This is a genomic window from Streptomyces sp. NPDC040410 (assembly GCF_055595715.1).
Map to the genome: position 1 here is coordinate 1 of NZ_JBVIVK010000008.1, position 57,671 is coordinate 57,671.

The following is a 57,671-nucleotide window of genomic DNA, read 5'->3' on the forward strand; positions in this document are numbered from 1 at the left end:
CGGTTTCACAGCGCGGAAGAAGTTCTCCGCTATGTCGAAGCCAGGGAGGAATCGAATACCCATGCGAAATCGTAATGTTGTTTGCGCACGGCTTCCCCGTGCCGCGTACCGGCGCGGCCGTATCCTGATCGTCGACGAGCCGACGGCGGCCCTTGACGCCCGGGCCGAGCTGGAGGTCTTCGAGAAGATCCGCGCCCTGGCCGGAACCGGGCAGACGGTCATTCTCATCACGCACCGGCTGGCGTCGGTGCGCCACGCGGACCTGGTGCACGTTCTCGACCAGGGCCGGCTCGTGGAGTCCGGCACGCCCGACGAGCTGCTGGCCACCGGCGGCATCTACGCGGAGCTGTACTCACTCCAGGCGGAGCAGTTCACGACCAAGATGCCCGCTCCGAAGGCGGGCTGAGGTCCCCTGCTCCATGACCCTCACTCCGTGACGCTCACTCCGTGAAGTTCACTCCGTGACGTCGCCGCCCCGGACGATGACGAGGAACGTGTCCGTAGCGAGGTCCATGACAACCTCGGCGGCCAGTCCCTCCTGGCGCCGCGCGTGCGCGAACTCCTCCGCCGGCCACGATCCACGCGGCCCGCCTGCGGGAAAGCGTTCGAGCACTGTTCGCCCGTTCACCACCCTGCACCTCCGAAAGCGTCGTACTTGTAGGAGTTAACGCCTTCCAGGGGCCGAACGCCTCGCTCGGTGACGTGACTGAGACGTAGTTGACACTCGTTCACTGCCGAGGGTGATCATCTGGTCACCTTACGAACATCACGCGCACCATGTGTGTCGGTCTTCGCACTCATCGTGACAGCGTCCCGTGTCGCACTCCTGTCGTGTGTCGACTCCTGTCACGTGGTGCACTCCTGTCAGGTGGTGCACTCCTGTCAGGTGTCGTACTCCTGGATGCGCCGGCCATGGCTGCGGTCGAGGAGCGCGGGCATGCGGCCGCCGAGCTCCCGTACGACCGCGGGCACGTCGATCGTCAGCAGCTCGCGGTCGCGCATCAGGATCCGTCCGTCGACGATCGTCGTGCGGACGTCGGCGGCGCGGGCACTGTGGACCAGGGTCGCGGCGAGGTCGTGGACCGGCTGGGTGTGCGGACCGCTGAGGTCGACGAGGACGATGTCGGCCGCAGCCCGGGCGCGATACGCCCGACGACCCCGCCGAGCCCGACCGCGTCGGCGCTCTGCAGCGTGGCGTGGTGCAGCGCCTGGCGCGAGGTCAGCCAGCGGGGGTCGCCCTCGGTCGACTTCTGGATCAGGGAGGTGAGTGCCATCGACTCCCACACGTCGAGGGAGTTGTTGGAGGCGGCACCGTCCGTGGCGAGCCCGACCGGGACGCCGATGTCGCGCAGGGCGCGCACCGGTGTGGTGGTGGGCCAGGCGAACTTGAGGTAGCCGCGGGGTGCGGTGGCGACGGCCGTACGCCCGCCCGCGCGCTCCAGGACGGGCAGGTCGCGTTCGAGGATGCCGGTGCCGTGCGCGATGAGCACGTCGGTGTCGAGGAGTCCGGTGCGCTCCAGGACCTCGATGGGCGTGACGCCGTACCGGGCGAGACTGGTGTCGGCCTGGTCGCGGTTCTCGGAGGCGTGGAGGTGGACGGGAAGGCGGTGCTCGTGGGCGAGTTCGGCGGTCGCGGCGAGGTCGTCGTCGGTCACGGTGTACGGGGCGTGCGGGGCGAGGGCGGTGGTGATGCGGCCGTCGGCCCCGCCGTGGTGCCGTAACGCGAACTCCAGGGACCTCTCCCGGCCTTGGGCGCCCTGAGAGGAGAAGTAGGCCTCGCCGAGGTGCGCCCGCATCCCGCATTCGGTGACCACGGCGGCCACCGCGTCCATGGAGAAGTAGTGGTCCGCGAAGCAGGTGACGTCGCCGCGGATCATCTCGGCGCAGGCGAGCCGTGCCCCCAGCTCGACGTCCTTCTCCGTGAGGTTGGACTCGACGGGCCAGACGACGTCGTTGAACCACTTCTCGGTGGGCAGGTCCTCGGCGAGGCCGCGCAGGGCGACCATCGGAGCGTGTGTGTGACAGTTGATCAGGCCGGGGAGGGCGACCTGACCGCCGGCGTCGATACGTTGGGCGGCGGGCTGCCCCTCGGCCTCGGCGCTGCTGACCACCGCCTCGACGACGCCGTCCCGTACGACGATCGCGGCGTCCTCGGTGAACCCGATCCGCTCATGATCGTCGTGCGTGAGCACCGTGCACCGGGTGATGACGAGACCGGCGGGAGAAGGCGTCATACAGGCACCGTACGACGTGGTCGTGCCCTCGCAGGGGGTGAACCGCACATCCCGTCGCCGCCCTGTACCGGCGGCGCCGGCACGCGCACCCTGGCCTCACCACCGCCCGCTTTTCGGCTACTGGAAGGGGCCGACATGCTCCTCGGTACGTGGAATCTGGAGAATCTGATGCTGCCGCGCAGCGGCGACGGCGCCCCCAGGACCGAAGCCGAGTACCAGGCGAAACTGGAGGCCCTGGCCTCCGTGATCACCGCACTCGACCCGGTGCTGCTGGGCGTCCAGGAGGTCAGGCAGGAAGAGGCGCTCGACGATCTGGTCAAGGCGGTGGGCGGAAACTGGCACAAGGCGCTCTCCGAACACGCCGACCAGCGGGGCATCCGCGTCGGCTTCCTCAGCCGGCAGGAGCTGCGGGTGACGCACGACGTCACCGCCTTCGCACCCGAGTTGGACCCCGTGCAGACCCTCGACGGCCAGAAGCCCGAGGACAAGGAGAAGGAGACGAGCCGCGGCTTCCTGGCGGTGGAGATCGACGGCGACGGACCCCTCCAGGTGGCCGTCGCCCACCTCAAGTCGAAGCTGCTGTCCTACCCGAACAAACGCTTCCAGCCGCACGACGAGGCCGAACGGGCCCGCTTCGGCGCGTACGCCCTCTATCGTCGGGCCGCCGAAGCGGCGACTCTGCGCGTCCTCGCGAACAAGCTGCTCGCCGATGACGGGCGCGAACGGGACGTGGCCGTTCTCGGTGACATGAACGACGTCGTGCACGCCGCGACCACCCAGATCCTGGTCGGCCCGCTCGGCTCCACGCTCGAGAAGAAGGACGCGCGCGCCTTCGGGAAACCGGACAGGGGAGACGCCCACCGGCTGTGGAACGTGGCCCCGCTGATCCCCGAGACGCGCCGCTTCTCCCGCGTCAGCTTCGGGCGCGCCGAGCTGATCGACCACATACTGACGAGCCACCGTCTGGTCCACCGCATCACGGAGGCGGGCACCGGCCTGCCCGGCCAGCAGACCGAGACACTCGAACTGCCGCCGGTCGGTGAGGATCCGGCGGACCGGGTCGGAACGCCGGGCTCGGACCACGCGCCGGTGTGGATACGGATCGGCTGACGCGACGGGTCCCGGACGTGCCTTGGACGGCGATGGGCAGGGCGGGGATCTCACGGGCCGGGAGCCCCGCCCGCTCCCGCCGCGCGGCCAGTTCGCCCAGCAGCTCGGTGAGCAGCTCGGTGTGCCGGGGCGTCAGCCGGCCGGTGTCGTCGAGATGGACGGCGCACGCGGTCGCGGTGTCCACGAGCCGTTCGAGCAGGGCCGCCACCTCGCCCGTGCCCTCGATGTGCCGGGCCAGGGCGGGCAGTTCGGCGGCGGTGAGGGCGATGGCGGTGCGCGCCTCGGCGAGAGCGCGATAGGCCTCGCGGCGCAGGGTCCAGCGGGCGGCGCGGTCGTCGGACTCGCTGAGGACGTGCACGAGATAGGCGTGCGCGGCAGCGCCCGCGGCGGCCAGCCGGGCCCGCACGCCACCGCCGCGCTCCCCAGGCATCGGCAGGTGCCCGACGATCAGGACGATCGCGCAGGCCAGCAACGTCTCCGCGATCCGGCTGACGGAGGCCTGGGGCTCGCCGCCCACCATCACGAGGGCGAGGACGAGCACGGTGACGACGGCGGTCTGCGCGGCGAAGTGCCGGGTGGCCACGGGGATGAGGGCGCCGCTGACCGCGACGAGCGCGATGAGGCCTTCCGGCCGGGGCAGCACGGCGGCGAGCCCGGCGAAGAGGAGCGCTCCGAGGACGGTCCCCGCGGCCCGGCACAGGACCCGGGACGCCAGGGGCCCGAGGTCGGGCTTGACGAGGAAGACGGCGGTGGCGGGCAGCCAGTACCAGTGGGCGTGCTGTCCATACCAGTGGGAGTGGTACAGCGCCTGCGCGAAGGCGACGCTGGTCCCGAAGCAGAGGGCGACACGGATCCCGTACTCGCGCCCGCCGGACCCGAATGCGGTCCGCAACAGGCCCCCGGCGGTATGCCTGCGGGTGTGCAGATCACCGCCTTCGCCCTCGTCGAAGGCCTCGGCGGCGCGGAGCAGTGCGTCGTCCAGGGCACGCAGGGCGGGCGCCGAGCGATGGGGGGCGGGCAGCGGCCCGGTGTGCGTGCCGCCGCGTACGGCGGCCGCGAGCCGCCGTGGCCCTTCGGACGCCCGGCCGGTGACAGCCTCCCCCGCCCAGGCCAGCGCGGTCGCGGCCTCGGCGAGGGGCAGCGCTGCGGCGTACTGCGCGTGCAAGCGCCGCTCGGCCGAGGAACTGGCGTACCGCCGCAGCCGGGGCCCGGCGAGGGCGTCCTGCGCGTGGTCGAGGGCGGCGGTGAGCGCGGCCCGCCGGGCGGTGGCCTGCTCCGTGCCGGCGGCGTCGAGCAGGTCCGCCACCGCGTCGTACACGCCGGCCACCGCGTCCCGCTCCCCGTCGAACCGGAAGTCACCGGCGAGCGCACCGGGCGTGGGCAGCACGAGCCGCAGGGCGAGCAGCCAGCCCGCCCCCGCGAGGAAGGCGAGCGCCCGCTGCCACGCCGGCGCGGGCAGGGGCATCCCGGCCCCGATGGCGGAGGCGACGAGCAGCTGCGTACCGGCGCCGGAAGCAACGGGCCCGACGGCACTCATGCCTCCGGCGACGAGCCCGAGCCCGGTGAGAACGAAGGTCAACGCAACGGCTCCGACATGCTCCCCGGCGCACGTCCCGACGAGCAGCCCCAGGGATCCGGCCAGCGCGGGCACCCCGAGCCGCTTCACCGAGGCCCGCCGGCTGCCGGGCCGGTCGTTGATCCCGGCGAGCATGGCGGCGATGGCGGCGACGACACCGAGGGAGACACGGCCGAACACCAGGGCCACGACCAGCAGTGGCCCACTCGCCAACGCCCCTCTGACCACCGCGTTCCAGGGCACGGGTCCCCGCTGGGCACGCAGGGTGTGGGCGAGCCAGGGCGGCATTGCGAGGGTGACGCGGCGGGACACGGGGCTCCTGTCGGGGAGGGCGGGGTGTGCCTTCGGGCGACGGTGGCCGGGCGGTGGGCTGTGGTGTCCACGGTAGATCGGGGTCTTGGAGGGAGTGCGGCCGTTGGGTTTCGGGAGCGTGACACTTCGCGGGAAACCCGAGTTCTTTATGAACGCAATTCCGGTCCCGAGCGCGAGTGTTCCGCAACCCTGCCGGGCCTGCCGAAGCGCGTTCCGACAGGCAGAGGTGACGGCGCAACTGCCCAGGCTCGGCCCGCGGCGTACGCAGCCGCCCGCCACACCGCGAGGCGATTCCGGCGGAGCCGTCCGAGAGATGCTCCGCCGATGGCCCCCCTACGCCCCGCGGTGCCTTCGCCGCGGGTGATTGTCAGTGGTGCGCGCTTCAATGGGATCAGTCGTCACAGAGCGTCACGACGGGCCACGGCTGAGGTGCTGTGGAGTGTCACGGGGGAGGTAGCGATGGTGGGCCACGGGAAACACGAGGTGGACGGGCGACGGTACGTTTCGTTGGCGGGGCTGCGGATGCGCGGGTGGACCGGCGGGATGGTGCACCGGCTGCTCGGGGCGCCGGACCGGCTCAGCGTCGATCCAAGGGCCAGGGCCGCGCCACGGGTGCCGCTGTATCGACTTGAGCGGGTCGAATCAGCTGAGGGCAGCGAGGAGTTCCGGGCCGTGGCTGAGACGGCCGCCCGGAATCGGGCGAAGGTCTTCGAGCGCATCAGGGCCACACCGATCGACGTGCCCCGCCTGGATTCCGGCAAGTTGGCGCTCCGAGCCGTCGGCCATCGGGCGCGACAGGAGATCGAGCAGGGTCAGGTCGCCAGTGGCGAGCCGTCCGGCGCCGGGGGCGGACGCGACTCGCTCGATCCTTGGAAGGTCGGCTATCTGCGTCATCGCCTCGACGGCGAATACGACCGGCTGCTGGACGAACTGCCGGGAGGCGAGCGCGATCCGGGCCGGGCGGAGGCGGCCGCCCTGCTGCGGCGCCGGATCTGCGCGGCCATCGCCGAGGTCTATCCGGCCCTTGCCCGGGAGTGTGAGAGGCAAGCGACGGCTCATGGGGCGGATGAGGGGCGACGGCCCGGCGTGGACGAGACGAGGGGCGACGGGAAATTGGGATGCGCTCCCGGCGGGCGGCCCGGATGACAGGCGAGTTGTACGGCGCCCATCTCAGGATTCTCGCCGGTGGGTGTACAGGCCCATCGGGGCACATTCGAGTCCGTCGCGCCCTTTACGGCAGCCCCGCCGCCTCCGCTGCCGTCCGCAAAACGTCCCTCAGCATGTCGGGAGTGAGCCGGCCGGTGAAGGTGTTGCGCTGGCTGACGTGGAAGCAGCCGAAGAGGTCGAGTCCGTCGAGCGGGACCCGTACCCCGTGGGCGAAGGCGGGCCGCGGGCGGGGCACGCTCCACCCGGCCTCGGCGAACGCGGGCAGCGCGGCCTGCCAGCCGAAGGCGCCGAGCACCACCGCCGCCCGCAGCGCCGGCCGCAGCAGCCTCAGCTCCTGGACGAGCCACGGCCGGCAGGTGTCCCGTTCTCCCGGGGTGGGTTTGTTGGCCGGCGGGGCGCAGTACACGGGCGAGGTGACACGCACGCCGTGCAGCTCCAGGCCGTCGTCCGCGCTGACCGAGGTGGGCTGTGAGGCTAGCCCGGTGTCGTACAGCGCCTGGTACAGCACGTCTCCGGAGCGGTCGCCGGTGAACATGCGGCCGGTGCGGTTGCCGCCGTGGGCGGCGGGGGCGAGGCCGACGATCAGCAGCCGGGCGTCCGGCGGGCCGAAGCCCGGTACCGGCCGGCCCCAGTACGTCTCGTCGGCGAAGGCGGCGCGCTTGGTACGGGCCACCTCCTCACGCCAGTCGACCAGCCGCGGGCAGGCCCGGCAGCCCGCGATCCGCCGGTCGAGGTCAGCGAGGGCGTCCATGCCTCCACCGTAGAGCCGTACCGGTGGAGCGAGCCGGCCGAGCGGCCCTGCGTTCTGCCCCGCGTTCTGCCCTGCGTTCTGCTCGGCGGGCGGCCCGGCGGGCGGCGGGAAAGCCCGTCGGGTCTCGCCGCTCCGGGCACTAAAGTCGGCGTCATGGCTTCTGAGCATGCGGACTACGACGAGGCAACGGTCGGGGGCAGGCCCGGCACGGAGGCCGACGGCCCCGGACGGAACGCCGAGGGTCAGCAGGACGCCGGGCAGAAGGCCGACGGTCGGCAGGACGTCGACCCCAAGGTCGCCGCCGCAGTGGCCGCCGCCGCGGCCGAGGCGGCCGGGCCGCAGAGCGGCGAATCCGTGCGCATCGACAGCTGGATCTGGTCGGTCCGGCTGGTCAAGACCCGGTCCATGGGAGCCGCCGCCTGCCGGGGCGGGCACGTGCAGGTGAACGGCGAGCGGGTGAAGCCCGCTCACTCCGTGCGCGTCGGCGACGAGGTACGGGTGCGGCAGGAGGGCCGGGAGCGGATCGTCGTCGTCAAGCGACTGATCCGCAAGCGGGTCGGCGCCGCGGTGGCCGTCCAGTGCTACATCGACAACAGCCCGCCGCCCCCGCCCCGAGAGGCCGTCGCCCCGGCCGGCATCCGCGATCGCGGCACGGGCCGGCCCACCAAGCGGGACCGCCGCGAGATGGAACGCCTTCGTGGCCTGGGAGGACCGGGAGCGGGCACGGGAACACCGGGAGGCCGTCCCGGAGGTCGGTGACCACCGGCGGTGGCGCCCCACGGCCGCCGCGGGGCACCGCACGGCACAGGTCACGCTCCTCGCCGCACCAGCCGCAGCAGTTCCTCGTTGTGCCCCCGCCGTGCCCAGGCGACGAGGGCGGGCGGCATCAACAGAGCTACCGCTCCTGCCAGTTAGAGCGTGCCGATGGTGTACATGCCCGCGCTATCCCAGCGGATCCCGTCGAAGGCGGCGGCCGCCGTCGGCTGCGCGATCAGTTTGGGGGCGGCACCGGCCGACCTCCTCTTCGCTGGAGAACGTCCGCACCGAAGAGTACGTTGCAAAGAGGAGTAGTGATCCCGAATGCGTACGGGCAGTGAACCGACGACCGCGCGCAGTGCCCTGCGGGCGCGGTTCTGGCTGAGCGTGTGGGGGATGGTCTGGGCGATCGTCGGAACGGTCGGGTTCGCGCTCGCCGGGCGCCCCGGGTGGGCCGCCGCCTGCGGGGCGCTGTGGCTGGTCGTCACCGTCGACATGGCCGTGATCCTCAGGCACATCGGCCAGGGCCCGCACTACCAGCCCGGCCGCGACATCCCGCCGTACCGGCCCGCGGACCGGCGCCCGCCGGTGCGCCGCTCTCCGCTGCGCCGTCCGCCGGAGCACCGCCGCCCCTGAGACCGCGCCGCGCTCAAGAGTCGAAGCGCGCCGCCCTGAGGTATTGCGGGTTGGGGTCCAGCGCGGCCGCCAGCCGGAAGTGGCGTTTGGCCTGGTCCGACCGCCCCTGACGCTCATACGTCCGGGCGAGTGCGAAGTGCGCGAACGCGTTGTCCGGCTCGCGTTCCAGAACGATGGTGAACTCCAGTTCGGCCGGCCGCAGTTGGGCCCCGGCGAAGAAGGCACGCGCACGCAGCAGGCGCGCCGCGGTGTTCTCGGGGTGCGCGGCGATGACTGGGTCGAGCAGCTTCACCGCACCCCGCGGGTCACGCGCGGCCAGCAGTTGCTCGGCGGCGCGGAAGTCTATGACATGCGTCTCCGGAGTGCGTCCGGTCGAACCGCTGGTCTCGGGCACGGCCAATTCCTTCCCTCTCCGGGTGGGTTCAACGCCCGGACGGGAGGCGGCTATTCCTGAAGCCGCTGTTCCTCAGGCCCCGTTTCCACAAGCCGCCGTTCCTGAAGCCGCCGCCGAGGCGGCGGGCACTAGTTCCGGGTGGCGTGCGCTCTGCGGACGAGCTCGGCCCATACGTCCGTCACGCGCCGCTCCAGCTCCGCCAGGGGTACGTCGTTGTCGACGACGACGTCCGCGATCTCCAGGCGCTTCTCGCGTGTCGCCTGGGCGGCCATGCGCGCGCGTGCGTCCTCCTCGGTCATGCCGCGCAGTCGCACGAGCCGGTCGAGCTGGGTCTCGGGGCTCGCGTCGACGACGACCACGACGTCGTACAGCGGCGCGAGGGCGTTCTCCGCGAGGAGCGGCACGTCGTGGACGACGACGGCGTCGTCGGCGGCGGCCGCTTCGAGTTCGCGCGAGCGCGCGCCGACCAGGGGGTGCACGATCGAGTTCAGTACGGCGAGCTTCTCCGGGTCGGCGAAGACGATGGCCCCGAGCCGCGGACGGTCCAGGCTGCCGTCCGCCGCGAGCACGTCCGCACCGAAGGCCTCGACCACGGCGGCGAGGCCGGGAGTACCCGGTGCGACGACCTCGCGCGCGATGCGGTCCGCGTCGATCAGTACGGCTCCGCGCTCGACGAGCAGCCGCGACACCTCACTCTTGCCGGCACCGATCCCGCCGGTCAGGCCCACCTTCAGCATGAGCGGAAGCTTAGGGCCTGCCGGACCGGCCTCAGTTGTCGCCCTCGCGTTCCGCGAGGAACCGCTCGAACTCGAGCCCGATCTCGTCGGCGGATGGGATGTCGACGGGCTCGGCGAGCATGTTGCCCCGGGTCTCGGCACCCGCGGCGGCGTCGTACTGGTGTTCAAGTCCCTGGACCAGGGCCACGAGCTCCTCGTCGCCCTCCTGGATCTGCCGGTCGATCTCGGTCTGGGTGCGGTGGGCGTCCGTGCGGAGAGTGTGCGCGATGCCGGGCAGGACCAGGCCGGTCGCCGCCGTGATGGCCTCCAGGACGGTCAGTGCCGCGTCCGGGTACGGCGAACGGGCGATGTAGTGCGGCACGTGCGCGGCCACGCCGAGGACGTCGTGTCCGGCCTCCATGAGCCGGTACTCGACCAGCGACTCGGCGCTCCCGGGCACCTGGGCCTCGTCGAAGGGGCTGCGGTGGCCGGGGACCAGGTCGTTGCGGTTGCCGTGCGGGGTGAGGCCCACGGGGCGCGTGTGCGGGACGCCCATGGGGATGCCGTGGAAGTTCACGGACAGACGCACGCCGAGCCGCTCCACGACCTGCTGGACGGCCGCTGCGAAACGCTCCCATTCCACGTCCGGCTCGGGGCCGGACAGCAGCAGGAAGGGCGCCCCGGTGGCGTCCTGGACGAGCCGCACCTCGATGGTGGGCTCCTCGTACTCCGCCCAGCGGTCGCGCTTGAACGTGAGCAGCGGGCGGCGGGCGCGGTAGTCCACGAGCCGGTCGTGGTCGAAACGGGCCACGACCTGGTGGGGCAGCGAGTCCAGGAGCCGGTCGACGATCTGGTCGCCCGTCTCGCCCGCGTCGATGTATCCGTCGAAGTGGTAGAGCATGACAAGGCCGGCCGACTCCTGGGCGAGCGCCATGTCGACGACGGCCAGGCCCTTCGGCTCCCATGCGTACAAACCCTGCGGATCAAGCACTGTGACCGCTCCTCCTCGTGTTCGTACTGCACAACACGCTGCGGGGCGGGGGCATTCCCGGCCGCGCCCCTGATCAGGCACGTCCTACCGGCCTTGGCAGCGCCGACGTTTGATGTCGCGGCAGGGGCGAGGCAACTCCCAAAGGGCGCGGGGCTGCGCGATCGGCCGCAGACGGCCCGGGCCCGGACAATCACGAGCAGCCCGCGAATACCACTGAGGGCCCGCACCCCACAGGGGTACGGGCCCTCAGTCAAGAACTACTGCTCAGTGGGCGTCAGCTCTGCCCACCCGCCAGCTTCTCGCGCAGAGCGGCCAGCGCCTCGTCCGAGGCCAGGGCACCAGAGGTGTCCGCGCCCTCGGAGGAGTACGAACCGCCGTTCGCGGCCGGAGCGGCGGCCTCGCCACCCTCGGCGGCAGCGGCGGCGTCGGCCTCGCGGGACTTGATGACCTGCTGCTGGTGCTGCTCGAAGCGGGTCTGCGCCTCCGCGTACTGGCGCTCCCACTCCTCACGCTGCTTCTCGTAGCCCTCGAGCCAGTCGTTGGTCTCGGGGTCGAAGCCCTCGGGGTAGATGTAGTTGCCCTGGTCGTCGTAGGACGCGGCCATGCCGTACAGGGTCGGGTCGAACTCGACCGAGGCCGGGTCGGCACCGAAGGACTCGTTGGCCTGCTTCAGCGAGAGGCTGATGCGACGGCGCTCGAGGTCGATGTCGATGACCTTGACGAAGATCTCGTCGTTGACCTGGACGACCTGCTCCGGGATCTCCACGTGGCGCTCGGCCAGCTCGGAGATGTGGACCAGACCCTCGATGCCCTCGTCGACGCGGACGAACGCACCGAACGGAACCAGCTTCGTGACCTTGCCGGGCACGACCTGGCCGATCTGGTGGGTGCGGGCGAACTGCTGCCACGGGTCTTCCTGGGTCGCCTTCAGCGACAGGGAGACACGCTCGCGGTCCATGTCGACGTCGAGGACCTCGACGGTGACCTCCTGGCCGACCTCGACAACCTCGGACGGGTGGTCGATGTGCTTCCAGGACAGCTCGGAGACGTGGACCAGACCGTCGACGCCGCCCAGGTCCACGAAGGCACCGAAGTTGACGATCGAGGAGACCACACCGGAGCGGACCTGACCCTTCTGAAGGGTCGTGAGGAACGTCTGGCGGACCTCGGACTGGGTCTGCTCCAGCCAGGCGCGGCGGGACAGGACCACGTTGTTGCGGTTCTTGTCCAGCTCGATGATCTTCGCCTCGAGCTCCTTGCCCACGTAGGGCTGGAGGTCGCGGACGCGGCGCATCTCGACCAGGGAGGCCGGGAGGAAGCCGCGGAGGCCGATGTCGAGGATGAGACCACCCTTGACGACCTCGATGACGGTACCGGTGACGATGCCGTCTTCTTCCTTGATCTTCTCGATGGTGCCCCAGGCACGCTCGTACTGCGCGCGCTTCTTCGAGAGGATCAGGCGGCCTTCCTTGTCCTCCTTCTGGAGAACGAGGGCCTCGATCTCGTCACCGACGGCGACGACCTCGTTGGGGTCGACGTCGTGCTTGATCGAGAGCTCGCGGCTCGGGATGACACCTTCGGTCTTGTAACCGATGTCGAGCAGGACCTCGTCCCGGTCGACCTTCACGATGACGCCGTCGACGATGTCGCCGTCGTTGAAGTACTTGATCGTCTCGTCGATCGCGGCGAGGAAGGCTTCCTCGTTACCGATGTCGTTGACCGCAACCTGCGGGGTGGTGGCGGTGGTCTCGGTGCTGCTCGTCATGTGGGAAAGGGCTCCGGTACGGACATTGAAGTCGTAGGCACTGCTTACGCCGGGAGCCCGTTTCGCTCTGCAGAAGCCGGACAGCCAAGGAAGCGCCCCACCTGGAAACCGGTGACGGCGCCTCGACAACCGAGGGGACATACAACAGATGCGAGCGCAGCCTGCTACGTCTGAGGAGCGCAGGCTCGCAGCGCAACTTGTAGCATACGGGGGCAGCCGGACACGGTCAATGCGCGAAGGCGCACACCCGGGGCGGATCGCCGCATACCCGGCACAAAACCTGTCCCGCCAGGCCACGCAGGCCTGAGACACCTCCTCGGTGACACCGCCGGGGCGGCCACCGTGGACGTGACGGAAGAGTACGACGAGGGAGCCGATCATCCAAGAGTCCGGAGCGTTCGAACCGGAAGCCACCCGACGTGACGCAGGTGTCGCGGAGAGCGCCCGGGCCAACCGGGGCTGGTGGGACCGCAACGCGGACGAGTACCAGGTCGAGCACGGCACGTTCCTCGGCGACGACCGTTTCGTGTGGGGTCCCGAGGGCCTCGACGAGGTGGAGGCCGAGCTGCTCGGCCCGCCGGAGGAGCTGAAGGACAAGGACGTCCTGGAGATCGGCGCCGGCGCGGCCCAGTGCTCGCGCTGGCTGGCCGCGCGGGGCGCCCGCCCGGTCGCCCTGGACCTCTCCCACCGCCAGCTCCAGCACGCCCTGCGCATCGGCGGCGCCTTCCCGCTCGTGCAGGCGGACGCGAGCGCCCTGCCGTTCGCGGACGGCTCCTTCGACCTGGCGTGCTCGGCATACGGGGCGCTGCCCTTCGTCGCGGACCCGGTGCTGGTCCTGCGCGAGGTGCGCCGTGTGCTGCGGCCGGGCGGCCGCTTCGCGTTCTCCGTGACCCATCCGATCCGCTGGGCGTTCCCGGACGAGCCCGGCCCGGAGGGGCTGTCGGTGTCCGCCTCGTACTTCGACCGCACGCCGTACGTCGAGCAGGACGAGGAGGGCCGGGCGGTGTACGTCGAGCACCACAGGACGATCGGCGACCGTGTCCGGGACGTCGTCGCGGGGGGCTTCAGGCTGGTGGACCTGGTCGAGCCGGAGTGGCCGGCCTGGAACACCTCGGAGTGGGGCGGCTGGTCGCCGCTGCGCGGGAGCCTGATCCCGGGAACGGCCGTCTTCGTGTGCGAGCGGGACTGACTCCGAAGGGCGCACGCGCCCGTGGGACCGTTTTCGCCGGAGTACGACACTAGGGGCGTGATCCGTTACGACGCCCTTGACGCCCTGCCCGTACGAGGTGCCCTGCCCGCCCTGCGCGACGCCCTGGAAGGACACGGCACCGCGGTCCTCGTGGCGCCGCCCGGCACCGGCAAGACGACCCTCGTGCCGCTGGAGCTGGCCGGGCTGCTGGGGGACGGGCCGGCACGGCGGGTGGTCGTGGCAGAGCCGCGGCGGATCGCGGCGCGGGCGGCGGCCCGGCGGATGGCGTGGCTGCTGGGCGAGGAGGCGGGCGAGAGCGTCGGCCACACGGTGCGGGGCGAGCGCGTCGTCGGTCGGCACACGCGCGTGGAGGTCGTGACTACCGGCGTGCTGCTCCAACGGCTCCAGCGCGACCAGGAACTCGCCGGTGTCGACGTGGTGATGCTCGACGAGTGCCACGAGCGTCATCTGGACGCGGACACGGTGGCCGCCTTCCTGTGGGACGTGCGGGAGACACTGCGCCCCGAGCTGAGGCTTGTGGCCGCGTCGGCGACGACCGACGCGCAGGGGTGGGCGCGGCTGCTGGGCGGCGCGCCCGTGGTCGAGGCGCAGGGGGCCTCGTACGACGTCGAGGTGGTCTGGGCACCGTCGGCCCGCTCCGTACGGCCGCCGCACGGCATGCGCGTGGACCCGGCGCTGCTGACGCATGTGGCGTCGGTGGTACGGCGGGCGCTGGCCGAGCACGACGGGGACGTGCTCTGTTTCCTCCCCGGCGTCGGTGAGATCGCCCGGGTCGCCCGGCAGTTGGGGGATCTCGGCGGTGTGGACGTGCTGCAGGTGCACGGGCGGGCGCCGGCGGCCGCGCAGGACGCGGCGCTCGCGCCCGGGGAGCGGCGGCGGGTGGTGCTGGCGACCTCGGTGGCCGAGTCGTCGCTGACGGTGCCGGGGGTGCGGGTCGTGGTGGACTCGGGGCTCGCCCGGGAGCCGCGGGTCGACCACGTGCGCGGGCTGAGCGCTCTGACGACGGTACGGGCCTCGCAGGCGGCGGGGCGCCAGCGGGCCGGGCGCGCGGGGCGTCAGGCGCCGGGAGTGGTCTACCGGTGCTGGGCGGAGGCCGAGGACACTCGTCTGCCGCGTTTCCCCGCCCCTGAGATCAAGGTGGCCGATCTGACGGCGTTCGCCCTCCAGACGGCGTGCTGGGGCGATCCGGAGGCGTCCGGGCTGGCGTTGCTGGATCCGCCGCCGGCCGGGGCGATGGCGGCGGCGCGGGGTGTGTTGTCGGCGATCGGGGCCGTGGACTCCGTCGGGCGGGCCACGGAGCGGGGGGTGCGGCTCGCGCGGCTGGGCTTGCATCCCCGGTTGGGGCGGGCGTTGCTGGATTCGGCGCCGGTGGTCGGTGCGGACCGGGCCGCGGAGGTTGTGGCGCTGTTGAGTGAGGAGGCGCCGCGGGAGTACGGGGATGATCTGGCCGCTGCTTTGCGGTCCGTTCGGCGTGGGAGTGACGCCTATGCGGGACGGTGGCGGGCGGAGGTGCGGCGGCTGCGGGCCGTCGCGACGGACATCGCCCACCCACCCGCGCGTGGCTCTCTTCCGGTGGAGGCGGATGTCGGGGGCTCGCGGACCATGTCGTCGGACGACGGTCTCGTCGGGCTCGTCGCGGCCCTCGCCTTCCCCGAGCGCGTCGCCAAAGCCGGCGGCGGTTCCTACCTCATGGTCTCCGGGACCCGCGCAGAGGTCCGCGACGGCACGGCGTTGCTCGCTGCGCCCTGGATCGCGGTCGCCGTGGCCGATCGGCCGGTCGGGAAGGGGCACGCGCGCGTGCAGCTCGGGGCGGTCGTCGACGAGGAGGTCGCGCGGCTCGCGGCCGGTGCGCTGTTGGAGGAGCGGGACGAGGTCCACTGGTCCGGCGGGGACGTCGTCGCGCGGCGGGTCGAGCGGCTCGGAGCCGTGGAGCTGGGGGTGCGGCCGCTCAGGGACGCCGCCCCCGCACTCGTACGGAATGCCCTTCTCGAAGGGCTGCGGCAGGAGGGGCTCGGGCTGCTGCGGTGGTCGGCCGAGGCCGCCGTACTGCGGCAGCGGCTCGCCTTTCTGCGCCTGCGCCTCGGCGATCCCTGGCCTGACGTGTCCGACGACGCGCTCCACGCGCGCGTGGACGAGTGGCTGGAGCCCGAGCTCGGTCGGTCCCGGCGGCGGGCCGACCTGGCGCGGATCGACGCCGGGAAAGGGCTCGCGCGACTGTTGCCCTGGTCCTCTGGAGATGCGGTGCGGCTCGACGAGCTGGCGCCCGAGCGGATCACCGTACCCAGTGGGTCCAGGATCCGGATCGACTACGCCAACCCCGAACAGCCCGTCCTCGCCGTCAAGTTGCAGGAGATGTTCGGACTGCACGAGTCGCCCGCCGTGGCGGGGGTGCCCGTCCTCGTCCACCTTCTCTCCCCCGCCGGCCGCCCCGTCGCCGTCACCGCGGACCTCGCCTCCTTCTGGCGGGACGGCTACCGGGGCGTACGGGCGGAGCTGCGCGGCCGGTATCCGAAGCATCCGTGGCCCGAGGACCCGGCCGCCGCCGAGCCGACGCGGCACACCAACGCCAGGCTCAGGCGGTGACCGGCGCACGGCTCAGGCGGTGACCGGATCCGGATCCGTCGTCGTCCGCGCGGGGGGCGGGTCACCCCGGCGGCCGGCGCGCGCCTCCAGGTAGAGGGAGAGGGACAGCAGAAGGACGCCCAGGATCAGGAATCCCCACGGCAGGTACGACGTCATCAGCAGGACCAGGGTGCGGTTCGACTCGACCAGGCCACGGTGTGCTCGATGTAGTCCTCGCGCATCTTCACGTGGCCGGCGAACGCCGTCACCTTGTCGCGGCCCCCGAGCAGCGTGCCGCCGCGCAGCTCCTCCTTGTGCATCTCCTCGCCGTAGACCGGGGCGCCGGTCAGCGGTTCGACCCAGAACTTGCGGACCGTGGTGTACCAGCGGGTCGTGCCGGTCCTGGCGACCGACTCGCGGGTGATGCCCTCGACGGGCATGGTCCTGGGGAACGGGACCTGGGTCCACGGGATGGTCTGCTCGAAGCAGTACACCTCGACGCCGCGGGAGTTCTGGGTGCCCTTGTAGTGGATGGGGGCGGTCACGCGCGCCTGCGCGTCGAAGTACTCGTAGTCCCGTTTCTCCGTCAGGAACGGCCAGGTGCGGGCGTCGAAGATGTAGCGCTAGGGGATCTTGGAGACCATCTTGCCGTCGGGGCCCTGGACGTAGGACAGGCCGTCCCAGACCACGACGTCGCGGCCCGCGGTCTTCTCGATCTGCTCGGAGGCCTCGACGTTGCCCTTGAGGGTCTGCACGACGGTGACCTTGGAGACCTTCCTGGCCTTCATCGTGCCGTAGTCGAGGAGGGTGGCGCCCTTCGCCTCCAGGACCATGTCCTGGTACTGGTTCGCGGGGACCCTGACAAGGCGCGGGAATGCGTACCAGCGCAGCAGCGGGGACAGCGTCGCGAAGAACACGGCGAAGGCGAGCAGGATCAGACTGACCTTGCGGCCCATCTCGGCCTCCTTCCCGGGCGGACCGGACGAGCGGTCACGGGTGTGCGGGCACCGTTGTCCGCAACGGCTTCGGAGATGTCTGTCCCGTCTGTGTCCCCAGTGCCGTGAGCGTGAGGACCAGAGCGAACGCGAGAGCGAGTCCGGTCGCGGCGGCGATCAGGGCGCGCATGCCGGCCTCCCTGACGGATGCGAACTGATAGGTCGTCAGGTCCGGCACCGTAGCAACGGCGGGTGAGAAGAGAACACGTCACACACGACGGCGGCGCCGCTGGCCATGTCGCCATGGTGGAGCGCCGCCGCTGTCGTGGCGTGCCGCGGTACTACGCGGTGGGGCTGGGTGACGCGCTCGGCGACGAGGTCTCGGCCGCCGCCACGGTCAGTTCGACCGTCAGCGTGGCGCCGCCCGCTGTGTCGATGCGGAGCAGGAACGTGCCGGTGGTGTCGTCGGCGTACAGCTCCGGCAGCTTCAGCAAGCCGTTCTCGTCCGTCACCAGGCCCGTCAGGGTGCGTACGGTCTTGCCGTCCGCGTCCTCGAAGTAGGGACCCTTGTCGTTCTCGGTCGTGTCGTCGGCCGACTTGATCAGTGTGGCGGTGGCGGCGACCTTCTCCGCGACGGCGCCCTTGTACGTGGCCTTCACCTCGACCTGGTCCGCGAACTCGCCGCCCGGGGTGCAGGTCAGCGGGGTCTCGCTGGTGCGGGCGAGGGTGTCGGCGACGCGCTCGGTGACGGTGGCGGTGTAGTCGAGGCCGCTGACCCTACGGCCGACGACCGTGGCGCGGACGGTGAATTCGCCCGTCTCCTCACCGGCCTGCAGGGCGGGCGCCACGGCCACGCCGGAGCCGTCGGTGACGACCCTGGCGACGCTCTCGCCGCCAGTGAAGGTGGCATCGGTGTCGCCAATGATCGTGAAGCGGATCCGGACCTTGGCGACCGTCTTGCCCGCCTTGGTCTCGGCGCGGGTGCTGATCTTCTCGGCAAAGGTGTCGCCCGCCGTCGCCGTGAGCTTCGCGGTGCCCGCGTCTTCCAGATGGTCCACCGTGTCCGTGGGGGTGGGCGGCGCGCTCGGCGGGGTGCTGGGCGGCGGTGTCGGCTTCGGGCTGCCGGAATCGCCGCCCGGCTTGTCGGGCCGGGGAGCCGGCTTGTCGGGCCTGGGAGCCGGCTTGTCGGGCCTGGGAGCCGGCTTCTCCGAGGCCGGGGGCGACGGCTCGGGGTTCACGCCGGCGTCGTCGTCGCTGCGGTCCGAGGGGATGCTGCCGGTGCCGTCCGGGATCTCGTGGGTGCCCTTGCGGTAGTACTCCAGCCACCTCAGAACGGTGTTCAGGTAGTCCCGGGAGTTGTTGTAGCTGAGGATCGCCCGGTCGAGGTCGGCCTGGGTGGACAGGTCCCAGCCGTAGCGGCACAGGTAATGGCCGGCGGCGAGGGCGGCGTCATAGACGTTGTTGGGGTCCTTCTCGCCGTCGTCGTTGCCGTCGCGGCCCGCCCACGCCCAGGTGGACGGGATGAACTGCATGGGCCCGACGGCCTGGTCGTACGCGCTGTTGCCGTCGTAGGCACCGTTGTCGGTGTCCTTGATGAGCGCGAAGCCGTTGCCGTCGAGCTGCGGGCCGAGGATGGGCGTGATCGTGGTGCCGTTCGCGTCGACGCGGCCGCCGCGGGCCTGGCCGGACTCGACGTTGCCTATGGCGGCGAGCAGCTGCCAGGGCAGGTTGCAGCCGGGCTTCGCCTCGCGGAGCGCCGCCTCGGCCTTCTTGTATGCGTCGAGCACTGTCGCGGGGATGCCCGCCTCGGCGTCGTTCTGGGAGACGGAGGTTCCGGTGGGCGGCGAGGGGTTAGGGCTCCGCAGGGGCGGCAGGTTGGTGTAGTACGGCGAGTTGCCGGTCGCGCCACCGTCCTGGGGGGTCGCATCGCTTGCGGGCTGGGCGCCGGTGGTGGTCTGCCTGCCGCTGTCGTCGCCCGTCACTCCGGGAGCCTGCGACGCCGAGAGAGCCGCGACCGCGGCCGCGGCCACGGCGGTGGTCGCCGCTCCCTTGCGCAGCCTGCCGCCGAAATGCGCCGCCATAGAGTGAACCCCTCCCCGTGGACGCCCGAGCGCCCGTCTCTGTCTGGTCTGCTCGTCCTGTTCTGACGATCGGCTCGCGATGCTGGTTGCCGTCGAGTTGCTTTTGCGTGCTTTGTTCGCCTGATCGACGTACTCCCCAGCACCGGGGCCCAAGTGACCCTACGACAACTTCGTTTGCGCGGGCACCTGTTCGTGCCCGGTTTCGCCGGTTAACCATGTCGCGTCGGTCCGCGGCGACGTCACTCATACTGGACCGAAGTGATCAACCGGCCCGCCGCCAGGCCGACGTCCGTGACGAGGAGCCCCGTTGCCGTTCACTCTGAGCCATGCGGCGGCCGTGCTGCCCGCCGTGCGCACCGACGGAACCGGCCGGGGCCCGCTGGTGCCGGCCGTGCTCGTGGCGGGTTCCTTCTCGCCCGACATGACGTACTACGCGGCGAGTGTCCGGTCCGGGGCGATGGAGTTCGGAGACTTCACGCACTCCTTCACCGGCGTGTTCACCTTCGATGTGCTCGTCGCCTGGGGGCTGGTCGGGCTGTGGCTGCTGTTGCGCGAGCCGCTGGTCGCGCTGTTGCCGCGGGCCCGGCAGGGCCGTCCGGCCGCGGTGTTGCGCTGCGGGGCGCCACGCGCGCGCGTACGGCCTTCCTCCGTGGTCTGGTGGTACGTCTCCGCCGCGCTCGGGGCGTTGACGCACGTCGTGTGGGACGCGTTCACACATTTCGACCGGTGGGGGATGCGGCTGTTCCCCGTCCTGGGCGAGAAGATAGCGGGCTCCCCTCTGTACTGGTACCTGCAGTACGGCGGTTCGGCGGTCGCCGCTGTCGGGATCGCCGTGTTCGTGGTGCGCGCCCTGCGGCGCGCGTCCGGGGCCGCCGACCCTGCGGGGGTTCCGGCGCTGTCGGTACGGGACCGGTGGTGGGCCGGTCTCGTGGTCGGCGGCTGCGCCGCGGTCGGGGCGGCGCACCGGACGACGCGGTGGTGGGAGGAGTGGGGGCCCAGGGCGAAGCCCTGGGAGGTCGTTCCGACGCTCTGCTTCGGGGCGGGCGCGGGTCTGGTTCTGGGGTTGGTGCTGTACGCCGTGGGGGTCAGGGCCTGGCGTCCGGCCCGGGTCCCTGGTCCGTCGGCCGGGGCCGGCCGGGAGCGGAGCGGGAGCCGTCCGGCGGCTCGCTGACGGGGCCGTCCTGCATGAGGAGCACGGTGCGGGCGGCAGTGGGGCGGGGGTGCGGAAGCCGGGTGACGAGGCGGGCCAGGTAGTCGCGGCAGCGCCGGGCCATGCGACCGCAGCACTCCGGGACCGACCTGCCCGCCGTGACCCGCCGGAAGCCGGTGCGAGTTCCGCCCGGGATGCGGGCGGTGCTCGCGTCGGCGGCGAAGGCCGGGAGCGGCCTGCATGGGGTCACGGCGGTGTTCTCCTGCGCTTGCGTCCGTGCCTGGGCCGTCCGGCGGTGGAGCATGCGTATACCCATGCCCGCATCATTACGGGCGGCGGGCTCGGGGGGCGTCTTGACGGGGGCCACGCGAGTGACGGGCCCTCCGGGGGTCGGGCCGGGGCGGTGCGGGGTGGTGCGGTGTGGATCTTGGGCGCGGGGGCCTTGCGGCCCGGGGTGTGAGGCGGTGCCCCTGGTGCCAGAGCCGGCGTTCGTGGTTCCGGGACCCTGGGGGTCGGAGACCCCGGCCCGTGCGGGTTCCATAGCCGGCGTTCGTGGTTCCGGGACCCCTGAGGGTGGGAACCCCGGCCCGGCCGGTTCGGCACCGCCGAATCACGCCGCCGTGGGATCTCGCCGTTGCCACGGGGATTTTGTGCCCGCGGCCCGGGAGCCCCGCGACCCACGCCCCCCATCGGCGGAGACCCCGGCACCGGCCGGTTCGGCACCACCGAGACCCGCCGCCGTGGGTGCACGCCGCTGCGGAGGGAAACTTGTGCCCGCGGCCCGGGAGCCCCGCGACTCACGACCCCCGTCGGCGGAGACCCCGGCACCGGCCGGTTCGGCACCACCGAGACCCGCCGCCGTGGGTGCACGCCGCTGCGGAGGGAAACTTGTGCCCGCGGCCCGGGAGCCCCGCGACTCACGACCCCCGTCGGCAGAGACCCCGGCACCCGGGCGCGTTCGTACCGCCGAATTCAGACCGCTGTGGGTGCTCGCCGTCGCGGCAGGAAAACGTGTCGGCTCGCGCTCCGACATGGCGGAGGGCGTGTGTGGCACCGCATGTCACCAGCACGCCCTCCGCCCGGCCGCCGGAGGCTAGTGCGCTGCCGACTCCCAGTCCGGGCCGACTCCCACCGATACGTCCAGGGGGGCGCGCAGGTGGACCGCGTTCGCCATTTCGCGGCGGACCAGTTCCTCCGCGGCAGCGCGCTCGCCGGGGGCGATCTCCAGGACGATTTCGTCGTGGACCTGGAGGAGCATGCGGGACTTGAGGTCCGCTTCCCGCAGCGCCCGGTCGACCTGGAGCATGGCGATCTTGACGATGTCCGCCGCCGTGCCCTGGATGGGAGCGTTGAGGGCCATGCGCTCGGCCGCCTCGCGGCGCTGGCGGTTGTCGCTGTTGAGGTCCGGGAGGTAGCGGCGGCGGCCGAAGAGCGTCGCCGTGTACCCCGTCGCCCGTGCCTCGTCGACGGCCCGGCGCAGATAGTCGCGTACGCCGCCGAAGCGCTCGAAGTACGCGTCCATCAGGGCGCGGGCCTCGGCCGCCTCGATGTTCAGCTGCTGGGAGAGGCCGAAGGCCGACAGACCGTACGCCAGGCCGTACGACATCGCCTTGATCTTGCGGCGCATCTCCGCGTCCACCGCGGAGGGCTCCACCGCGAACACCTGCGAGGCCGCCGTGGTGTGCAGGTCCTCGCCGGAGGTGAACGCCTCGATCAGGCCCGCGTCCTCGGACAGGTGGGCCATCACGCGCAGTTCGATCTGGCTGTAGTCCGCCGTCATCAGGGACTCGAAGCCCTCGCCCACCACGAAGCCGCGGCGGATGGCCCGGCCCTCGTCCGTGCGGACCGGGATGTTCTGCAGGTTCGGGTCGGTCGAGGACAGACGGCCGGTCGCGGCGACCGTCTGGTTGAACGTCGTGTGGATACGGCCGTCCGCCGCGATGGTCTTGATCAGGCCCTCGACGGTGACGCGCAGCTTCGCCTGCTCGCGGTGGCGGAGCATGATGACCGGCAGTTCGTTGTCGGTCTGGGTGGCCAGCCAGGCCAGGGCGTCGGCGTCGGTCGTGTAGCCCGTCTTGGTCTTCTTCGTCCTGGGCAGGGCCAGCTCGCCGAAGAGGACCTCCTGGAGCTGCTTGGGCGAGCCCAGGTTGAACTCATGCCCGGCGGCGGCGTGGGCCTCCTTCACCGCCTGCTGGACGGCGCCCGCGAACATCTGCTCCATGGCCTCGAGGTGGGCCCTGTCGGCCGCGATGCCGTGCCGCTCCATCCGGGCCAGCAGCGCGGAGGTGGGCAGTTCCATGTCGCGGAGCAGGTCTGCCGCGCCGACTTCCTGGAGGCGGCCCTCGAAGGCCTGGCCCAGGTCGAGGACGGCGCGGGCCTGGATCATGAGGGCCTCGGCCTCGGCGCCGTCGTCGGCGCCGAAGGCGAGCTGGCCGTCGGCCGCGGCGGCGGGGGCCAGTTCCCGGTGCAGGTACTCCAGGGACAGCGCGTCCAGGTCGAAGGAGCGGCGGCCGGGCTTGACCAGGTAGGCGGCGAGCGCGGTGTCCATGGTGACGCCGGCGACGCTCCAGCCGTGCTCGGTGGCGACCCGCATCACGCCCTTGGCGTTGTGCAGGACCTTCGGCTTGTCGTCGTCGGCCAGCCAGGCCGCGAACGCCGTCTCGTCGGCCTCGTCCAGTTCTGCGGGGTCGAACCAGGCCGCCGCTCCGCCGGCCGCGGCGAGGGCGATCTCGGCCACCGAGCCCGTACCGAGCGCCCAGGCGTCGACCGTGGCGACGCCGAGCACCTGGGTGCCGTGCTCGGCGAGCCACGGGGCCACTTCGCCGGTACCGAGCACGCTGCCGTCGAGCTCGACACCGTCCGCGACGACCGGAGTCTCCTCGGCCTGCTCGGCGCCGGGGTCGACCGCGAACAGCCGCTCGCGCAGTGAGGGGTTCCTGATCTCCAGGGTGTCGAGGACCATCGCGACGCCCTTGCGGTCGTACGGAGAGCGCTCAAGGTCGGCGACCGGCTTGGGCAGCTCCACCTGCCGCTCCAGTTCGGTCAGCCGCCGGTTGAGCTTGACGGACTCCAGGTGGTCGCGCAGGTTCTGCCCGGCCTTGCCCTTGACCTCGTCGACGCGCTCGACGAGGTGGGCGAACGACCCGAACTGGTTGATCCACTTCGCGGCGGTCTTCTCACCGACGCCGGGAATGCCCGGGAGGTTGTCGGACGGGTCGCCCCGCAGGGCCGCGAAGTCGGGGTACTGGGCGGGCGTCAACCCGTACTTCTCGAAGACCTTCTCCGGAGTGAACCGGGTCAGCTCGGAGACGCCCTTGGTCGGGTACAGCACCGTCGTGTGCTCGGACACCAGCTGGAAGGAGTCCCGGTCGCCGGTGACGATCAGCACCTCGAAGCCCTCGGCCTCGGCCTGGGTGGCGAGCGTGGCGATGACGTCGTCGGCCTCGAAGCCGTCGATCGCGAACCGGGAGACGTGCATCGCGTCGAGGAGCTCGCCGATCAGCTCGACCTGGCCCTTGAACTCGTCCGGGGTCTTGGAGCGGTTGGCCTTGTACTCCGTGAACTCCTCGGAGCGCCAGGTCTTGCGGGACACGTCGAAGGCCACCGCGAAGTGTGTGGGCGACTCGTCGCGCAGCGTGTTGGCCAGCATCGACGCGAAGCCGTAGATCGCGTTCGTCGGCTGGCCCGCCGCGGTCGTGAAGTTCTCCGCGGGCAGCGCGAAGAACGCGCGGTAGGCCAGCGAGTGCCCGTCCATGAGCATCAGCCGTGGACGGCTGCCGCCGGGGGTCTTGTCGGTCTTCTTCGATGCTGTCTCTGCCACGACCCCGATCCTGCCACGAGCCACTGACAGTCGGGGTCCCGGCCGGTTCGGCTCCCCCGGACTCCGCCGTCGTCGTCGATCACTGTTGCCGCGGACGGAGCGGAGAGACGTGCGCGGGGAGATCCTGGGCGGCCGCAACCACTGCTCGCCCGTTGCGTACGCCCGGCCGCAAGCAGTGTCGGCGGCGCGTGCGAGGATCGGAGTCGTACTCATACGTGTGCGTGAAGGAGAGTGCGCGATGGCGACGAAGCCGCCCAAGGGTGATCCGGTTCAGGACGCGCCGCAGGTCGCCGGGCCGAAGCACGCGGCCGCGGGGCTCCCGGCCATCGGGCACAGCCTGCGCATGGCCCAGCAGCAGATGGGCGTGAAGCGCACCGCGCTGACCCTGCTGCGGGTCAACCAGAAGGACGGCTTCGACTGCCCGGGCTGCGCCTGGCCGGAGCCGGAGCACCGGCACGCTGCGGAGTTCTGCGAGAACGGCGCCAAGGCGGTCGCCGAGGAGGCCACCCTGCGCCGGGTCACGCCGGAGTTCTTCGCCGCGCACTCCGTGGCCGACCTGTCCGGCCGCAGCGGCTACTGGCTGGGCCAGCAGGGCCGCCTGACGCACCCCATGTACCTCCCCGAGGGGGGAGAGCACTATGAGCCGGTCACCTGGGAGCGTGCCTTCGACATCGTCGCCGAGGAGATCGCCGCCCTCGGCTCTCCCGACGAGGCCCTCTTCTACACCTCCGGACGCACCAGCAACGAGGCGGCCTTCCTCTATCAGCTGTTCGCGCGCGAGCTGGGCACCAACAACCTGCCCGACTGCTCGAACATGTGCCATGAGTCGTCCGGCTCGGCCCTGTCCGAGACGATCGGCATCGGCAAGGGCAGTGTCCTGCTCGAGGACCTTTACAAGGCCGACCTGATCATCGTCGCCGGCCAGAACCCCGGCACCAACCACCCGCGCATGCTCTCCGCGCTGGAGAAGGCCAAGGCGAACGGGGCGCGGATCATCAGCGTCAACCCGCTCCCCGAGGCCGGCCTGGAGCGCTTCAAGAACCCGCAGACCCCCAAGGGCCTCACCGCCGGTGCCGCCCTCACCGACCTGTTCCTGCAGATCCGCATCGGCGGCGACCAGGCACTCTTCCGCCTGCTGAACAAGCTGGTCCTCGAGACGGAGGGCGCGGTCGACGAGGACTTCGTCCGCGAACACACCCACGGCTACGAGGAGTTCGCGGCCGCCGCCCGCGCCGCGGACTGGGACGAGACGCTCACGGCGACCGGCCTGTCCCGGCAGGAGATCGAGGAAGCCCTGCGCATGGTCCTCGCCTCACAGCGCACCATCGTGTGCTGGGCGATGGGCCTCACCCAGCACAAGCATTCCGTGCCGACCATCCGCGAGGTGGTCAACTTCCTTCTCCTGCGCGGCAACATCGGCCGCCCGGGCGCGGGCGTGTGCCCGGTGCGCGGCCACTCGAACGTGCAGGGCGACCGCACGATGGGCATCTTCGAGCGGCCGGCCCCCGCCTTCCTGGACGCCCTGGAGAAGGAGTTCGGCTTCGCCCCGCCGCGCGAGCACGGCTACGACGTCGTACGGGCCATCCGCGCTCTGCGCGACGGCGAGGCGAAGGTCTTCTTCGCGATGGGCGGCAACTTCGTCTCCGCCTCTCCCGACACGGAGGTCACCGAGGCTGCCATGCGGCGGGCCAGGCTGACCGTGCACGTGTCGACGAAGCTCAACCGCTCGCACGCCGTCACGGGCGCGCGTGCCCTGATCCTGCCGACTCTCGGCCGCACCGAGCGCGACCTCCAGGTCGGCCCGAACGGGAACAGCGCGGAGCAGTTCGTGACGGTCGAGGACTCCATGGGCATGGTGCACGCCTCCCGGGGCCGCCTGGAGCCCGCGAGCGCGCACCTGCTGTCCGAGCCGGCCATCGTCTGCCGCCTGGCCCGGCGTGTGCTCGGCGAGGAGAGCAAGGTCCCGTGGGAGGAGTTCGAGAAGGACTACGCCACGATCCGTGACCGCATCGCGCGCGTGATCCCCGGTTTCGAGGACTTCAACGCGCGCGTGGCGCACCCCGGAGGCTTCGCTCTTCCGCACGCCCCACGCGACGAGCGCCGCTTCCCGACCGCCACCGGCAAGGCCAACTTCACCGCCGCACCGGTGGAGCACCCCGAGCTGCCCGAGGGCCGCCTCCTCCTGCAGACGCTGCGCTCGCACGACCAGTACAACACCACGATCTACGGCCTCGACGACCGCTACCGGGGCATCAAGAACGGCCGCCGGGTGATCCTGGTGAACGCGGAGGACGCGCGGACGCTCAAGGTCGCCGACGGCTCGTACGTCGACCTGGTGAGCGAGTGGAAGGACGGCGTGGAGCGGCGGGCGCCCGGCTTCCGGGTGGTGTTCTATCCGACGGCCCGGGGCTGCGCGGCCGCGTACTACCCGGAGACCAACGTACTCGTCCCCCTGGACGCCACGGCAGACACGAGCAACACCCCGGCCAGCAAGTCCGTCGTGGTGCGTCTGGAACAATCGACCACCGACTGAGCGTTTGCTCAGCCAGAAGTCGTTACCGGTCAAGACGAACGGAGCCCCGGCCCATGGGCGAGCAGCAGCACGTGAAGTTCCCGCAGGAGGTCATCGACGAGTACGCCGCGCTCGGCGTCGACCTCCCGGCCCTGTTCTCCGCCGGCCACCTCGGGACGCGCATGGGCGTGCAGATCGTGGAGGCCTCCGCGGACCGGGTCGTCGGGACGATGCCGGTGGAGGGCAACACCCAGCCGTACGGTCTGCTGCACGGCGGAGCCTCCGCGGTGCTGGCCGAGACGCTGGGCTCGGTCGGCTCGATGCTGCACGGCGGCACCTCCAAGATCGCCGTCGGCGTCGACCTGAACTGCACCCACCACCGAGGCGTGCGCTCCGGCCTGGTCACCGGCGTGGCCACGCCCGTGCACCGGGGCCGGTCGACGGCGACGTACGAGATCGTGATCAGCGACGAGCAGGGGCGGCGCGTGTGCACCGCGCGCCTCACCTGCCTGCTGCGGGACGTGGGCCCGGCCGACGGGGAGCGGGTGCGCGCGGCAGGCTGACCGCCGCGCACCGGCGGGGCCCCGCCCCGCCTCTGGCCCGATCACCCGCACAGGCCATAGCGTCATGGCATGCAAAAGGGAGTAGCCCCCCGGCCGGGGGCCGTGCTCGGATTCGGGCTTGCGCTGGCGCTCGCGACAGGCACCTTGGTCAGCGGATGCGGGGAGTCGGGGGAGTCGGACGCCACGGGCGCCGAAGACACCACCTCCGCATCCGCGTCGGCCACACCCCCGGAGGACCTGTGCGCGCGGATCGTCGCCCACTGGTCGCGCGAGGTTCTGGACGAAAACACCTACGGGGACTACCAGTCGATGGGGCTGTCCAACGGACAGTACGAGATCCTGCGGGACGTCGTGGACGCAGCCCGGGCCGAGAAGAAGCGCCAAGGAGCCGCAGCCGCAGACGAGTTGATCGACCGCGGGGCGCGTCAGGGCTGCGAGGACTGGTACCGCACCGGCGGTCCGAGCAACGGGCCGTGGCAGTGAGCGGCGTCGGCCCCGTGGAGCCGGGCGAGGGCACGCGCGCGCGGGACACGACGCCGAACTCCCCTTCCCCGCCCGGCCGTTCGCGCGAGCGTCTCGCACCGTGGTACGCCGGGCACCGGCGCGCGGCCCTCACCGCGGCCGCGACCGCCGTCCTCCTGGCCGGCGGCGGCTACCTCTACGCGACCCGGCCGCATGAGCCCCCGCCGCCCGAAGTGCCGTACCCCGCCCAGGCGGTCGACGTCACCTACCTCGATCAGGTGACCACGCCGAAGGGAGTCCGGCCCAGGACCTTCAGCTTCGCGGTGGAAGTGAGCGTGCCGTCCGGTCCGCAGGTCACCGTGACTGGGATTTCCCAGCCCTATGCCGGCCTGTCCCTCACATCGGCTCCACGGACCCCGTTCCGCACGAAGGCGGGATCGAGTCGAAAGATCGTCATCACGATGCATGTGACGGAATGCCAGAAAGCGCCACAGAGCGCCGGACTCCCTTTCCTGGATGTAACCCTGCGTAATACACGCGCAATACAAGTGCAGAGTTACATCCTGGGCGCACGCTACGAAGAGCACCTGTCAGAGGCCCTTCAAGTCGCCTGCAACCACACTGGGTAATTACCAAAACGCCTTACGCACCTGACCCACCTAGGTGGGTCCTGCAGGTTCTCACTATCTGGACAGGACAAATCGGCTTGAATTCCACTGTTCTGCCCTCTCAGTACCGCTCTGCATTACGACGTGTCATAACAAGAGCGTCACAGCCTCCGTCAGACCCTCCTCCATGTTCCCCACCCGCCCTTAGAGTCACGCCCAGTCACCGCGCCACCGAAATATCACTTCGGCCGACAGCGCAGACTCGGCCTCTTCCAGAGGGGAGAGAGCCGCCAGGGAAAGGACTGATCGTGCGTCAACGCTCACTCATCGCCATCACCGCCGCGCTGGCTGCGGGAGCACTCACCCTCACCGCCTGCGGCTCGCGCGACGAGAAAGGCGGCTCGGACTCCGGTACCGGCGGAACCACCGTCACCATCGGAATCGACGCCCCACTGACGGGTGACCTGTCCGCGCTGGGCCTGGGTATCAAGAACTCCGTCGACCTCGCCGCCAAGACGGCCAACAAGCAGAAGCTCGTCGACGGCGTCACCTTCAAGGTCGAAGCGCTCGACGACCAGGCGCAGCCCTCCTCGGGTCAGCAGAACGCCGCCCAGTTCGTCGCCGACAAGAACGTCGTCGGCGTCGTCGGCCCGCTGAACTCCTCCGTCGCCGAGTCCATGCAGAAGGTCTTCGACGACGCCAAACTCGTCGAGATCTCCCCGGCCAACACCGGCCCGGCCCTCACCCAGGGCGCCGACTGGCAGAGCAAGCAGGTCCGCCCCTACAAGTCGTACTTCCGCACGGCGACCACGGACGCCATCCAGGGCCCCTTCGCCGCCCAGTACGTCTACAACGACGCCAAGAAGAAGAAGGTCTTCGTCATCGACGACAAGAAGACCTACGGCGCGGGCCTCGCCGCCACCTTCACCGAAGAGTTCAAGAAGCTCGGCGGCAAGATCGTCGGCACCCAGCACATCGACCCCGACTCCAAGGACTTCTCCGCGGTCGCGACCCAGGTGAAGAACTCCGGTGCCGACGTCGTCTACTACGGCGGCGAGTACCCGCAGGCCGGCCCGCTCAGCAAGCAGATCAAGGCCGCCGGAGCCAAGGTCCCGCTGGTCGGCGGCGACGGCATCTACGACCCGACCTTCATCCAGCTCGCGGGCGCCAAGAGCACCGGCGACCTCGCCACCTCGGTCGGCGCCCCCGTCGAGACCCTCTCCTCCGCCAAGCAGTTCGTCGCGGACTACAAGGCGGCCGGCTACAAGGAGGAGTACGCGGCGTACGGCGGCTACTCCTACGACGCCGCGTGGGCGATCATCCAGGCCGTGAAGTCGGTCGTCGACGCCAACGACGGCAAGCTGCCCTCCGACGCCCGCGACCAGATCACGGCGGCCGTACAGAACGTCTCCTTCGACGGTGTGACCGGCAAGGTCGCCTTCGACAAGTTCGGTGACGCCACCAACAAGCAGCTCACCGTGTACGCCGTCGAGAACGGTGCCTGGAAGGCCGCGAAGTCCGGTACCTACACCGGCTGACCCACCCCCACCACCCGAGAGCCGCGCGAGGCGCCGCACCACCAGGCGCCCCGCGCGGACTCGCATCCGGCCACATCCGTCGAAAGCCCGATAGTCTCGGAGGACATGCGGTGAACGAACTGCCGCAGCAGCTGGTCAACGGCCTGCTACTAGGATCCATGTACGGGCTGGTCGCCATCGGCTACACAATGGTCTACGGCATCGTCCAGCTCATCAACTTCGCCCACGGCGAGATCTTCATGACCGGGGCCTTCGGCGCCATCACGGTCTACCTCTACATCCTTCCCGACGGCACCTCCATGGCGATTGCCCTGCCACTGATGCTCGTCGGTGCCATCCTCGTCGCCGTCACGGTCGCCGTCGGGGCGGAACGGTTCGCCTACCGCCCCCTGCGCAACGCGCCACGCCTCGCCCCCCTCATCACCGCCATCGGCCTCTCCCTCGCACTCCAGCAGGCCGTCTGGGCCTGGTACCCCGAGGCCGACTCCCCGATCACCTTCCCGGAGATCCAGGGCGGGCCCTTCAACATCGGCGACGTCACCATCCAGACCGGCGACATCTTCCTCTTCATCGCCGCTCCCATCAGCATGGCGATCCTCGCCTACTTCGTCATGAAGACCCGCACCGGACGCGGCATGCAGGCCACCGCCCAGGACCCCGACACCGCGAAGCTCATGGGCATCAACACCGACCGCATCATCGTGATCGCGTTCGCCCTCGGTGCCGCCTTCGCCGCCGTCGGATCCGTCGCCTACGGCCTCAAGTACGGCCAGATCGACTTCCGCATGGGCTTCATCCTCGGCCTCAAGGCCTTCACCGCGGCCGTCCTCGGCGGCATCGGCAACATCTACGGCGCCATGATCGGCGGCCTCGTCCTCGGCGTCGCCGAGACCATGGCCACCGCCTACATCGCCGACGTCCCCGGCATGGACAAGCTCGGCGGCCAGTCCTGGGCCAACGTCTGGGCCTTCGTACTCCTCATCCTCGTGCTCCTCTTCAGGCCACAGGGCCTGCTCGGCGAGCGCGTCGCGGACAGGGCGTGACACCGATGACCACACAGACCACCCCCTCCCAGACCCCCAGCGTCCCCAGCGCGGGCACGCCCAAGGGCCTCATCGGCATCCCGCCCGCCATCGGCCGCGCCCTCGCCACCGCCGGCGGCGCCGGAGCCATCGTCTCCACCTTCCTCGCCTGGACCTGGACCCCCGCATTCCCGGGCGACCTCACCTGGTACGGCGAGCCGGGCGGCCTCCAGGTCCTCGTCCTCATCGGCGGCGTCCTCACCACCCTCTTCGGCCTCGCCTCCTACGGCGTCAAGGGCCTCGGCTGGCTGACCCCCGCCGGCGCCGACAGCGCGCTCAAGCTCGCCGCACTCGGCACCTTCGCCACCGCCTGGTACACGATCCTCGCCATCAGCACCAAGCTCGGCGGCCTCGTCAACCTCGAGCCGGGCGGCTGGATCGCCGGCCTCACCACCCTCGCCGCCGTCCTCGGCGCACTCGCCCTGCCCTTCGAACGGCCGGCGCCCGACCCGATCGACCCCGACGACACCGGCTGGGAGCAGTTCCGCCACAACGCGCGCCACACGCGCACCGTCATCAAGGCGGCCGTCGCCACCGGCACCCTCGCCCCGGCCCGCAAGATCCCCGCCTACGCCGAAATCCTGGTCATCGTCGCGGCCATGACCGTCGGCCTGACCGTCTTCACCTACGGCATCGGCACCGAGTACGACGAACTCTTCGTCGGCTTCCTCATCACCGTCGGCTTCGGCTTCGGCGCCCTCGCCAAGGCCGGGCTCGTGGCCCGGGTCTCGGCGATCACCGCCAAGCACCGCAACATCACGATGCTCGGCGCCTTCGCCGCCGCCGCCGCCTTCCCCTTCACCCAGTCCGACGACCAGTACGCGACCATCGGCGTCTACATCCTGATCTTCGCCACCGTCGCCCTCGGCCTCAACATCGTCGTCGGCCTCGCCGGCCTCCTGGACCTCGGATACGTCGCCTTCCTCGGCGTCGGCGCCTACACCGCGGCCCTGGTCTCCGGCTCCCCCTCCTCACCCCTCCACGTCCACTGGCCCTTCTGGGCCTCCGCCATCCTCGGCGCCGTCGTCGCCATGATCTTCGGCGTCCTCATCGGTGCCCCCACCCTCCGCCTGCGCGGCGACTACCTCGCCATCGTGACCCTCGGCTTCGGAGAGATCTTCCGCATCACCGTCCTCAACATGGACGGCACCTCCGGACCCGACGTCACCAACGGCTCCAACGGCATCTCGTCGATCCCGAACCTCAACATCCTCGGCTTCGACTTCGGCCAGGAACACAGCATCCTCGGCTTCAGCATCGCGCGATTCGCGAACTACTTCCTGTTGATGCTGCTCATCACCCTGATCGTCGTCGTCGTCTTCCGACGCAGCAGCGACTCCCGCATCGGCCGGGCCTGGATCGCCATCCGCGAGGACGAGACCGCCGCACTCGCCATGGGCATCAACGGCTTCCGCGTCAAGCTCATCGCCTTCGCCCTCGGCGCCTGCCTCGCCGGCCTCGCCGGCTCCGTCCAGGCACACGTCACCTACACGGTGACCCCCGAGCAGTACCAGTTCGCCCACGTCGTACCCCCCAACTCGGCCTTCCTCCTGGCCGCGGTCGTCCTCGGCGGCATGGGCACCATCGCCGGACCCCTCGTCGGCGCCGCACTGCTCTACCTGATCCCGGCCAAGCTCCAGTTCCTGGGCGACTACCAGCTCTTCGCCTTCGGCCTCGCGCTCGTCATCCTGATGCGCTTCCGCCCCGAAGGCCTCATCCCGAACCGGCGCCGCCAGCTCGAATTCCACGAAGAGACGGAAGCACCCGCAGTCCTCAGCAAGGCAGGGGCCTGACCACGATGACTACCGACACCACCACGCAGGGCGCCACTCCGGGCGCCACCGCCCCCGGGCAGACCGTGCTCGACGCACGCGGCGTCACCATGCGCTTCGGCGGCCTCACCGCCGTACGCAACGTCAACTTCACGGTCAACAGCGGCGAAATCGTCGGCCTCATCGGCCCGAACGGCGCCGGCAAGACCACCTTCTTCAACTGCCTGACGGGCCTCTACATCCCCACCGAGGGCGAAGTCCGCTACAAGGGCAACGTCCTGCCGCCCAAGTCCTTCAAGGTCACCGCGGCCGGCATCGCCCGCACCTTCCAGAACATCCGCCTGTTCGCCAACATGACGGTGCTGGAAAACGTGCTCGTCGGCCGCCACACCCGGACCAAGGAAGGCCTGTGGTCGGCACTGCTGCGCGGCCCCGGCTTCCACAAGGCCGAAGCCGCCTCACGCGCCCGCGCCATGGAACTCCTCGAGTTCGTGGGCCTGGCGAAGAAGGCCGAACACCTCGCCCGCAACCTCCCCTACGGCGAACAGCGCAAGCTCGAGATCGCGCGAGCGCTGGCAAGCGAGCCGGGCCTGCTCCTGCTCGACGAGCCGACGGCCGGCATGAACCCCCAGGAGACGCGGGCCACCGAGGAACTGGTCTTCGCCATCCGCGACAGGGGCATCGCCGTCCTCGTCATCGAGCACGACATGCGCTTCATCTTCAACCTCTGCGACCGAGTCGCCGTCCTCGTCCAGGGCGAGAAGCTCATCGAAGGCGACAGCGCGACCGTGCAGGGCGACGAGCGAGTGATCGCCGCCTACCTCGGTGAACCCTTCGAGAACGCCCCCGGCGACGCGGAAGCCGCCGAAGTAGCAGCCGCCGAGGCCAACGCCGACACCACGACGGACGCCGCGCCCGGCAAGGAGAACGACCGATGACCGCACTCCTCGAGGTCGAGGACCTCCGCGTCGCCTACGGCAAGATCGAAGCCGTCAAGGGCATCTCCTTCAAGGTCGAAGCAGGCGAGGTCGTCACCCTCATCGGCACCAACGGCGCCGGCAAGACCACCACCCTGCGCACCCTCTCCGGCCTGCTCAAGCCGGTCGGGGGCCAGATCAAGTTCGACGGCAAGTCCCTGAAGAAGACCCCCGCCCACCACATCGTCTCGCTCGGCCTCGCCCACTCCCCCGAGGGGCGGCACATCTTCCCGCGCATGACGATCGAGGACAACCTCCGCCTCGGAGCCTTCCTCCGGAGCGACAAGGCGGGCATCGAGAAGGACATCCAGCGCGCCTACGACCTCTTCCCGATCCTGGGAGAGCGCCGCAAGCAGGCCGCGGGCACCCTCTCCGGCGGTGAGCAGCAGATGCTGGCCATGGGCCGCGCGCTCATGTCCCAGCCCAAGCTGCTCATGCTCGACGAACCCTCCATGGGCCTCTCGCCGATCATGATGCAGAAGATCATGGCGACCATCGCCGAACTCAAGTCCCAGGGCACGACCATCCTGCTCGTCGAACAGAACGCCCAGGCGGCGCTCTCGCTCGCCGACCACGGACACGTCATGGAGATCGGCAACATCGTCCTCTCCGGCAGCGGGCGGGACCTGCTGCACGACGAGTCGGTACGGAAGGCGTACCTCGGCGAGGACTGAGTTCCCTCTGCCGGTCGAACGACGAGGCCCGCACCCCCTTCCCGGGGGCGCGGGCCTCGCTCGTGTCGTGGGGCCGACCTCGCTTACGGGGCCGGAGCCTCAGCCCTTCGACGCCTTCTTCTCGTCGGAGTCCTGGATGACCGCCTCGGCGACCTGCTGCATGGACATCCGACGGTCCATGGAGGTCTTCTGGATCCACCGGAACGCGGCGGGCTCGGTCAGCCCGTACTCCGTCTGCAGGATCGACTTCGCGCGGTCGACCAGCTTGCGGGTCTCCAGGCGCTGGGTGAGATCGGCGATCTCGTTCTCCAGCTCCTTCAGCTCCGTGAAGCGGGAGACGGCCATCTCGATCGCCGGAACCACGTCACTCTTGCTGAACGGCTTCACGAGATACGCCATCGCACCGGCGTCCCGCGCGCGTTCCACGAGGTCGCGCTGCGAGAACGCGGTGAGCATCAGCACGGGGGCGATGCGCTCCTCGGCGATCTTCTCGGCCGCCGAGATGCCGTCCAGCTTGGGCATCTTCACGTCGAGAATGACCAGGTCAGGCTTGTGCTCGCGGGCGAGCTCGATGGCCTGCTCACCGTCACCGGCCTCGCCCACTACGGTGTAGCCCTCCTCCTCCAGCATCTCTTTGAGGTCGAGCCGGATCAGGGCCTCGTCCTCGGCGATGACGACACGGGTCGTCAGCGGAGGGACGTGCGACTTGTCGTCGTCGGGCACGTCTACGGGCTGGGGCGACTCGGGGGCGGTCACGGGGGGCTCCTTGTTGCGGGCCGGGCAGGTGGTGCTGCTAACGCAGCCTACCTAGAGGCGGGGGGCCGCGGTGACCCGGTATGATTCCCGACAGCCACTCAGCTTGCCCGGTTGGAGGAACTGGTCAGACTCGCGGCACTCAAAATGCCGTGCCCTTTGGGCATGTGGGTTCGAATCCCACACCGGGCACTTTGGAAGCGGATGTTCACGTTCTCGTGAACATCCGCTTTTTACTGCGCGCAGCCACGATCAGTAACGCAGAGTGGTCGGATGGCCACCTCAGCCACTACTGAGCATCGGGTGCCCGGCCTTACGAGTCGTCCTCGCCCACGTGGTGCACCCGGACGAGGTTCGTCGAGCCGGAGACGCCCGGCGGGGAGCCGGCCGTGATGACGACGACGTCGCCCTTCTCGCAGCGGCCGTACTCGAGCAGGAGTTCGTCGACCTGCTCGACCATCGCGTCCGTCGAGTCGACGTGCGGCCCGAGGAAGGTTTCCACACCCCATGTCAGGCTCAGCTGGGAGCGCGTGGCCGGCTGGGACGTGAAGGCCAGCAAGGGGATCGGGGAGCGGTAGCGGGACAGGCGGCGGACCGTGTCTCCCGACTGGGTGAAGGCCACCAGGAACCTCGCCTCCAGGAAGTCGCCCATTTCCGCCGCCGCGCGGGCGACCGCTCCGCCCTGCGTGCGCGGTTTGTTGCGTTCGGTCAGTGGAGGGAGGCCCTTCGCGAGGATGTCCTCCTCCGCTGCCTCGACGATCTTCGCCATGGTGCGGACGGTCTCGATGGCGTACTTGCCGACGCTGGTCTCTCCGGACAGCATCACCGCGTCGGTGCCGTCGATCACCGCGTTCGCGACGTCCGAGGCCTCCGCCCTCGTCGGCCGCGAGTTGTCGATCATCGAGTCGAGCATCTGGGTGGCGACGATGACGGGCTTGGCGTTGCGCTTGGCGAGCTTGATCGCGCGCTTCTGGACGATCGGGACCTGTTCCAGCGGCATCTCCACGCCCAGGTCTCCCCGCGCGACCATGATGCCGTCGAAGGCGGCGACGATGTCGTCGATGGCTTCGACCGCCTGGGGCTTCTCGACCTTGGCGATGACGGGGAGGCGGCGGCCTTCCTCGTCCATGATGCGGTGGACGTCGTCGATGTCGCGGCCGCTGCGGACGAAGGACAGCGCGATCACGTCGAAGCCCGCCCGCAGCGCCCATCGCAGGTCTGCCTCGTCCTTCTCGGAGAGGGCGGGGACGGAGACGGCGACCCCCGGCAGGTTCAGGCCCTTGTGGTCGGAGACCATGCCGCCTTCGATGACGGTGGTGTGGACGCGGAGGCCGTCGACGGCGGTGACCTCCAGGCAGACCTTGCCGTCGTCGACGAGGATGCGTTCGCCGGGGGTGACGTCGGCGGCGAGGCCATTGTATGTCGTTCCGCAGTTCTCGCGGTCTCCTTCGACGCCCTCTTCCACGGTGATGGTGAAGGTGTCGCCGCGTTCAAGGAGTACGGGTCCTTCGGTGAATCGGCCGAGGCGGATCTTCGGGCCTTGAAGGTCGGCGAGGATTCCGACGCTGCGGCCGGTCTCGTCGGAGGCCTTTCGCACATGTTCGTAGCGCACCTCGTGCTCGGCGTGGCTGCCGTGGCTGAGGTTGAAGCGGGCGACGTCCATTCCGGCTTCGACCAGGGCTTTGATCTGGTCGTACGAGTCGGTGGCGGGGCCCAGGGTACAGACGATCTTTGCTCGGCGCATGGTTCGAACCTATGACTTACCGGTGGGTAGGGAATTGGCGGTGCATGACTACTCAACAACCTCTGGGTGAAGCGCTATTGACAAGTGTTTAATTGTGCGGCCGGGTGCTCCGATGAGCGTTCAAGGAAACGTGAAGTCCATGATTTCGACCATCCTTTCGAAATCCTGACGAATGTGCTCAGCACTTCGGCTACAGCCGTGGCGGCGCCATGGTGAAGCGGGCGTTGACCTGGGCGTGGACGTGTTGGCGTTGGGGTTCGAGGTCGAGGGCCGCCGCACTGTCCTCGGCCTGCGCGGCGTAGGCCACGGAGCGCATGCGGCCGGCGGGGGCGGGCGGGTAGGACTGGGGGGCTTCGGCGCCGATGTCGGCGAGTTCCACGAGGGCCGCGAGGTTGGTGCCGAGCGCGTCGGCGTACTCCCGGGCGCGCTGGACGGCTTCCCGTACGGCCTGTTGGCGGGCTTCCCGGTGGGCCGGCGAGTTCGGGCGCAGGGCCCACCAGGGGCCGTCCACACGGGTGAGTTCCAAGTCGGCGAGGCGGGTGGTGAGTTCACCGAGGGCCGTGAAGTCGGTGAGTTCGGCGGTGATGTGGACGCGGCCGTGGTGAGCGTGGATGCGTTCGCCGCGGCCGTGTTCCTTGAGTTCGGGGGTGATGGAGAAGGAGCCGGTTTCGAGGCGTTCGACCGCGTCGCCGTAGGTCTTGATGAGGTCGAGGGCGGTGGTGTTGCGGCGGGTGAGGTCGTCGAGTGCGCTGCGGCGGTCCTTGCCGCGGGAGGCGACGGTGATGCCGATGCGGGCGATCTCGGGGTCGACTTCGAGGTGTGCTTCACCGCGGACGGCGATGCGGGGGGCGTCGGGGGTGCCGTAGGGGACGGCGGGTCGAGGGTCTTCCGGGGAAGCGGCCATACGTCCCACTCTGTCACGTCTTACCTGGTTGGAGCCCCGCACTTCACGGGTCAGGTCACCAGATCGCAACCTCCTGGACCTGTTGCCTTCAGTCATGACCAGGTCAGAATCTACGCGCGTCATTGACCCGTCGGCCGAGGAGAACCTGACATGCCGTTGAACCGCCGGAAGTTCCTGAAGAAGTCCGTCGTGACCGGAGCGGGGGTCGCGCTGACCGGTGCGGCGGCGACTCCGGCGGCCGGGGCCGCGGAGGCGAAGACTCCTGCGAAGCCGGCGAAGCGGTACTCGCTGACGGTGATGGGCACGACCGACCTGCACGGTCACATCTTCAACTGGGACTATTTCAAGGACGCGGATTACACCGACAAGGCGGGCAACGCGCAGGGGCTGGCGCGCATCTCGACGCTGGTGAACCAGGTCCGTGCAGAGAAGGGGCGCTGCAACACGCTGCTGCTGGACGCGGGTGACACGATCCAGGGCACCCCGCTGACGTACTACTACGCGAAGGTGGACCCGATCACCGCCGAGGGCGGTCCGGTGCATCCGATGGCGCAGGCGATGAACGCGATCGGTTATGACGCCGTGGCGCTGGGGAACCACGAGTTCAACTACGGCATCGAGACGCTGCGGAAGTTCGAGGAGCAGTGCCGCTTCCCGCTGCTGGGCGCGAACGCGCTGGACGCGAAGACGCTGAAGCCGGCCTTTCCTCCCTACTTCGTCAAGGAGTTCCACGTGCCGGGCGCCCCGCCGGTCAAGGTGGCCGTTCTCGGTCTGACCAACCCCGGTATCGCGATCTGGGACAAGGCGTATGTGCAGGGCAAGTTGACGTTCCCGGGGCTGGAGGAGCAGGCGGCGAAGTGGGTGCCGAAGCTGCGGTCGACGGGCGCGGACGTGGTGGTCGTGTCGGCGCACTCGGGTTCGTCGGGCACGTCGTCGTACGGTGACCAGCTGCCGTACGTCGAGAACTCGGCGGCGCTGGTGGCGCAGCAGGTGCCGGGAATCGACGCGATCCTGGTCGGGCATGCGCACGTGGAGATCCCGGAGCTGAAGGTCACCAACGAGAAGACGGGCAGGACGGTCGTGCTGTCGGAGCCGCTGGCCTACGCGGAGCGGCTGTCCGTGTTCGACTTCGAGCTGGTCTTCGAGAAGGGCCGTTGGACGGTGGAGTCGGTCGCGGCGTCGGTGCTCAACTCCAACACGGTCGCCGACGACCCGAAGATCACCAGGTTGCTGAAGGACGACCACGACATCGTCGTGGAGTACGTCAACCAGGTCGTGGGTACGGCGACCGAGACGCTGACGACGGTGGAGGCCCGTTACAAGGACGCCCCGGTCATCGACCTGATCACCAAGGTTCAGGAGGATGTCGTCAGGGCGGCGCTGGCGGGCACGGAGTATGCGTCGGTGCCGGTGATCGCGCAGGCCTCGCCGTTCTCGCGGACGTCGGAGATCCCGGCCGGTGACGTGACGATCCGGGATCTGTCGAGTCTGTACGTGTACGACAACACCCTGGTAGCGAAGCTGATGACGGGTGTGCAGATCCGGGCGTACCTGGAGTACTCGGCGGAGTACTTCGTGCGGACGGCAGCCGATGCGGTGGTCGACGTGGACAGGCTGACGAACGCGAACGGCCGTCCGGACTACAACTACGACTATGTGTCGGGTCTGGGCTACGAGATCGACATCGCGCAGCCGGCGGGTTCGCGGATCAGGAACCTGACGTACGAGGGTGTGGCGCTGGACGACACGCGGCAGTTCGTGCTGGCGGTGAACAACTACCGGGCCAACGGCGGCGGTGCGTTCCCGCACGTTGCTTCCGCCACCGAGCTGTGGTCGGAGTCGACGGAGATCCGGACGCGGATCGCGGAGTGGGTGACGGCGAAGGGTGTCCTGAACCCGGCGGACTTCGCGTCGGTGGACTGGAAGCTCACACGGAACGGCACGCCTGTCTTCTAGTACCGCGTCAGCCACGGTTCGCCCGTCAGGGAGCGGCGTCCCCGCGTGCTCTCGACCTGGCTGACGCGGCACCGGCTCGTCAGAGCTGAACGGCGCCGGCACCGCTCGCGGAGACGGTGGACGCCGCCCTGGCCTGGTACCGGGAGTGGCTGGTGCACGCCTGATCCCCCTCTCCCCCTCCGCCTATCGCCCCTCGACCGGCGGTGTGAGCGTCGGAGCCTGCCGGGCGGGCGGGATCTGCGGCTGCTGTGGCAGGCCGAAGCTGGTGAAGGCCGTCCGTGCGGGCAGGGGGTAGGTCTCCTTGCCGGTCAGGGAGTTGAGGATGGTGGCGCTGCGCCAGGCGGCGAGTCCGAGGTCGGGACTGCCCACGCCGTGCGTGTGGCGTTCGGCGTTCTGCACGTAGACGTTGCAGCCTGTGCCCGTGACGGACGGGTCGAGGGCGAGTCGGAAGTGTTCGTCGATGCGCGGGCGTTCGCGGCCGTCGCGCCGCAGACAGGGGTCGAGGCCGGCGAGGATGTGGTCGAGGGGGCGTTCGCGGTAGCCGGTGGCGAGGACGACGGCGTCGGTGCTGAGGCGGGAGCGGGTGTTCTGCTGGATGTGCTCGACGTGGAGTTCGATCTTGGCGGTGGCGATGCGTCCCGCGGTGCGGACGCTGACGCCGGGGGTGAGGACGGTGTCGGGCCAGCCGCCGTTCAGGGTGCGGCGGTAGAGCTCGTCGTGGATGGCGGCGATGGTTCCGGTGTCGATGCCTTTGTGGAGCTGCCACTGCGCGGTGACGAGGCGGTCGCGGACGGGTTCGGCGAGGGCGTGGAAGTAGCGGGTGTAGTCGGGGGTGAAGTGCTCCAGGCCGAGCTTGGAGTACTCCATGGGGGCGAAGGCCTCGGTGCGGCCGAGCCAGTGGATCTTCTCGCGGCCGGCGGGGCGGTGGCGCAGCAGGTCGAGGAAGACCTCGGCGCCGGACTGTCCCGTGCCGACGACGGTGACATGCCCGGCGGTGAGGAAGGTGTCGCGGTGGGCGAGGTAGTCGGCGGCGTGGACGACGGGCACGCCGGGGGCATCGACGAGGGGTTTGAGCGGTTCGGGCACGTGGGGTGCGGTGCCGATGCCGAGGACGACGTTCCTGGTGTACGTACGGCCGGGAGCCGCGGCTTCCCCGTCGGCGTCGAGCCGGGTGAAGTCGACCTCGAAGACGCCGCGTTCGGGGTTGAAGCGGACGGCGTCGGCCTGGTGGGAGAAGTGGAGTTCCGGGAGGTTCTCGGACACCCAGCGGCAGTAGGCGTCGTACTCGGTGCGCTGGATGTGGAAGCGCTCGGCGAAGTAGAAGGGGAACAGGCGGTCGCAGGCCTTGAGGTGGTTGAGGAACGACCAGGGGCTGACGGGGTCGGCGAGGGTCACCAGGTCGGCGAGGAAGGGCACTTGGACGGTGGCGCCGTCGATGAGGAGGCCGGGGTGCCAGTCGAAGGCGGGGCGCTGGTCGTAGAAGACGGCGTCGAGTTCGCCGAGGGGGTGGGCGAGGGCCGCGAGGGAGAGGTTGAAGGGGCCGATGCCGATGCCGACCAGGTCGCGGGGCGCGTCGGGCTCGTGGCGGGGCGGGCGGGGGGTCGTGCTCATCGAGGGGGATGTCCTTCCACGAGTTCTTCCACGAGCGTCAGGAGCGCGGCCAGGTCGTCGGGCCGGGTGTGGGGGTTGAGGAGGGTGGCCTTGAGCCAGAGGCGGCCGTCGAGACAGGCCCTGCCGAGGACGGCGCGTCCGTCGGTGAGGAGTTCTCTGCGTACGGCGGCGACGGCGGCGTCGGTGGCGCGGGCGGGCCGGAACAGGACCGTGCTGATGGTGGGCGGGGCGTACAGCTCGAATCCGGGACGGCCGTGGACGAGGGCGGCGAACTCGCGGGCATGGTCGCAGACTCGGTCGACGAGTCGGCCGAGGCCGGTCCGGCCGAGGGTCTTGAGGGTGACGGCGATCTTGAGGACGTCGGGACGGCGGGTGGTGCGCAGGGAGCGGCCCAGGAGGTCCGGCAGACCGGCTTCGGTGTCGTCGTCGGCGTTGAGATAGTCGGCGCGCTGCCGGAGTGCGGTGAGGTCGTGGGGGCGGCGGACGGTGAGGAGGCCGGCGGCGACCGGCTGCCAGCCGAGTTTGTGCAGGTCGAGGGTGACTGTGTCGGCTTGGTCGAGGCCGGTGAGTCTGCCGCGGTGGCGGTCGCTGAAGAGAAGCCCTCCGCCGTAGGCGGCGTCGATGTGCAGACGGGCGCCGTGGGCCGCGCACACGGCGGCGATCTCGGGGAGCGGGTCGATGAGGCCCGCGTCGGTGGTACCCGCGGTGGCGGCGACCAGAAAGGGCCCGCTGCGGTGACCGGCGCCGCCGCTGAGGGCTTCGGTGAGGGCGGCTGGGTCGAGGGTGCCGGCGGGGGCGGACACGACGACCGGGTCGGGCAGCCCGAGCAGCCAGGCGGCACGGGCCAGCGAATGGTGGGCGTTCGCCCCGCAGACCAGCCGGACGCCCGTGCCGTGCACCTCGCGGGCCAGGAGGAGGGCGAGTTGGTTGGACTCGGTGCCGCCGGTGGTGACCAGGGCGTCTGCCGCGCCGGTCTCGCGGGCGAGCGCCCGGGTCACCAGTGCCTCCAGTTCGGAGGCGGCCGGGGCCTGGTCCCAGGAGTCGAGGGACTGGTTGAGGGCGGAGGCGGCCAGGTCGGCGGCGGTGGCGACGGCCAGGGGCGGGCAGTGCAGATGGGCGGCGCACAGCGGGTGGGCCGGATCGGCGGCTCCTTCGGCGAGCGCGTGGACGAGGGCGCGCAGGGCGTCCGGGTCGCCGTGCTCGGGCAGTACGTCCCCGGCCGCGTCCCGCAGCCGGGCGGCGACCGCGTCCGGTCCGCCTGCGGGCAGCGGTCCCCCACGCGCCCGCCGGCTGGCGTCCAGCGCGCCGAGCACGGTGTCGAGCAATGGCCGCAGGGCATGGGGGCCTTCGGGGCCCGAGGCGAGGGGCGGCGTGCTCATGAGGTCCTCCCGGGCGCGGGCAGAGGGAGTTCCAGCTTGTACGCGGATGCGTGGTCGCGCGCCCGGAAGGTCCAACGATCGGAACCGACAAGGAGGTACGTCCGTGTGGGGACGGGGTGTGGGTTCCTCCTCCTTTCCCGTGCGGGTCAGCCGATGCGGGCCGGTGTCGTGGACCTGCGGCCCGGTGTCGGCTTGACCTGCGGCCCGGTGTCGTGGACCTGCGGCCCGGTGTCGGCTTGACCTGCGGCCCGGTGTCGTGGACCTGCGGCCCGGTGTCGTGGACCTGCGGCCCGGTGTCGGCTTGACCTGCGGCCCGGTGTCGTGGACCTGCGGGCCGGTGTCGTGGACCTGCGGCCCGGTGTCGTGGACCTGCGGCCCGGTGTCGTGGACCTGCGGGCCGGTGTCGTGGACCTGCGGTTCCGACAGGATGGGTCTCGTCGCTCCTTCGAACCGGCCGGTGGGCCGGTCGAGTTGCAGTCGGGTCACCTCCGCCCCGGCGGGCGGGGCGGGGGGCTGAGGGGTCGCGGGTCGGCGCGGGCACGGGCCGGCCGGCGGCGACCAGCCGCTCCACAGGGCACGGGCCGATGTTGCCGGTGGCGCCGGGTCACGACGATCCCGGTTCCTCCGGCTGCTGATCGCCCTCGGCCGCAGGGGCCAGGAATCTTCGGCCGTACGAGCCGGAGGACCTGGCCGCGCGAGCCCACGAGGGACGATCAGCCCACCGCGTCGTCAGCAGCGGCGACCGGCCGTGCCCACGTCCCGGCCCTGCGCCTCCCTCACCCGCAACGCCCGTGCGAGGTCGTCGAGTTGGTCGGCGAGTTTGCGGCGCAGGGCGGGGATCGGGTCGGCGTCGCGCAGGCACTGCTCGCCGAGGCGCAGGGTGTCGGCGTCGACGGCGTGGGCGGGGAAGGCCCAGCGGCCGGCGGCGTCGGCGATGGCGGGACCGCGGCGGGCGGCGACGGCGACGGCGTCCTCGTAGTAGCGCCGTACGTACTCCCGTACGAGGTCGGCCTGTTCGGGCTGCCAGAAGCCCCGGGCGGTGGCGGTGAACAGGTAGTTGGAGAGGTCGTCGCCGGCGAACATCGCGTCCCAGGCCTTGGCCTTGGCCTGCGGGTCGGGCAGGGCGGCCCGGCATCGGGCGGCGCCCTCCTGGCCGGTGGCGCTCGGGTCGAGGTCCAGCTCGGCGGCGATGGCGTCCTCGTCGGTGGCGCCGAGGACGGCGAGGCGGCCGAGGACCCGCCAGCGCAGCTCCGGGTCGAGCTCGGGGCCGCCGGGCACGGTGCCGTCGGCGAGCCAGGCGGCGATGGTGTCGGGGTGTGCGGCGATGTCGATGAAGTGGCGTACGGCGATCAGGCGCAGGCCGGGGTTGTCGCCGTCCTCGGTGCGCCGGATGAGGTCGCGGCACAGGGCGGTGAGGGAGGTGAGGGCTGCCGGCCGCTTCTCGGCGGTGAGGTAGCGGTCGGCTGCGTGGGCGGTGGCGAAGGCGAGGACGCCCTGGACGACGGCGAGGTCCGTCTCGTGCGGAAGGTGGGTGCAGGCGGCCTCCAGATAGGCGGGGACGGCCAGTTCGCCGTCGCGGACCGCGTCCCTGAGGGCGTTCCACACGACCGCGCGGGTGAGCGGCTCGGGCAGGCCGGATAGTGCGGCACGGACGGTTTCGAAGGAGCCGGGGTCGAAGCGGACCTTGGCGTAGGTCAGGTCGCCGTCGTTGAGGAGGAGCAGCGCGGGGCGCTTTCCGATGGGCTGGGCGGCGGTCTGCGGGACGTCGAGGCCGAGGCGTTCGCGCAGGACGAGGTGGCGGCCCTCGTCGGCGACGTCGAGGTCGTACAGGCCGGCGGCGATGCGGTGCGGGCGGCTGCCGGTGTGGTCGACGGTGAGGGTGCAGGTGCCGTCGGTGGCGGGGGCGACGCGCGGGATGAGGGTGTCGACCCCGGTGGTGCGCAGCCAGGCGTCGGCCCAGGCGTGGACGTCGCGTTCGGTGGCGCCGGCGAGGGAGTCGATGAAGTCGGCGAGGGTGGCGTTGCCGAACCTGTGGCGGGCGAAGTGGGTGTTGATGCCGGCCAGGAAGTCCTTCTCGCCGAGCCAGGCGACCAGTTGGCGCAGGGCGGAGGCGCCCTTGGCGTAGGAGATGCCGTCGAAGTTGAGGAGGGCGGAGGCCGTGTCGTCGACGGCTTCCGGGGCGACGGGGTGGGTGGTGGGGCGCTGGTCGGCGTCGTAGCCCCAGGCCTTGCGGGAGACGCCGAAGTCGGTCCAGGTGTCGGTGAAGCGGGTGGCCTCGGTGAGGGTCTGGTAGCCCATGTACTCGGCGAAGGACTCGTTCAGCCAGATGTCGTCCCACCAGCGCAGTGTGACGAGGTCGCCGAACCACATGTGGGCCATCTCGTGGGCGATGACCATGGCACGGGTCTGGCGCTCGGTGTCGGTGACCGCGGAGCGGTAGACGAACTCGTCGCGGAAGGTGACCAGGCCCGGGTTCTCCATGGCGCCGGCGTTGAACTCGGGGACGAACGCCTGGTCGTAGGAGTCGAAGGGGTAGGGCTCCTCGAACTTCTCGTGGTAGCGGTCGTAGCACTGCTTGGTGATCTCGAGGAGTTCGTCGGCGTCCGCGTCCAGGTAGGGGGTCAGGGAGCGGCGGCAGTGGATGCCGAAGGGCAGGCCGCGGTGCTCCGTGCGCACGGAGTGCCAGGGGCCGGCGGCGACGGCGACGAGGTAGGTGGAGATCAGCGGGGTGGCCGCGGCCTGCCAGCGGCCCTCGCCGAGGTGGTCGGTGATGCCGTTGGCGAGGACGGTCCAGCCTTCGGGGGCCTTCACGGACAGGTCGAAGACGGCCTTGAGGTCGGGCTGGTCGAAGGCGGCGAAGACGCGCTGCACGTCGTCCATGAACAGCTGGGTGTAGACGTAGGTTTCGCCGTCGGTGGGGTCGGTGAAGCGGTGCATGCCCTCGCCGGTGCGGGAGTAGCGCATGGCGGCGTCGATGCGCAGCTCGTGCTCGCCGGCGGTGAGGTCCTTCAGCGGCAGCCTGTTCTCGTCCAGGGACTTCGCGTCGAGGGGCTGTCCGTCGAGGGTGACGGAGCGCAGCCGGGCGGGCTTGAGCTCGACGAAGGTGTCAGCGTCCGTACGGGCCGTGAACCTGATGACGGTGCGGGAGTCGAAGGTCTCGTCGCCGGTGGTCAGATCGAGGTCGATCGTGTAGCGGTGGACGTCGAGGAGCTTGGCACGGGTCTGCGCTTCGTCGCGCGTCAGTACGGACATGCACGACATGCTGCCTGATGGCTCTGGCGACGCACAGAGGCGGATCGGTTCGCGGCCCATGTCCGGCCCTGCTCGCAACTCCCCGGCGTGCGCCCACAGGCCCCGGGGCCCGATGCCACCGACTCGGCAGGAGGGCCTAGGCCCGCTGCGTCGGCAACCGGGCGGCGCCCGGGCGGTGCAGGGCGGGGCGCACGGGGTGTTCCCCGGCGGCTTCGGCGTGGTCCTTGACCAGCGCGCGCAACTCGCGCGCCTCCTCCTCCAGCGCGAGGTGGCGCTGGTGGGCGTCGAACAGGTAGCGGACCTTGGTGCGCAGGGCCCAGGGGTCGATGGGCTTCATGACGAGGTCGGCGACGCCGAGTCCGAAGGCGGTGGAGGTCAGTTCGTGGTCGGGGCCGAAGCCGGTGAGCAGGACGACGGGTATGTGCTGGGTCTGCTCCAGGCGCCGCATGTACCGGACCACGTCGAGGCCGCTGACGCCCGGCATGCGCACATCGAGCAGGAGGAGGCCGACCTGACCGCGGAGCACGTGCTTGAGGGCCTCGTCGCCGCTGGTGGCGCGGCCCAGCCGGTAGCCCAGCGGGGCCAGGGCGCTCTCGAGGGCGTACAGCGTGTCCTCGTGGTCGTCGACGATGAGGATCCTGGCATCCGACGGCATGGCCCGGCGTCCCTTCCTCGTGGACAAAACAGCATATGCCCGAGGGGCTGACGGGGCGTGCTCGTCAGCTGACAAGGAGTGCACAGCGCAGCATGCCTCCCGCGGGCCGCCGTGTCACGTCCTGGGGGCGGATGCCGAGGTCAATTGGCCAGGTGCGCCGAGCCGTTCACCGTGTCCTCGGCGATGCGCTCGTGGTGGCGGATGACCTCGCCGATGATGAAATTCAGGAACTTCTCAGCGAACGCCGGATCAAGCTTGGCGCTCTCGGCGAGGGCGCGCAGACGGGCGATCTGCCGGGCCTCGCGGTCCGGGTCGGCGGGCGGCAGCTGGTGCCGGGCTTTGAGGTGGCCGACCTGCTGGGTGCACTTGAAGCGCTCGGCGAGCATGTGCACGACGGCCGCGTCGATGTTGTCGATGCTGTCGCGCAGCCGGGCGAGCTCCTCGCGCACGGCGGGGTCGACGTCACCGGTTCCGGTGTTGCTGGTGGTCATGGGCGACCACCCTACGTGGCGTGCGCCGCCCGCCTGTGGGTGGACCGTCGGAAACGGCGGGAATCCGGCGAGGGAGAATCCGCCCGCGCCCTCGTACAGTGGAACCGGGTTCACGGCGTCTTGGGGGTACGGGCGTGGCGAACGACGGACCGGTTGTGCACGGCTACCCACACCTGGACACGGTGCGGGCCGCCATCACCGCGCTCTACAAGAGGCTGTCCTACGACACCATCCAGACGTTCTCGACCAGCGTGGCCCCCGCCGACGTGGCGTTCTGCGACACCGACGACTTGTATCTGGGCGCGCAGCGGGTGGCCCGCGAGCTGGTGCGCCACTACCGTCTGCCGGACGCGCGCGTGATCGTCGGCTTCCGCGAGATGCAGTACGCGGCGAATGTCGAACTCGCCGCGGGCCCCGAGTACTTCGTCGAGCTGAACGACCGCTTCCGCAGCCATCGCCGGGACATCGGCGCGGCTCTCGCCCACGAGGTGATGCACGTCTACCTGCACCGGCTCGACCTGGCCTTCGACGGCACGCGCGACAACGAGATCCTCACGGACACGGCGACGACGTACCTGGGCGCGGGCTGGCTCCTCCTGGACGCCTACCGCGAGGACGCGGACTCGTCGCAGAAGCTGGGCTACCTGACACCGGAGGAGTTCGGCTACGTCCTCGCCAAGCGGTCGCTGGTCTTCGGCGAGGACCCGTCGGTGTGGTTCACCAGCCCGCAGGCCTACACGGCGTACGGGAAGGGCATGGCCCAGGCCCGGCTCGACGAGGAGCAGCCGCCGCTGACCGCGGCCGGCTGGGCGGGCCGGCGCCGCTACGCCCGCGACCGCCGCCACGCGCCCGGACCTCAGCCCGGTGTCCCCTACGCCTTCACGCCCGACGGCGGCGGGCGGCTGCGGGTCTCCTTTCCCTGTCCGACCTGCCAGCAGCGGATCAGGGTGCCGGTAGGGGGGCGCGTGCGCGCGCGGTGTGCGCTGTGCCGGACGGTGCTGGAGTGTGACACGTAGGTGTGCTGGTGCCCGGAGCCGGTGGGCGTCACGGGGGCCGCCGGCCCCGGGCCCCGCTTCGGCCTGGACGGCCTCATCCTCGAACCCCGGACGGGCTGAGATTGCCGTGACCGGCGCCGTGCAGGGCGACCCCGACGGCTGAAAATGCCATGACCGGCGCCGCGAGACCGGCTGCACGCACGCCCCCTACGCCCCGTACACCGCGCCCCCGGCACGTCCGCCGCCGCCAGCAGCTTCAGCGCCGTCTCCCCGGCCTCGGCCGGGCTCCACCGTGCCCCTTTGTCGGCGCTCGGACCCGCCCGCCAGCCCTCCACAAGGAGATACAGACGCGGAGGCAGGGCGCGCTGGCAGGCGCCAACCGCGGCTGCTTCGAGGCCTTCGCCGCGGTGTACGAGTGCGAGGTTCCCGTGGTGGCTGCCGTGCAGGGCTTCTGTCTGGGCGGCGGCATCGGCCTGGTGGGGAACGCGGACCTGATCGTGGCGAGCGAGGACGCCACCTTCGGGCTGCCCGAGCTGGACCGCGGGGCGCTGGGCGCGGCCACGCATCTGGCCCGGCTGGTCCCGCAGCATCTGATGCGTGCCCTCTACTTCACCGCGCGCACCGTCACCGCGTCCGAGCTGCATGCGCACGACTCGGTGTGGCGGGTGGTGCCGCGCGCGCAGCTGCGGGCGGCCGCCCTGGAACAGGCCCGCGAGATCGCCGCCAAGGACGGGGAGCTGCTCCGGCTGGCGAAGGCCGCTGTCAACGGCATCGACCCCGTGGACGTGCGCCGCAGCTACCGCTTCGAGCAGGGCTTCACCTTCGAGGCGAGCGTCAGGGGCGTCGCCGACCGGGTCCGCGACACCTTCGGGAAGGAGGATGCGTAGGTGAGTGACAAGACGATGACCGCCGACGAGGTCGTCTCCCGCCTGGAGAGCGGCATGACCCTCGGCCCCGGGAACCGACCACGGCGGAGCTGGGCCTGATACGCGAGGTCATCTCACACGGGCACAGGAGGTCGCCGGCTGATGGAGACCGCACTTTCCAGACAGCCGAGGACGACGTCCTCGACGGCCGGGTCCACGCCCGCGCGCGAGACGAGTTCCTTCAGCACATGCGCGCCCAGGTCGGCCGGGTGGACCCCGCTCAGTCCTCCCCCGCGCCGCCCGACGGGCGTACGGACCGCTTCGACGATGTAGGCGTCGGCCATGGCAACTCCCAGACTCTCCGATGAGCTACGTGAGTCATGTGCGTACGGCGATCCCGTCCAGCACCATCGACAGGTACTGCCGGGCGATCTCCTCCGGGCTGTGCTGTCCGCCCGGCCGGTACCAGGACGCGGCGACCCAAACCGTGTCGCGCACGAACCGGTAGGTGAGCCGGACGTCGAGGTCCGCGCGGAAGACGCGGGCCGCGACGCCGTGCTCCAGCGTGGACAGCCACGCCTTCTCGAACCTGCGCTGGGACTCGGCGAGGAACGCGAACCGCTCCTGCGCGACCAGCTGCCTGGACTCCCTCTGGTAGATCGCGACGGCGGCGCGGTGCCGGTCGATCTCCCTGAACGATTCGGTGACCAGGGCTTCGAGGGCCTCCCGGGGCCCGAGCCCGGCCGCCAGGACGGTGTCGTAGCCGTCCCAGAGCTCGTCGAGGAAGGTGCGCAGGATCTCCTCGAGCATCGACTCCTTGGAGTCGAAGTGGTAGTAGAGGCTGCCCGCGAGCATGCCCGCATGGTCCGCGATCTTGCGTACGGTGGTGGCGTTGTAGCCCTGCTCGGCGAAGACCTCGGCGGCGGTGTCGAGGAGTTCGCGGCGGCGGTCGTGAGCGGCGGCGCCCGCGGGCTGCTTCGCGGCGGTCACCTGGGGCTTCTTCTTGGTCGGCACGGTTCCATTGTGGTCTGTCCGGTCGTCAGGGATGCCGGCTGCTGACGGAGACGACCTCTCCGGTCATGTACGAGGAGTAGCCGGACGCCAGGAACACGATCACGTTGGCCACTTCCCAGGGCTCGGCGTACCGCCCGAAGGCCTCGCGTGCGGTCAGCTTGCGAAGCAGCGCGGCCGACGTCACCTTCGACAGGACGGTCGCGTACGTCAGGCAGCGCACCCAGTTCGGTGTCCCCGTCGGCTCCTTCCAGGCAGTCAAACACCGCCTCGCCGACGCGAAGACCGCCCTGGAGTTCGCACGCCCCCTGGTCTTCGGCGCCGCGCTGACAATGACCCCGGCCGACGTGGCGGCCGCCCGCGTCACGGCCTGCGAGGCGGCGTACGCCACCGCCCGTACGGCCCTCCAGTCGCACGGGGCGATCGGCTACACGGCGGAGTACGACCTCTCGCTCTGGCTGGGCAAGGCCCGCGCCCTGCGCACCGCCTGGGGCGGCCCCCGCTCGGGCCGGGCCCTCGTCCTCAGTGATGCGAGTCGCCGCTGGTGACCTCCCGGTACTCCTCCACCGACGGCTTGGCGATCCGTGACTCGGAGCCGAACATGGCCCGGGCCAGCCGCGCGCGTACCCGCTGCGACGGCCTGACCCGCCGCCGTACGCCGTTCGCGTCGACGAGCGGCCCGATCTCGTACGGCGGGTTCTGCTCGTGCTGGGTGAGGGTGAACCGCCGGCCCTGCGGGAGGGGTTCGTGTACTTCGACGTACTCGCCGTTCGGGAGCCGTTTGATGGTGCCCGTCTCCCTGCCGTGCAGCACCGTGTCCCGGTCGCGGCGCTGCAGCCCGAGGCAGATGCGTCTGGTGACGAAGAAGGCGAGGACCGGCATCACGAAGACGGAGACCCGCACGAACCAGGTGATCACGTTGATCGACAGGTGCAGATGCGTGGCCACGATGTCGTTGCCGCCGCCGATCAGCAGCACCGCGTACAGGCTCAGCCAGGCCACGCCGAGGCCGGTGCGGACGGGTGCGTTGCGCGGCCGGTCCAGGATGTGGTGCTCGCGTCTGTCGCCGGTGATCCACGCCTCCAGGAAGGGGTAGAGGCCGAGGGCGAGCAGGATCAGCGGGAAGAGCGAGAAGGGGATGAAGACGCCCAGCGCCAGGGTGTGGCCCCAGGCGTTGATCTCCCACCCCGGCATCACCCGGATCAGGCCCTCGGAGAAGCCGAGGTACCAGTCGGGCTGGGCGCCCGTCGTCACCAGGTCCGGACGGTAGGGCCCGAACGCCCACACGGGGTTGATGCTGGCGATGCCGCCCATCATCGCCAGCACGCCGAAGACGAGGAAGAAGAAGCCGCCGGCCTTGGCCATGTAGACCGGCAGGAAGGGCATGCCGACCACCGACTTCTCGTCCCGGCCGGGCCCCGGGTACTGCGTGTGCTTGTGGTAGAAGACCAGGATCAGATGGGCGACCACCAGGCCCAGCATGATCCCCGGCAGCAGCAGGACGTGGATCGGGAAGAGCCGCGGGATGATGTCGTGCCCCGGGAACTCGCCGCCGAAGAGGAAGAAGGACAGGTACGTCCCGACGATCGGGACGGACAGGATCGCGCCCTGGGCGAAGCGGATGCCGGTGCCGGAGAGCAGGTCGTCGGGGAGCGAGTAGCCGGTCAGGCCGGTGATGATGCCGAGCATCAGCAGGGACCAGCCGAACACCCAGTTGAGCTCGCGCGGCTTGCGGAACGCGCCGGTGAAGAACACCCGCATCATGTGCACGAGCATTCCGGCCACGAAGACCAGCGCCGCCCAGTGGTGGATCTGCCGGATCAGCAGCCCGCCGCGCACGTCGAAGCTGATGTCGAGCGTGGACTCGTACGCCCGGGTCATGATGACGCCGTTGAGCGGCTCGTACGAGCCGTTGTAGACGACCTCGGTACCGCTCGGCTCGAAGAACAGGGTGAGGTAGATGCCGGTGAGGATCAGGATGAGGAAGCTGTAGAGGCAGACCTCGCCCAGCATGAAGGACCAGTGGTCCGGGAAGACCTTGCGCATGTTGGCCTTGGCCAGCCCGTACAGGCCGAGCCGCCCGTCGGCCCAGTCGGCGACCCGCTCGCCCTTGGCGACCTTGCCTCTGCGTGCGGAGCCCCCCGTGCCCGCCGCCTCGTTCCCCGGTCGTGCGCCGTCCATGTGTCGTCGCCTCCCCGTCGGATCAACCTCAGGGTAGGCACGGCGACCGGACAGAGCCAACGGTGCCGCCAATCTCAGGACGCCCGCACGATCCCCTGCGCCCGTGCGGCCTGCAGCCACTTCGGGAACTCGCCCACCAGCCGGTCGTACAGCTCCGCGTCGGACACCTTCCGCGGATCCGAGCCGGCGTGGAAGAACCCGGCGTTGTCGACGGCCCGCTTGCCCGGCACCGCCAGTTCGTCGAGCTTGCGCAGGAACTCGAACTGCCTGCTGCCCGGGTCGCCGAAGCCGATGAACTGCCAGAACAGCGGCAGCTTCGCCGCCTTGCACAGGTACCGTTCCGCGGCGAGCTTGTTGATCGGCCCGCCGTCGGTCTGGAAGACGACGAGGGCGGGGTCCTTCGACCCGCTGTCGAGGTAGTGGTCGATCACGGCGTCCATCGCGAGGTGGTAGCTGGTCTTGCCCATGTGCCCGAGCCCGTCCACGATCCGTGCGACCCGGCCCTGGTGGTCGGCGAGGGCGATCTCGGTGACGGCGTCGACGTCCGTGGAGAAGAACACCGCCGGTACGGTTCCGTCGTCGTCGAAGTGCGCGGACAGCCCGAGCACCCGGTCGGCGAGCGCCTGCACGCTGCCGTCCTGGTAGTAGGGCTTCATGGACCCCGAGTAGTCGACCACGAGATAGACGGCCGCCCGCACGCCGTCCAGCCCGTGCCTCGCAAGGGAGACCCCGGCGCTCTTGTAGAGGCTGACCAGCGCGGGCGCGGTCTCCTCGACCTTGCTGAGACTGATCGCGGCCATCTGTACTCCCCCTCGTTCACCGGCACCGGAACTGCCGCCGAGGCTACGTCACTTCTGCCCCACCTCCCGCTCCTTTCACAGGCGTTCGCTATTTTGTTCGCCGCCGTCCCCACCGGCTCACCATTCGTCCCGTCCCCCGCGAGGAGCCGGCCGTGGAGTCCGAGTCCACCGTCACCACCTGCTACGGCCATCCCAGGGTGGAGTCGCACGTCCGCTGCACACGCTGCGACCGGTACATCTGCCCGGACTGCATGCGTGCGGCGTCCGTCGGCCACCAGTGCGTGGAGTGCGTGAAGGAGGGGGCGCGGTCGGTACGCCATGCGCGTACCGTGTTCGGCGGGCGGATCACGGCGGCGCCCGTCGTGACGTACGTGCTGATCGGGCTCGACATGCTCGCCTACCTGGGCGAGCTGGTGCGTCCGGCGATCGTGGACCGCTTCGAGATGCTGGGGGCCGGGCTCGTGGGGGCGGACGGCGGACACTATCTGTGGCAGCAGCCGTACCCCGCGGACTTCAGCCCCGAGGGTGTCGTCGCCGGCGAGTGGTACCGGCTGCTGACCGGCGCCTTCCTGCATCTGCCGCCCACCGAGGGGACGTTCGGGATCCTGCACATCGTGATGAACATGATGGCGCTGTGGAACCTGGGACGCGTGGTGGAGGCCCAGCTCGGCCGTGTCCGCTACCTGGCCCTGTACCTGCTGTCGGCGCTCGGCGGCTCGGTCCTGGTGCTGCTGCTCGCGTCCGGCGAACCCACCGTCGGCGCGTCCGGCGCGATCTTCGGTCTGGGAGCCGCCTACTACGTCATGGCCCGCCGCCTCGGCGCCGACATGAACGCGGTCAACCGGTTCATGGCGGGCCTGCTGCTGTGGCTGGTGATCTCCGCCTGGTTCACCTCCTGGGAGGGCCACCTCGGCGGTCTGCTGGCCGGCGGGGCGGTGACGCTGGCGTACGCGTACGCACCCCGGGACCGGCGCCGCGGCCTGGTCCAGGCCGCTGCGTGCGCGGGTCTGCTGGTGCTGCTGGTGGTCCTGACGGCAGGCAAGGTCACCGGGCTGACGGGCTGAGCGCCGTCACCACCCGCCCACTTCAACGGGATCCGGCCGCTTTGGGCGGCCGGGCGCTTCCTGGCGACGGGGCACGAGACGTGTCCCGTGGCCGAGTGGCACCAGGTGCGGGTGGAACTGAGGCCCGCGGCCACATGCGGCGGCGCCTGCCCATTCGTCCGGTCGGGGACAAGGGGCAGGCGCCGTCTGTGTTCCGTACGCCGTTGTACGGGACGTCTGTTGAGATGCTTTCCTGGCGTCCGTCAGACCATCAGCGCGCGGTCCGTCGGGCGGATCGGGGCCGGCAGGTCGCTGGCACCGGTCAGGAAGCGGTCGACGCCGCGGGCGGCCGAGCGGCCCTCCGCGATCGCCCACACGATGAGCGACTGGCCGCGGCCGGCGTCACCGGCGACGAAGACGCCCGGCACGTTGGTCTGGAAGTCGGCGTCGCGGGCGATGTTGCCGCGCTCGTCGAGGTCCAGGCCGAACTGGTCCACCACGCCGTTCTCCCGGTCGGTGCCGGTGAAGCCCATGGCGAGGGTGACCAGCTGGGCGGGGATCTTGCGCTCCGTGCCCGGCTTCGAGGTCAGCTTGCCGTCGACGAACTCGACCTCGGTGAGGTGCAGCCACTGGACGTTGCCGTCCTCGTCGCCCTCGAAGTGGGTGGTGGAGACGGAGTAGACCCGCTCGCCGCCCTCCTCGTGCGCGCTCGTCACCTTGTAGAGCATCGGGAAGGTCGGCCAGGGCTGGGAGACCGCGTTCCGCTCGTCGTTCGGGCGGGGCATGATCTCCAGCTGTGTGACCGAGGCCGCGCCCTGACGGTGGGCGGTGCCCACGCAGTCCGCGCCGGTGTCGCCGCCGCCGATGACCACGACGTGCTTGCCCTCGGCCGAGATCGGAGGCGCCACGAAGTCGCCCTCCTGGACCTTGTTGGCCAGCGGCAGGTACTCCATCGCCTGGTAGATGCCCTTCAGCTCCCGCCCGGGGACGGGAAGGTCACGGGCGGTCGTCGCACCGGCGGCGATGACCACGGCGTCGTACCGCTTGCGCAGGTCCGTCGCCTTGAGGTCGCGGCCGATCTCGATGCCCGTGCGGAAGCGGGTGCCCTCCGCGCGCATCTGCTCGATACGGCGGTTGATGTGCCGCTTCTCCATCTTGAACTCGGGGATGCCGTAGCGGAGGAGGCCTCCGATGCGGTCCGCGCGCTCGTAGACGGCGACGGTGTGGCCCGCCCGGGTCAGCTGCTGGGCGGCGGCCAGGCCCGCCGGGCCCGAGCCGATGACCGCGACCGTCTTGCCGGAGAGCCGCTCCGGCGCCTGCGCGGCGACGTCACCGGTCTCCCACGCCTTGTCGATGATCGAGACCTCGACGTTCTTGATGGTCACGGCCGGCTGGTTGATGCCCAGCACACACGCCGACTCGCAGGGAGCGGGGCACAGACGGCCCGTGAACTCCGGGAAGTTGTTCGTGGCGTGCAGGCGCTCGGAGGCGGCCGCCCAGTCCTCGCGGTAGGCGTAGTCGTTCCACTCGGGGATCAGGTTCCCCAGCGGACAGCCGTTGTGGCAGAACGGGATGCCGCAGTCCATGCACCGGCTGGCCTGCTTGCTGATGATCGGCAGCAGGGAGCCGGGGACGTAGACCTCGTTCCAGTCCTTGAGGCGCACCTCGACCGGGCGGGACTTGGCGACCTCGCGGCCGTGGTTGAGAAAGCCCTTGGGATCAGCCATTGGTCGCCGCCTCCATCATCTTCTCGGTGATCTCGGTCTCGGAGAGACCGGCTCGCTCGGCGGCGTCCTTGGCGGCGAGCACTGCCTTGTACGTGCTGGGGATGATCTTGCTGAAGCGCTCCACGGCCTCGTCCCACTCGGCGAGGAGCTTCTCGGCCACGGTCGACCCGGTTTCCTCGGCGTGGCGGCGCACCACGTCGTGCAGCCACTGCTTGTCACCCTCGGACAGCGCCTCGACCGCGTCGAGGTTGCCGACGTTGACGTTGTCGCGGTTCAGGTCGATGACGTACGCGACGCCGCCCGACATGCCGGCCGCGAAGTTGCGGCCCGTCTCGCCGAGGACGACCGCGTGACCGCCGGTCATGTACTCGCAGCCGTGGTCGCCCACACCCTCGGACACGACGGTGGCGCCGGAGTTGCGGACACAGAACCGCTCGCCCGTACGGCCGCGCAGGAACAGCTCACCGCCGGTCGCGCCGTACGCGATGGTGTTGCCCGCGATCGTCGAGTACTCGGCGAGGTGGTCGGCGCCCCGGTCGGGGCGGACGATCACCCGGCCGCCGGAGAGGCCCTTGCCGACGTAGTCGTTGGCGTCACCCTCCAGCCGCAGCGTGACACCGCGCGGCAGGAACGCGCCGAAGGACTGGCCCGCGCTGCCGGTGAAGGTGATGTCGACGGTGTCCTCGGGCAGGCCCGCTCCGCCGAACTTCTTCGTCACCTCGTGGCCGAGCATGGTGCCGACCGTGCGGTTGATGTTGCGGATCGCGACCTGGGCGCGCACCGGCTGGGCGTCGGTCGCGGAGTCCGCGGCCAGGGCGTCGGCGGCGAGCTTGATCAGCTCGTTGTCGAGCGCCTTCTCCAGCCCGTGGTCCTGCGCGATCACCTGGTGGCGCACCGCGCCCTCGGGCAGCTCGGGCACGTGGAAGAGCGGGGCCAGGTCCAGGCCCTGCGCCTTCCAGTGGTCGACGGCACGCGTGACGTCCAGCGCCTCGGCGTGGCCGACGGCCTCCTCGATGGAGCGGAAGCCCAGCTCGGCGAGGATCTCGCGGACCTCTTCGGCGATGAACTTGAAGAAGTTCACGACGTACTCGGCCTTGCCGGAGAACCGGTCCCGCAGGGTCGGGTTCTGGGTGGCGATGCCCACCGGGCAGGTGTCCAGGTGGCAGACGCGCATCATGACGCAGCCGGAGACGACGAGCGGCGCGGTCGCGAAACCGAACTCCTCGGCGCCGAGCAGCGCGGCGATGACGACGTCACGGCCGGTCTTCAGCTGACCGTCGGTCTGCACGACGATGCGGTCGCGCAGGCCGTTGAGCAGCAGCGTCTGCTGGGTCTCGGCGAGGCCGAGCTCCCAGGGACCGCCCGCGTGCTTCAGCGAGGTCAGCGGCGAGGCGCCCGTACCGCCGTCGTGGCCGGAGATGAGGACGACGTCCGCGTGGGCCTTGGACACACCGGCGGCGACCGTGCCGACGCCGACCTCCGACACCAGCTTCACGTGGATGCGTGCCGCCGGGTTCGCGTTCTTGAGGTCGTGGATCAGCTGGGCCAGGTCCTCGATGGAGTAGATGTCGTGGTGCGGCGGCGGGGAGATGAGCCCCACGCCCGGCGTCGAGTGCCGGGTCTTCGCCACCCACGGGTACACCTTGTGGCCGGGCAGCTGGCCGCCCTCGCCTGGCTTGGCGCCCTGGGCCATCTTGATCTGGATGTCGTCGGCGTTGACCAGGTACTCGGAGGTCACACCGAAGCGGCCGGAGGCGACCTGCTTGATCGACGAACGACGGGCGGGGTCGTAGAGGCGGTCCGCGTCCTCGCCGCCTTCACCGGTGTTGGACTTGCCGCCCAGCTGGTTCATGGCGATGGCGAGGGTCTCGTGCGCCTCCTTGGAGATGGAGCCGTACGACATGGCGCCGGTGGAGAACCGCTTGACGATCTCCGAGACCGGCTCGACC

The 57,671-nt window shown here is 70.7% G+C and carries 43 protein-coding genes, 1 tRNA gene and 6 pseudogenes (1 of these 50 running past the window's edge); 23 read left to right on the top strand and 27 right to left on the bottom strand.

What is annotated here, in order from left to right:
- Positions 1–91 precede the first annotated feature (91 nt).
- Positions 92–406: pseudogene (locus tag ACZ562_RS17910) on the top strand (ABC transporter ATP-binding protein); the annotation flags it as partial.
- 48 nt (positions 407–454) lie between these two features.
- On the opposite strand, the gene ACZ562_RS17915 reads toward ACZ562_RS17910, so the two are convergent.
- Complete coding sequence (locus ACZ562_RS17915; protein WP_367326440.1) at positions 455–628, bottom strand: hypothetical protein; 174 nt, start codon at positions 626–628, stop codon at positions 455–457.
- Between the two features lie 254 nt (positions 629–882).
- Positions 883–2,234: pseudogene (locus tag ACZ562_RS17920) on the bottom strand (amidohydrolase).
- A gap of 168 nt (positions 2,235–2,402) precedes the next feature.
- On the opposite strand from ACZ562_RS17920, the pseudogene ACZ562_RS17925 reads away from it, so the two are divergent.
- A pseudogene (locus ACZ562_RS17925) lies at positions 2,403–3,257 on the top strand (endonuclease/exonuclease/phosphatase family protein); the annotation flags it as partial.
- On the opposite strand, the gene ACZ562_RS17930 reads toward ACZ562_RS17925, so the two are convergent.
- On the bottom strand, positions 3,211–5,208 hold the full coding sequence (locus ACZ562_RS17930) for an FUSC family protein (protein ID WP_471180311.1): 1,998 nt from the start codon (positions 5,206–5,208) through the stop codon (positions 3,211–3,213). The pseudogene ACZ562_RS17925 and the gene ACZ562_RS17930 sit on opposite strands and share 47 nt — an antisense overlap.
- Positions 5,209–5,904: 696 nt before the next feature.
- Between ACZ562_RS17930 and ACZ562_RS17935 the strand changes: the two genes are divergently transcribed.
- Positions 5,905–6,378 carry a hypothetical protein gene (locus ACZ562_RS17935; RefSeq protein WP_471179657.1) on the top strand — a complete coding sequence of 158 codons (474 nt, stop codon included), beginning with the start codon at positions 5,905–5,907 and terminating at the stop codon, positions 6,376–6,378.
- Positions 6,379–6,463: 85 nt separating this feature from the next.
- On the opposite strand, the gene ACZ562_RS17940 is transcribed toward ACZ562_RS17935, so the two are convergent.
- Positions 6,464–7,150, bottom strand: coding sequence for a uracil-DNA glycosylase (locus ACZ562_RS17940; RefSeq protein WP_471179660.1), 687 nt, complete (start codon positions 7,148–7,150; stop codon positions 6,464–6,466).
- Between the two features lie 153 nt (positions 7,151–7,303).
- Here ACZ562_RS17940 and ACZ562_RS17945 point away from each other — a divergent pair, with 153 nt between their 5' ends.
- On the top strand, positions 7,304–7,909 hold the full coding sequence (locus ACZ562_RS17945) for an RNA-binding S4 domain-containing protein (protein ID WP_471179662.1): 606 nt from the start codon (positions 7,304–7,306) through the stop codon (positions 7,907–7,909).
- A 321-nt stretch (positions 7,910–8,230) separates the two neighbouring features.
- Positions 8,231–8,542 (top strand): DUF6343 family protein, encoded by a 312-nt coding sequence (locus tag ACZ562_RS17950; protein WP_471179665.1) that lies wholly within the window; start codon positions 8,231–8,233, stop codon positions 8,540–8,542.
- 13 nt (positions 8,543–8,555) lie between these two features.
- Here the strand turns inward: ACZ562_RS17950 and ACZ562_RS17955 are convergent, their stop codons facing one another.
- The 4 genes from ACZ562_RS17955 to rpsA all read right to left on the bottom strand — a co-directional run bounded on the left by ACZ562_RS17955 (position 8,556) and on the right by rpsA (position 12,408).
- Positions 8,556–8,936, bottom strand: coding sequence for a tetratricopeptide repeat protein (locus ACZ562_RS17955; protein ID WP_471179667.1), 381 nt, complete (start codon positions 8,934–8,936; stop codon positions 8,556–8,558).
- A gap of 128 nt (positions 8,937–9,064) precedes the next feature.
- Positions 9,065–9,673, bottom strand: a complete 609-nt coding sequence (coaE, locus tag ACZ562_RS17960) for a dephospho-CoA kinase (protein WP_471179670.1) — start codon at positions 9,671–9,673, stop codon at positions 9,065–9,067.
- Positions 9,674–9,704: 31 nt separating this feature from the next.
- Positions 9,705–10,643 carry a PAC2 family protein gene (locus ACZ562_RS17965; protein WP_471179672.1) on the bottom strand — a complete coding sequence of 313 codons (939 nt, stop codon included), beginning with the start codon at positions 10,641–10,643 and terminating at the stop codon, positions 9,705–9,707.
- A gap of 274 nt (positions 10,644–10,917) precedes the next feature.
- Positions 10,918–12,408, bottom strand: a complete 1,491-nt coding sequence (gene rpsA / locus ACZ562_RS17970; protein WP_471179674.1) for a 30S ribosomal protein S1 — start codon at positions 12,406–12,408, stop codon at positions 10,918–10,920.
- 376 nt (positions 12,409–12,784) lie between these two features.
- On the opposite strand from rpsA, the gene ACZ562_RS17975 reads away from it, so the two are divergent.
- Together ACZ562_RS17975 and hrpB are read left to right on the top strand one after the other, a co-directional pair.
- Positions 12,785–13,597, top strand: coding sequence for a class I SAM-dependent methyltransferase (locus tag ACZ562_RS17975; protein ID WP_471180313.1), 813 nt, complete (start codon positions 12,785–12,787; stop codon positions 13,595–13,597).
- Between the two features lie 57 nt (positions 13,598–13,654).
- Positions 13,655–16,201, top strand: coding sequence for an ATP-dependent helicase HrpB (hrpB, locus tag ACZ562_RS17980; protein ID WP_471179676.1), 2,547 nt, complete (start codon positions 13,655–13,657; stop codon positions 16,199–16,201).
- 12 nt (positions 16,202–16,213) lie between these two features.
- On the opposite strand, the pseudogene pgfA reads toward hrpB, so the two are convergent.
- From pgfA to ACZ562_RS17995, 3 genes and pseudogenes are all read right to left on the bottom strand, one after another.
- Positions 16,214–17,136, bottom strand: a pseudogene (gene pgfA / locus ACZ562_RS17985) (cell envelope lipid trafficking protein PgfA).
- Positions 17,137–17,170: 34 nt separating this feature from the next.
- Positions 17,171–17,305 carry an SPW_0924 family protein gene (locus tag ACZ562_RS17990; RefSeq protein WP_471179679.1) on the bottom strand — a complete coding sequence of 45 codons (135 nt, stop codon included), beginning with the start codon at positions 17,303–17,305 and terminating at the stop codon, positions 17,171–17,173.
- Positions 17,306–17,456: 151 nt separating this feature from the next.
- The gene (locus ACZ562_RS17995) at positions 17,457–19,196 is read right to left on the bottom strand and encodes a lytic transglycosylase domain-containing protein (RefSeq protein WP_471179681.1); all 1,740 of its coding nucleotides are present in this window, start codon (positions 19,194–19,196) and stop codon (positions 17,457–17,459) included.
- A 307-nt stretch (positions 19,197–19,503) separates the two neighbouring features.
- On the opposite strand from ACZ562_RS17995, the gene ACZ562_RS18000 reads away from it, so the two are divergent.
- Entirely contained in the window at positions 19,504–20,367 is an 864-nt protein-coding gene (locus tag ACZ562_RS18000; protein WP_471179683.1) for a DUF4184 family protein, read from the top strand.
- 1,072 nt (positions 20,368–21,439) lie between these two features.
- On the opposite strand, the gene polA is transcribed toward ACZ562_RS18000, so the two are convergent.
- Positions 21,440–24,166: a DNA polymerase I gene (gene polA / locus ACZ562_RS18005; RefSeq protein ID WP_471179686.1), complete on the bottom strand. Its 2,727-nt coding sequence runs from the start codon at positions 24,164–24,166 to the stop codon at positions 21,440–21,442.
- Positions 24,167–24,404: 238 nt separating this feature from the next.
- Here polA and ACZ562_RS18010 point away from each other — a divergent pair, with 238 nt between their 5' ends.
- From ACZ562_RS18010 to ACZ562_RS18050, 9 genes are all read left to right on the top strand, one after another.
- Positions 24,405–26,699 carry an FdhF/YdeP family oxidoreductase gene (locus ACZ562_RS18010; protein WP_471179687.1) on the top strand — a complete coding sequence of 765 codons (2,295 nt, stop codon included), beginning with the start codon at positions 24,405–24,407 and terminating at the stop codon, positions 26,697–26,699.
- A 53-nt stretch (positions 26,700–26,752) separates the two neighbouring features.
- Positions 26,753–27,241, top strand: coding sequence for a hotdog fold thioesterase (locus tag ACZ562_RS18015; RefSeq protein ID WP_471179689.1), 489 nt, complete (start codon positions 26,753–26,755; stop codon positions 27,239–27,241).
- Positions 27,242–27,310: 69 nt separating this feature from the next.
- Entirely contained in the window at positions 27,311–27,724 is a 414-nt protein-coding gene (locus tag ACZ562_RS18020) for a hypothetical protein (RefSeq protein WP_471179691.1), read from the top strand.
- Positions 27,721–28,332: a Tat pathway signal sequence domain protein gene (locus ACZ562_RS18025; protein ID WP_471180315.1), complete on the top strand. Its 612-nt coding sequence runs from the start codon at positions 27,721–27,723 to the stop codon at positions 28,330–28,332. The genes ACZ562_RS18020 and ACZ562_RS18025 overlap by 4 nt, the downstream gene beginning before the upstream one ends.
- A 287-nt stretch (positions 28,333–28,619) precedes the next feature.
- A complete protein-coding gene (locus ACZ562_RS18030) occupies positions 28,620–29,849 on the top strand; it encodes a branched-chain amino acid ABC transporter substrate-binding protein (protein WP_471179694.1) in 1,230 nt (409 codons plus the stop codon).
- Between the two features lie 110 nt (positions 29,850–29,959).
- A complete protein-coding gene (locus tag ACZ562_RS18035; protein ID WP_471179696.1) occupies positions 29,960–30,892 on the top strand; it encodes a branched-chain amino acid ABC transporter permease in 933 nt (310 codons plus the stop codon).
- Between the two features lie 5 nt (positions 30,893–30,897).
- Entirely contained in the window at positions 30,898–32,724 is a 1,827-nt protein-coding gene (locus ACZ562_RS18040; protein WP_471179699.1) for a branched-chain amino acid ABC transporter permease, read from the top strand.
- Positions 32,725–32,729: 5 nt separating this feature from the next.
- Positions 32,730–33,641, top strand: a complete 912-nt coding sequence (locus ACZ562_RS18045; protein WP_471179701.1) for an ABC transporter ATP-binding protein — start codon at positions 32,730–32,732, stop codon at positions 33,639–33,641.
- Positions 33,638–34,354 (top strand): ABC transporter ATP-binding protein, encoded by a 717-nt coding sequence (locus ACZ562_RS18050; RefSeq protein ID WP_471179704.1) that lies wholly within the window; start codon positions 33,638–33,640, stop codon positions 34,352–34,354. Before ACZ562_RS18045 ends, ACZ562_RS18050 begins: the two co-directional genes overlap by 4 nt.
- 99 nt (positions 34,355–34,453) lie before the next feature.
- Here the strand turns inward: ACZ562_RS18050 and ACZ562_RS18055 are convergent, their stop codons facing one another.
- On the bottom strand, positions 34,454–35,110 hold the full coding sequence (locus ACZ562_RS18055) for an ANTAR domain-containing response regulator (protein WP_471179706.1): 657 nt from the start codon (positions 35,108–35,110) through the stop codon (positions 34,454–34,456).
- A 105-nt stretch (positions 35,111–35,215) separates the two neighbouring features.
- Here ACZ562_RS18055 and ACZ562_RS18060 point away from each other — a divergent pair.
- A tRNA-Leu gene (locus ACZ562_RS18060) sits at positions 35,216–35,299 on the top strand.
- A gap of 121 nt (positions 35,300–35,420) precedes the next feature.
- Here the strand turns inward: ACZ562_RS18060 and pyk are convergent.
- The gene (pyk, locus tag ACZ562_RS18065) at positions 35,421–36,851 is read right to left on the bottom strand and encodes a pyruvate kinase (protein ID WP_471179708.1); all 1,431 of its coding nucleotides are present in this window, start codon (positions 36,849–36,851) and stop codon (positions 35,421–35,423) included.
- Positions 36,852–37,041: 190 nt separating this feature from the next.
- Entirely contained in the window at positions 37,042–37,755 is a 714-nt protein-coding gene (locus tag ACZ562_RS18070) for an SIMPL domain-containing protein (protein ID WP_471179712.1), read from the bottom strand.
- 150 nt (positions 37,756–37,905) lie between these two features.
- On the opposite strand from ACZ562_RS18070, the gene ACZ562_RS18075 reads away from it, so the two are divergent.
- The gene (locus ACZ562_RS18075; RefSeq protein ID WP_471179715.1) at positions 37,906–39,711 is read left to right on the top strand and encodes a bifunctional metallophosphatase/5'-nucleotidase; all 1,806 of its coding nucleotides are present in this window, start codon (positions 37,906–37,908) and stop codon (positions 39,709–39,711) included.
- Between the two features lie 183 nt (positions 39,712–39,894).
- Here the strand turns inward: ACZ562_RS18075 and ACZ562_RS18080 are convergent, their stop codons facing one another.
- From ACZ562_RS18080 to ACZ562_RS18100, 5 genes are all read right to left on the bottom strand, one after another.
- Positions 39,895–41,322, bottom strand: a complete 1,428-nt coding sequence (locus ACZ562_RS18080; RefSeq protein WP_471179718.1) for a lysine N(6)-hydroxylase/L-ornithine N(5)-oxygenase family protein — start codon at positions 41,320–41,322, stop codon at positions 39,895–39,897.
- Positions 41,319–42,701, bottom strand: a complete 1,383-nt coding sequence (locus ACZ562_RS18085) for a pyridoxal phosphate-dependent decarboxylase family protein (RefSeq protein WP_471179720.1) — start codon at positions 42,699–42,701, stop codon at positions 41,319–41,321. Before ACZ562_RS18085 ends, ACZ562_RS18080 begins: the two co-directional genes overlap by 4 nt.
- 729 nt (positions 42,702–43,430) lie before the next feature.
- Entirely contained in the window at positions 43,431–45,953 is a 2,523-nt protein-coding gene (gene pepN / locus ACZ562_RS18090; RefSeq protein ID WP_471179722.1) for an aminopeptidase N, read from the bottom strand.
- A 136-nt stretch (positions 45,954–46,089) separates the two neighbouring features.
- Positions 46,090–46,608, bottom strand: a complete 519-nt coding sequence (locus ACZ562_RS18095; RefSeq protein WP_471179725.1) for a response regulator — start codon at positions 46,606–46,608, stop codon at positions 46,090–46,092.
- Positions 46,609–46,748: 140 nt separating this feature from the next.
- Complete coding sequence (locus ACZ562_RS18100) at positions 46,749–47,099, bottom strand: chorismate mutase (RefSeq protein WP_471179727.1); 351 nt, start codon at positions 47,097–47,099, stop codon at positions 46,749–46,751.
- A 134-nt stretch (positions 47,100–47,233) separates the two neighbouring features.
- Here ACZ562_RS18100 and ACZ562_RS18105 point away from each other — a divergent pair, with 134 nt between their 5' ends.
- Positions 47,234–48,115 carry a hypothetical protein gene (locus ACZ562_RS18105; protein WP_471179729.1) on the top strand — a complete coding sequence of 294 codons (882 nt, stop codon included), beginning with the start codon at positions 47,234–47,236 and terminating at the stop codon, positions 48,113–48,115.
- Between the two features lie 149 nt (positions 48,116–48,264).
- A complete protein-coding gene (locus tag ACZ562_RS18110; RefSeq protein WP_471179731.1) occupies positions 48,265–48,981 on the top strand; it encodes an enoyl-CoA hydratase family protein in 717 nt (238 codons plus the stop codon).
- Between the two features lie 115 nt (positions 48,982–49,096).
- Here ACZ562_RS18110 and ACZ562_RS18115 read toward each other — a convergent pair.
- From ACZ562_RS18115 to ACZ562_RS18125, 3 genes and pseudogenes are all read right to left on the bottom strand, one after another.
- Positions 49,097–49,304, bottom strand: a pseudogene (locus tag ACZ562_RS18115) (thiolase family protein); the annotation flags it as partial.
- Between the two features lie 34 nt (positions 49,305–49,338).
- Positions 49,339–49,974, bottom strand: a complete 636-nt coding sequence (locus ACZ562_RS18120) for a TetR/AcrR family transcriptional regulator (protein ID WP_471179734.1) — start codon at positions 49,972–49,974, stop codon at positions 49,339–49,341.
- Positions 49,975–49,999: 25 nt separating this feature from the next.
- Complete coding sequence (locus ACZ562_RS18125) at positions 50,000–50,158, bottom strand: SDR family oxidoreductase (RefSeq protein WP_471179737.1); 159 nt, start codon at positions 50,156–50,158, stop codon at positions 50,000–50,002.
- Between the two features lie 4 nt (positions 50,159–50,162).
- Between ACZ562_RS18125 and ACZ562_RS18130 the strand changes: the two are divergent.
- Positions 50,163–50,519, top strand: a pseudogene (locus ACZ562_RS18130) (acyl-CoA dehydrogenase family protein); the annotation flags it as partial.
- On the opposite strand, the gene qcrB reads toward ACZ562_RS18130, so the two are convergent.
- Positions 50,494–52,152, bottom strand: a complete 1,659-nt coding sequence (gene qcrB / locus ACZ562_RS18135; RefSeq protein ID WP_471179739.1) for a cytochrome bc1 complex cytochrome b subunit — start codon at positions 52,150–52,152, stop codon at positions 50,494–50,496. The pseudogene ACZ562_RS18130 and the gene qcrB sit on opposite strands and share 26 nt — an antisense overlap.
- Before the next feature lie 74 nt (positions 52,153–52,226).
- A complete protein-coding gene (locus ACZ562_RS18140; RefSeq protein WP_471179742.1) occupies positions 52,227–52,952 on the bottom strand; it encodes a vWA domain-containing protein in 726 nt (241 codons plus the stop codon).
- A gap of 152 nt (positions 52,953–53,104) precedes the next feature.
- Between ACZ562_RS18140 and ACZ562_RS18145 the strand changes: the two genes are divergently transcribed.
- Complete coding sequence (locus ACZ562_RS18145; protein ID WP_471179745.1) at positions 53,105–54,016, top strand: rhomboid family intramembrane serine protease; 912 nt, start codon at positions 53,105–53,107, stop codon at positions 54,014–54,016.
- Positions 54,017–54,258: 242 nt separating this feature from the next.
- On the opposite strand, the gene ACZ562_RS18150 is transcribed toward ACZ562_RS18145, so the two are convergent.
- Positions 54,259–55,722: a glutamate synthase subunit beta gene (locus tag ACZ562_RS18150; RefSeq protein ID WP_471179748.1), complete on the bottom strand. Its 1,464-nt coding sequence runs from the start codon at positions 55,720–55,722 to the stop codon at positions 54,259–54,261.
- Positions 55,715–57,671, bottom strand: the end of a protein-coding gene (gene gltB, locus ACZ562_RS18155) for a glutamate synthase large subunit (RefSeq protein ID WP_471180318.1). It continues 2,642 nt past the right edge of the window; the window shows 1,957 of its 4,599 coding nt (coding positions 2,643–4,599); its start codon lies off the right edge, out of view; the stop codon is at positions 55,715–55,717. The genes ACZ562_RS18150 and gltB overlap by 8 nt, the downstream gene beginning before the upstream one ends.

Coding starts and splice junctions, on each gene's coding strand:
- ACZ562_RS17930 (WP_471180311.1), bottom strand. CDS start 5,208: ATGCCGCCCTGGCTCGCCCACACCCTGCGTGCCCAGCGGGGACCCGTG.
- ACZ562_RS17940 (WP_471179660.1), bottom strand. CDS start 7,150: ATGGACGCCCTCGCTGACCTCGACCGGCGGATCGCGGGCTGCCGGGCC.
- ACZ562_RS17945 (WP_471179662.1), top strand. CDS start 7,304: ATGGCTTCTGAGCATGCGGACTACGACGAGGCAACGGTCGGGGGCAGG.
- ACZ562_RS17950 (WP_471179665.1), top strand. CDS start 8,231: ATGCGTACGGGCAGTGAACCGACGACCGCGCGCAGTGCCCTGCGGGCG.
- coaE (WP_471179670.1), bottom strand. CDS start 9,673: ATGCTGAAGGTGGGCCTGACCGGCGGGATCGGTGCCGGCAAGAGTGAG.
- rpsA (WP_471179674.1), bottom strand. CDS start 12,408: ATGACGAGCAGCACCGAGACCACCGCCACCACCCCGCAGGTTGCGGTC.
- ACZ562_RS17990 (WP_471179679.1), bottom strand. CDS start 17,305: ATGCGCGCCCTGATCGCCGCCGCGACCGGACTCGCTCTCGCGTTCGCT.
- ACZ562_RS17995 (WP_471179681.1), bottom strand. CDS start 19,196: ATGGCGGCGCATTTCGGCGGCAGGCTGCGCAAGGGAGCGGCGACCACC.
- ACZ562_RS18010 (WP_471179687.1), top strand. CDS start 24,405: ATGGCGACGAAGCCGCCCAAGGGTGATCCGGTTCAGGACGCGCCGCAG.
- ACZ562_RS18015 (WP_471179689.1), top strand. CDS start 26,753: ATGGGCGAGCAGCAGCACGTGAAGTTCCCGCAGGAGGTCATCGACGAG.
- ACZ562_RS18020 (WP_471179691.1), top strand. CDS start 27,311: ATGCAAAAGGGAGTAGCCCCCCGGCCGGGGGCCGTGCTCGGATTCGGG.
- ACZ562_RS18040 (WP_471179699.1), top strand. CDS start 30,898: ATGACCACACAGACCACCCCCTCCCAGACCCCCAGCGTCCCCAGCGCG.
- ACZ562_RS18045 (WP_471179701.1), top strand. CDS start 32,730: ATGACTACCGACACCACCACGCAGGGCGCCACTCCGGGCGCCACCGCC.
- ACZ562_RS18050 (WP_471179704.1), top strand. CDS start 33,638: ATGACCGCACTCCTCGAGGTCGAGGACCTCCGCGTCGCCTACGGCAAG.
- pyk (WP_471179708.1), bottom strand. CDS start 36,851: ATGCGCCGAGCAAAGATCGTCTGTACCCTGGGCCCCGCCACCGACTCG.
- ACZ562_RS18070 (WP_471179712.1), bottom strand. CDS start 37,755: ATGGCCGCTTCCCCGGAAGACCCTCGACCCGCCGTCCCCTACGGCACC.
- ACZ562_RS18075 (WP_471179715.1), top strand. CDS start 37,906: ATGCCGTTGAACCGCCGGAAGTTCCTGAAGAAGTCCGTCGTGACCGGA.
- ACZ562_RS18080 (WP_471179718.1), bottom strand. CDS start 41,322: ATGAGCACGACCCCCCGCCCGCCCCGCCACGAGCCCGACGCGCCCCGC.
- ACZ562_RS18085 (WP_471179720.1), bottom strand. CDS start 42,701: ATGAGCACGCCGCCCCTCGCCTCGGGCCCCGAAGGCCCCCATGCCCTG.
- pepN (WP_471179722.1), bottom strand. CDS start 45,953: ATGTCCGTACTGACGCGCGACGAAGCGCAGACCCGTGCCAAGCTCCTC.
- ACZ562_RS18095 (WP_471179725.1), bottom strand. CDS start 46,608: ATGCCGTCGGATGCCAGGATCCTCATCGTCGACGACCACGAGGACACG.
- ACZ562_RS18100 (WP_471179727.1), bottom strand. CDS start 47,099: ATGACCACCAGCAACACCGGAACCGGTGACGTCGACCCCGCCGTGCGC.
- ACZ562_RS18110 (WP_471179731.1), top strand. CDS start 48,265: ATGACCGGCGCCGCGAGACCGGCTGCACGCACGCCCCCTACGCCCCGT.
- qcrB (WP_471179739.1), bottom strand. CDS start 52,152: ATGGACGGCGCACGACCGGGGAACGAGGCGGCGGGCACGGGGGGCTCC.
- ACZ562_RS18140 (WP_471179742.1), bottom strand. CDS start 52,952: ATGGCCGCGATCAGTCTCAGCAAGGTCGAGGAGACCGCGCCCGCGCTG.
- ACZ562_RS18150 (WP_471179748.1), bottom strand. CDS start 55,722: ATGGCTGATCCCAAGGGCTTTCTCAACCACGGCCGCGAGGTCGCCAAG.